At 71.4% G+C, this 49,856-nt stretch carries 41 protein-coding genes and 3 tRNA genes (1 of these 44 only partly in view); 23 read left to right on the top strand and 21 right to left on the bottom strand.

What is annotated here, in order from left to right; all coding sequences use genetic code 11:
• Together ACFYPN_RS27675 and ACFYPN_RS27680 are read left to right on the top strand one after the other, a co-directional pair.
• Positions 1-1,509, top strand: the 3' portion of a protein-coding gene (locus ACFYPN_RS27675; RefSeq protein ID WP_389301907.1) for a hypothetical protein. Its footprint begins 1,386 nt before the window's first position; 1,509 of the gene's 2,895 nt are visible here — the last part of the coding sequence; the start codon falls outside the window, past its left edge; it ends in the stop codon at positions 1,507-1,509.
• A 293-nt stretch (positions 1,510-1,802) separates the two neighbouring features.
• Complete coding sequence (locus ACFYPN_RS27680; RefSeq protein ID WP_389301910.1) at positions 1,803-2,732, top strand: hypothetical protein; 930 nt, start codon at positions 1,803-1,805, stop codon at positions 2,730-2,732.
• Here ACFYPN_RS27680 and ACFYPN_RS27685 read toward each other — a convergent pair.
• Both ACFYPN_RS27685 and ACFYPN_RS27690 read right to left on the bottom strand, forming a co-directional pair.
• Positions 2,659-4,236: an MDR family MFS transporter gene (locus tag ACFYPN_RS27685; protein ID WP_389301914.1), complete on the bottom strand. Its 1,578-nt coding sequence runs from the start codon at positions 4,234-4,236 to the stop codon at positions 2,659-2,661. The genes ACFYPN_RS27680 and ACFYPN_RS27685 overlap by 74 nt on opposite strands.
• 162 nt (positions 4,237-4,398) lie before the next feature.
• Positions 4,399-5,004 (bottom strand): TetR/AcrR family transcriptional regulator, encoded by a 606-nt coding sequence (locus ACFYPN_RS27690; RefSeq protein ID WP_358761016.1) that lies wholly within the window; start codon positions 5,002-5,004, stop codon positions 4,399-4,401.
• Between the two features lie 192 nt (positions 5,005-5,196).
• On the opposite strand from ACFYPN_RS27690, the gene ACFYPN_RS27695 reads away from it, so the two are divergent.
• Positions 5,197-5,607 carry a VOC family protein gene (locus ACFYPN_RS27695; RefSeq protein WP_358761015.1) on the top strand — a complete coding sequence of 137 codons (411 nt, stop codon included), beginning with the start codon at positions 5,197-5,199 and terminating at the stop codon, positions 5,605-5,607.
• A gap of 39 nt (positions 5,608-5,646) precedes the next feature.
• On the opposite strand, the gene ACFYPN_RS27700 is transcribed toward ACFYPN_RS27695, so the two are convergent.
• Positions 5,647-6,570, bottom strand: coding sequence for an oxidoreductase (locus tag ACFYPN_RS27700; protein ID WP_389301916.1), 924 nt, complete (start codon positions 6,568-6,570; stop codon positions 5,647-5,649).
• A gap of 582 nt (positions 6,571-7,152) precedes the next feature.
• On the opposite strand from ACFYPN_RS27700, the gene ACFYPN_RS27705 reads away from it, so the two are divergent.
• Positions 7,153-7,779 (top strand): class I SAM-dependent methyltransferase, encoded by a 627-nt coding sequence (locus tag ACFYPN_RS27705; RefSeq protein ID WP_389301919.1) that lies wholly within the window; start codon positions 7,153-7,155, stop codon positions 7,777-7,779.
• Positions 7,780-7,899: 120 nt separating this feature from the next.
• Here ACFYPN_RS27705 and ACFYPN_RS27710 read toward each other — a convergent pair whose 3' ends face one another.
• The gene (locus ACFYPN_RS27710) at positions 7,900-10,053 is read right to left on the bottom strand and encodes an RICIN domain-containing protein (RefSeq protein WP_389301922.1); all 2,154 of its coding nucleotides are present in this window, start codon (positions 10,051-10,053) and stop codon (positions 7,900-7,902) included.
• 691 nt (positions 10,054-10,744) lie between these two features.
• On the opposite strand from ACFYPN_RS27710, the gene ACFYPN_RS27715 reads away from it, so the two are divergent.
• Positions 10,745-11,776 (top strand): LacI family DNA-binding transcriptional regulator, encoded by a 1,032-nt coding sequence (locus tag ACFYPN_RS27715; protein ID WP_358761011.1) that lies wholly within the window; start codon positions 10,745-10,747, stop codon positions 11,774-11,776.
• An 833-nt stretch (positions 11,777-12,609) separates the two neighbouring features.
• On the opposite strand, the gene nirD is transcribed toward ACFYPN_RS27715, so the two are convergent.
• Complete coding sequence (nirD, locus tag ACFYPN_RS27720) at positions 12,610-12,978, bottom strand: nitrite reductase small subunit NirD (protein WP_358761010.1); 369 nt, start codon at positions 12,976-12,978, stop codon at positions 12,610-12,612.
• Positions 12,978-15,593: a nitrite reductase large subunit NirB gene (gene nirB, locus ACFYPN_RS27725; protein WP_389301924.1), complete on the bottom strand. Its 2,616-nt coding sequence runs from the start codon at positions 15,591-15,593 to the stop codon at positions 12,978-12,980. The genes nirD and nirB overlap by 1 nt, the downstream gene beginning before the upstream one ends.
• A 354-nt stretch (positions 15,594-15,947) precedes the next feature.
• Here nirB and ACFYPN_RS27730 point away from each other — a divergent pair, with 354 nt between their 5' ends.
• Entirely contained in the window at positions 15,948-16,739 is a 792-nt protein-coding gene (locus ACFYPN_RS27730; protein ID WP_358761009.1) for a TSUP family transporter, read from the top strand.
• A 9-nt stretch (positions 16,740-16,748) separates the two neighbouring features.
• On the opposite strand, the gene ACFYPN_RS27735 is transcribed toward ACFYPN_RS27730, so the two are convergent.
• The 4 genes from ACFYPN_RS27735 to ACFYPN_RS27750 form a co-directional block, all read right to left on the bottom strand.
• A complete protein-coding gene (locus tag ACFYPN_RS27735; RefSeq protein ID WP_358761008.1) occupies positions 16,749-17,390 on the bottom strand; it encodes a class F sortase in 642 nt (213 codons plus the stop codon).
• Between the two features lie 190 nt (positions 17,391-17,580).
• Positions 17,581-18,150, bottom strand: coding sequence for a hypothetical protein (locus ACFYPN_RS27740; protein ID WP_358761007.1), 570 nt, complete (start codon positions 18,148-18,150; stop codon positions 17,581-17,583).
• A 423-nt stretch (positions 18,151-18,573) separates the two neighbouring features.
• The gene (locus tag ACFYPN_RS27745) at positions 18,574-19,386 is read right to left on the bottom strand and encodes an aminotransferase class IV family protein (RefSeq protein ID WP_358761006.1); all 813 of its coding nucleotides are present in this window, start codon (positions 19,384-19,386) and stop codon (positions 18,574-18,576) included.
• A gap of 193 nt (positions 19,387-19,579) precedes the next feature.
• Positions 19,580-19,831, bottom strand: coding sequence for a helix-turn-helix domain-containing protein (locus tag ACFYPN_RS27750; RefSeq protein ID WP_358761032.1), 252 nt, complete (start codon positions 19,829-19,831; stop codon positions 19,580-19,582).
• A gap of 301 nt (positions 19,832-20,132) precedes the next feature.
• Between ACFYPN_RS27750 and ACFYPN_RS27755 the strand changes: the two genes are divergently transcribed.
• The 4 genes from ACFYPN_RS27755 (at position 20,133) to ACFYPN_RS27770 (ending at position 25,882) form a co-directional block, all read left to right on the top strand.
• Positions 20,133-21,089, top strand: coding sequence for an NmrA/HSCARG family protein (locus tag ACFYPN_RS27755; protein WP_358761005.1), 957 nt, complete (start codon positions 20,133-20,135; stop codon positions 21,087-21,089).
• 1,566 nt (positions 21,090-22,655) lie between these two features.
• Positions 22,656-23,243, top strand: coding sequence for a gamma-glutamylcyclotransferase family protein (locus tag ACFYPN_RS27760; RefSeq protein ID WP_389301928.1), 588 nt, complete (start codon positions 22,656-22,658; stop codon positions 23,241-23,243).
• Between the two features lie 119 nt (positions 23,244-23,362).
• Positions 23,363-23,824, top strand: coding sequence for an NUDIX domain-containing protein (locus ACFYPN_RS27765; RefSeq protein WP_358761004.1), 462 nt, complete (start codon positions 23,363-23,365; stop codon positions 23,822-23,824).
• Positions 23,825-24,067: 243 nt separating this feature from the next.
• Positions 24,068-25,882 carry a subtype B tannase gene (locus ACFYPN_RS27770; RefSeq protein WP_358761003.1) on the top strand — a complete coding sequence of 605 codons (1,815 nt, stop codon included), beginning with the start codon at positions 24,068-24,070 and terminating at the stop codon, positions 25,880-25,882.
• 134 nt (positions 25,883-26,016) lie between these two features.
• Here the strand turns inward: ACFYPN_RS27770 and ACFYPN_RS27775 are convergent, their stop codons facing one another.
• The 3 genes from ACFYPN_RS27775 to ACFYPN_RS27785 all read right to left on the bottom strand — a co-directional run bounded on the left by ACFYPN_RS27775 (position 26,017) and on the right by ACFYPN_RS27785 (position 27,732).
• Entirely contained in the window at positions 26,017-26,550 is a 534-nt protein-coding gene (locus ACFYPN_RS27775; protein ID WP_358761002.1) for a hypothetical protein, read from the bottom strand.
• Between the two features lie 145 nt (positions 26,551-26,695).
• Positions 26,696-26,905, bottom strand: coding sequence for a DUF397 domain-containing protein (locus ACFYPN_RS27780; protein WP_358761001.1), 210 nt, complete (start codon positions 26,903-26,905; stop codon positions 26,696-26,698).
• Positions 26,902-27,732 carry a helix-turn-helix transcriptional regulator gene (locus ACFYPN_RS27785; RefSeq protein WP_358761000.1) on the bottom strand — a complete coding sequence of 277 codons (831 nt, stop codon included), beginning with the start codon at positions 27,730-27,732 and terminating at the stop codon, positions 26,902-26,904. The genes ACFYPN_RS27780 and ACFYPN_RS27785 overlap by 4 nt, the downstream gene beginning before the upstream one ends.
• A 104-nt stretch (positions 27,733-27,836) precedes the next feature.
• Here ACFYPN_RS27785 and ACFYPN_RS27790 point away from each other — a divergent pair, with 104 nt between their 5' ends.
• The 3 genes from ACFYPN_RS27790 to ACFYPN_RS27800 all read left to right on the top strand — a co-directional run bounded on the left by ACFYPN_RS27790 (position 27,837) and on the right by ACFYPN_RS27800 (position 28,730).
• On the top strand, positions 27,837-28,103 hold the full coding sequence (locus ACFYPN_RS27790) for a hypothetical protein (RefSeq protein ID WP_358760999.1): 267 nt from the start codon (positions 27,837-27,839) through the stop codon (positions 28,101-28,103).
• Positions 28,100-28,330 carry a hypothetical protein gene (locus ACFYPN_RS27795; RefSeq protein WP_358760998.1) on the top strand — a complete coding sequence of 77 codons (231 nt, stop codon included), beginning with the start codon at positions 28,100-28,102 and terminating at the stop codon, positions 28,328-28,330. The genes ACFYPN_RS27790 and ACFYPN_RS27795 overlap by 4 nt, the downstream gene beginning before the upstream one ends.
• A 76-nt stretch (positions 28,331-28,406) precedes the next feature.
• Entirely contained in the window at positions 28,407-28,730 is a 324-nt protein-coding gene (locus ACFYPN_RS27800) for a hypothetical protein (protein ID WP_358760997.1), read from the top strand.
• An 83-nt stretch (positions 28,731-28,813) separates the two neighbouring features.
• On the opposite strand, the gene ACFYPN_RS27805 is transcribed toward ACFYPN_RS27800, so the two are convergent.
• The 4 genes from ACFYPN_RS27805 to ACFYPN_RS27820 form a co-directional block, all read right to left on the bottom strand.
• Positions 28,814-29,554 carry a hypothetical protein gene (locus ACFYPN_RS27805; protein ID WP_389301933.1) on the bottom strand — a complete coding sequence of 247 codons (741 nt, stop codon included), beginning with the start codon at positions 29,552-29,554 and terminating at the stop codon, positions 28,814-28,816.
• 368 nt (positions 29,555-29,922) lie between these two features.
• On the bottom strand, positions 29,923-30,648 hold the full coding sequence (locus ACFYPN_RS27810) for an ElyC/SanA/YdcF family protein (protein WP_358760995.1): 726 nt from the start codon (positions 30,646-30,648) through the stop codon (positions 29,923-29,925).
• A 148-nt stretch (positions 30,649-30,796) separates the two neighbouring features.
• On the bottom strand, positions 30,797-31,213 hold the full coding sequence (locus ACFYPN_RS27815) for a hypothetical protein (RefSeq protein ID WP_389301936.1): 417 nt from the start codon (positions 31,211-31,213) through the stop codon (positions 30,797-30,799).
• A gap of 28 nt (positions 31,214-31,241) precedes the next feature.
• Positions 31,242-31,787, bottom strand: coding sequence for a hypothetical protein (locus ACFYPN_RS27820; protein ID WP_389301939.1), 546 nt, complete (start codon positions 31,785-31,787; stop codon positions 31,242-31,244).
• Between the two features lie 437 nt (positions 31,788-32,224).
• On the opposite strand from ACFYPN_RS27820, the gene ACFYPN_RS27825 reads away from it, so the two are divergent.
• The 7 genes from ACFYPN_RS27825 to ACFYPN_RS27855 all read left to right on the top strand — a co-directional run bounded on the left by ACFYPN_RS27825 (position 32,225) and on the right by ACFYPN_RS27855 (position 43,153).
• Positions 32,225-34,570, top strand: coding sequence for a GH92 family glycosyl hydrolase (locus tag ACFYPN_RS27825; protein WP_389301942.1), 2,346 nt, complete (start codon positions 32,225-32,227; stop codon positions 34,568-34,570).
• Positions 34,571-34,678: 108 nt separating this feature from the next.
• Positions 34,679-35,569, top strand: a complete 891-nt coding sequence (locus ACFYPN_RS27830; protein ID WP_358760991.1) for an HAD family hydrolase — start codon at positions 34,679-34,681, stop codon at positions 35,567-35,569.
• Between the two features lie 278 nt (positions 35,570-35,847).
• Positions 35,848-36,705 (top strand): sirohydrochlorin chelatase, encoded by an 858-nt coding sequence (locus ACFYPN_RS27835; RefSeq protein WP_389301945.1) that lies wholly within the window; start codon positions 35,848-35,850, stop codon positions 36,703-36,705.
• Positions 36,706-36,786: 81 nt separating this feature from the next.
• Complete coding sequence (locus ACFYPN_RS27840; protein WP_389301948.1) at positions 36,787-38,289, top strand: deoxyguanosinetriphosphate triphosphohydrolase; 1,503 nt, start codon at positions 36,787-36,789, stop codon at positions 38,287-38,289.
• A gap of 198 nt (positions 38,290-38,487) precedes the next feature.
• Positions 38,488-39,747 carry an NAD(P)/FAD-dependent oxidoreductase gene (locus ACFYPN_RS27845; protein WP_389301950.1) on the top strand — a complete coding sequence of 420 codons (1,260 nt, stop codon included), beginning with the start codon at positions 38,488-38,490 and terminating at the stop codon, positions 39,745-39,747.
• Positions 39,748-39,938: 191 nt separating this feature from the next.
• Positions 39,939-41,861 carry a DNA primase gene (gene dnaG, locus ACFYPN_RS27850; protein WP_358760987.1) on the top strand — a complete coding sequence of 641 codons (1,923 nt, stop codon included), beginning with the start codon at positions 39,939-39,941 and terminating at the stop codon, positions 41,859-41,861.
• A gap of 173 nt (positions 41,862-42,034) precedes the next feature.
• A complete protein-coding gene (locus ACFYPN_RS27855; RefSeq protein WP_358760986.1) occupies positions 42,035-43,153 on the top strand; it encodes an RNA polymerase sigma factor in 1,119 nt (372 codons plus the stop codon).
• A 106-nt stretch (positions 43,154-43,259) separates the two neighbouring features.
• Here ACFYPN_RS27855 and ACFYPN_RS27860 read toward each other — a convergent pair whose 3' ends face one another.
• The 4 genes from ACFYPN_RS27860 to ACFYPN_RS27875 all read right to left on the bottom strand — a co-directional run bounded on the left by ACFYPN_RS27860 (position 43,260) and on the right by ACFYPN_RS27875 (position 49,080).
• Entirely contained in the window at positions 43,260-45,185 is a 1,926-nt protein-coding gene (locus ACFYPN_RS27860; RefSeq protein ID WP_358760985.1) for an ABC transporter ATP-binding protein, read from the bottom strand.
• Positions 45,185-46,918 (bottom strand): ABC transporter ATP-binding protein, encoded by a 1,734-nt coding sequence (locus tag ACFYPN_RS27865; RefSeq protein WP_389301952.1) that lies wholly within the window; start codon positions 46,916-46,918, stop codon positions 45,185-45,187. The genes ACFYPN_RS27860 and ACFYPN_RS27865 overlap by 1 nt, the downstream gene beginning before the upstream one ends.
• 202 nt (positions 46,919-47,120) lie before the next feature.
• Positions 47,121-48,587, bottom strand: coding sequence for an FGGY family carbohydrate kinase (locus ACFYPN_RS27870; protein ID WP_358760983.1), 1,467 nt, complete (start codon positions 48,585-48,587; stop codon positions 47,121-47,123).
• A 175-nt stretch (positions 48,588-48,762) separates the two neighbouring features.
• The gene (locus ACFYPN_RS27875; RefSeq protein ID WP_358760982.1) at positions 48,763-49,080 is read right to left on the bottom strand and encodes a YtxH domain-containing protein; all 318 of its coding nucleotides are present in this window, start codon (positions 49,078-49,080) and stop codon (positions 48,763-48,765) included.
• Positions 49,081-49,301: 221 nt separating this feature from the next.
• Here ACFYPN_RS27875 and ACFYPN_RS27880 point away from each other — a divergent pair.
• The 3 genes from ACFYPN_RS27880 to ACFYPN_RS27890 all read left to right on the top strand — a co-directional run bounded on the left by ACFYPN_RS27880 (position 49,302) and on the right by ACFYPN_RS27890 (position 49,805).
• Positions 49,302-49,374 (top strand) — tRNA-Asn (locus ACFYPN_RS27880).
• Positions 49,375-49,379: 5 nt separating this feature from the next.
• Positions 49,380-49,455, top strand: a tRNA-Asn gene (locus ACFYPN_RS27885).
• 276 nt (positions 49,456-49,731) lie between these two features.
• Positions 49,732-49,805, top strand: a tRNA-Ile gene (locus tag ACFYPN_RS27890).
• The last annotated feature ends 51 nt before the right edge of the window (positions 49,806-49,856 follow it).

A 49,856-nucleotide genomic window follows, 5' to 3' on the forward strand; every position in this document is an offset into this window, starting at 1 on the left:
CTCGCCGGGATGCGCGAGCGGGCCCGCCCCACCCCGTACGACTTCCAGGACGCGGCCGTCACCTGCATCGAGAAGGACGCCGTGCCCGGCCGGCGGGACGTGCGCAGGCTCGTCGAGATCATGATGGGCGGCGACCGGACCGGCCAGGTCGGCTACGACGCGCTGCCGCCGCTCGCCCGCGACGTCCACGACCGGCTCGCCCCGCTGGGCCTCGACCTCCAGAAGCGCGGGGTGCGCCGGGCGCTGCTCGACATGGCCTCCCACCCGGAGCTGGAGCGCTGCTCCGACGTCCTGTGGATGCTGCGCCGGCTGATGCCCCAGGGCACCGCCCGGCCGATCATGGGCGAACGCCGGCTCGGCGAGCGCTCCCGGCAGGAGTCCTGGGACCTCGCCCTCGGCACCAACCAACGCGCCCTGATCGAGCTGGGGTACGAGGGCGTCAGCATCGAACAGGTGCTGGAGCAGCGGCTGCGGAGGGCCGCGTACGATCCGCGGGCGACCGCCGCGATCGTGCTCGGGGCGGTGGAGGACGCCACGCTCCATCTGCGCGGCGGACGCCTCGCCGCCGAACTCGGCGCCCGCGCCCTGGAGGTGCTCACCACCGAGCGCGGTGTGGACGGCGCCCCCGAGGTGCTGAGCCGGGTACGCCGGCTGCTGGCGTACTACCGCACCAGCGAACCGGTGCTGCCGCCGTGGATCGAGTCCTTCGTCAAGGCCGGTTACGCGCACTACTGCACCCTGTTGCCGACCGCCTTCCACGACGAGGACGCCACCGGCCGCCAGGTCGCCGCCACGCTGGGTTTCCTCTTCTCGATGGAGGGGCTGGCGCTCTCGCTCGGCTGCGACCGGACCCAGCTGGAGCTGGCCCTCGCCCAGTCGCACCCCGAGGAGCCGGCCCGGGTGGCTCTGCTGTGGGCGGCCCGGACGCACCTCGGGCAGCTCTCCCGGGAGGAACTGCGCGAGCGGTGCGATGCTCTCCTCGGCAACCCCCTGGTGGTGCCCGCCTATCCGCGCTACCTCAGCGGTTTCCTGCACGCCCTGGAGCCGGTGCCGCAACTCGCCGACTTCGTCGTGGAGGCCGTGTCGAACGCCTTCGCGCGCCTGCCCGACCAGGTGCTGCTGCCCTGGCTGCCGACCCTCATCACCACCCTGCGGACCGAGGGGGCCGACCTCGCCCCCCTGCTTATCCGGGAGGCAGGGCGGATCTTCCCCGGCCGGCTCGACGCGCTGGACGCCTTCGTACCGCCATGGCGCGAGCCGCCGGCCCCGGACGCGGTGGCGTCCCGGGGCCCGGGAGCCGGTACGGAAGCGGGTACGGGAGCCGGTTCCGGGGCGCGCGGGGGCGTCGCGCTGCTCGCCGCCCACCCGGCGACCTGCGACGCGGTGGCCTCGCTGCTGGGCTGTGACGGCGGGTGGGACACGGCCGCCCCCGCCCCGGCGGGCGCCGCGCTCCTCGCCCGGCATCCGGAGCCGGGCGAGGCACTGGAAGCGCTGCTGGGCCGTCTCTGACCACGCGCCCAGGACAGGCGCGGCGCACCCAGGGCGCGACCCCGGCCGGCTGGACCACCGCGACCGAGACCGACGGCCACGGCTTTGTCCGGTACGCCCCCGCGACCGGCTCCACCGCGCCCGCTACCTGGTCTCCACCGGCACCGCCCCTGCCGCCGTCCGCGCCGAGGCCGACCTCCGGGGGACCGCCGACGGCGGCGCGGCGGGGCTCACCCTCGCCCACACCGACGCGGACAACCGGGTGGCCGTCTGGCGGGACAGCCCTGAAGGCCGCGCTGGTCACCGAAGTCCGGGTGAAGGGCGTCGACCAGGGCGAACAGCTCAGCGCCCTGTCCACCGGGTTCTCCTGGGAGACCTGGCACACCGTCTCCGCCGAGATCCGGTCCACCCGGCTCACCGTGGAGGTCACCGGCGACCGGCTCCGCGACGCGGTGGCCGAGCAGACCCGCACCCTGCCCACCGCCGCCGTCCATGCCGGCGCAGTCGGCACGGCCGCCAAGGGGGCGGGAGCCGAGGCCGACGACGTCGGCGCCACCGCGCTCCACACCCCCGTCACCACGAGGGCCCCCGTCACCCGGCCCGGAGCCCTGCTCCCCGCGTACAGCGACGAGTTCGACACCACGGTCCTCCCCGGCACCACGGCCGGCTCCGCCTGGAGCTGGGTACGCGGACCCGCCGCCGGCACCACCACGGTGAACGGCGCGCTCTCCTGGCCCACCCCCACCACCGAGCTGTACCTCGGCGACAACACCGCCCCGGTCCTGCTTCGCCCCGCACCCACGGGCGACTACACGGTGGAGACCAGGCTCCACTTCGCGCCCACCACCAACGCCCAGCAGGCGGGGCTGGTGCTCTACGAGAACGACGACCGCTTCTTCAAGCTCACCCACTCGGTGCTGCCGCTCAACAACGGCGCCGGCGCCATGCTCCACGTCACCCAGTTCGGCAAAGCCCGCGCACGGGACGCCGACGCACGGGAAGCCGTGACACGGGCCGTCGCACAGAGAGGCCGGAGCGAAGCAGCCATAGCGGGTGACGCGGAAGGTCCGGTGCCGCCGAAAAATCGGCGGCCAGGACACGGCCGGGGGCCGGTGCCGCCGAACGGTCTCGGCGACACCGGCCCCCGGCCGTACACGACATCTCTGGACGTCAGTGCGCCGGCACGGCGGGCGGTTGCTGCTCGCCCTCCTCGGCGAGGCGCTCCAGACCGCTCTTGGTCTTGAGCGGCTTCTCCTTGATGAAGAGCACCGCGATCAGCGCGAAGAGCGCGAAGGGCGCGCCCACGAGGAAGACGGAGCCGGTAGCCACGCCGTAGGCGTTCTCCACGATCTCGCGGGCCTGCTCCGGCAGGGTCGTGAGGTCGGGGATGGCCCCGTCACCGCCCGCGGAGGCGGACTTGCCGAAGCCCTTCTCCAGCTCGGAGGCGACCCGGTGGCTGAGCACCGCGCCGAGGGCGCTGGTGCCGACGGCACCGCCGAGGCTGCGGAAGAAGGAGAGCGTCGAGGTCGCCGAGCCCAGCTCGGTCGCGGGCACGTCGTTCTGGGCCGCGAGGACCAGGTTCTGCATCAGCATGCCGACGCCGATACCCAGCACGGCCATGTAGGGCGCGATGACCCAGAAGGACGTACCGGCGCCGATCGTGGAGAGCAGGCACATGCCGGCGGTCATGATGATGCCGCCGGCGACCAGGAACGCCTTCCACTTGCCGCGCCTGCTGATGAGCTGGCCCGCGACGGTCGTCGAGACCATCAGGCCGAGGATCATCGGCAGGCTCATCAGGCCCGCCATGGTGGGGGACTTGCCCAGCGAGATCTGGAAGTACTGCGAGAGGAAGACCGTGCCGCCGAACATGGCCACACCGACGAGGAAGCTCGCCACGGTGGTCAGGGACACCGTCCGGTTGCGGAAGATGCTCAGCGGGATCATCGGTTCCTGGACCTTCGACTCGACCAGGACGGCGAGCGCGATCAGGACGGCGCCACCGAGGACGAGCGCGGCGGACGGACCGGAGACCCAGTCGAACTCGGAGCCGCCGAGGGTGACCCAGAGCAGGAGGGCACTGACCCCGGCCATGATGAGGAAGGCGCCGAGGTAGTCGATCTTCGCCTCGCGGCGGACGACGGGAAGCTTGAGCGTCTTCTGCAACAGGAAGATCGCGAGCAGCGCGAACGGTACGCCGATGAAGAAGCACCAGCGCCAGCCGAGCCACGAGGTGTCGACGAGCACGCCGCCGATCAGCGGCCCCGCGACGGTGCCGACCGCGAAGACGGCACCGAAGATGCCGGAGAACTTGCCGAGTTCACGCGGCGGGATGATCGAAGCCATCACGACCTGGGCGAGCGCGGTGAGGCCACCGGCGCCGATGCCCTGGAGCACCCGGCTGATGATGAGCACGGTGACGCTGTGGGAGAAGCCCGCCACGAGCGAACCGACGACGAACATCGACAGGGAGAGCTGGAGCAGCAGCTTCTTGTCGTAGAGGTCGGAGAGCTTGCCCCAGACGGGCACGGTCGCCGTCATCGCCAGTAGCTCGGAGGTGACCACCCACGTGTACGAGGACTGGCTGCCGTGCAGGTCGGTGATGATGCGCGGGAGCGCGTTGGCGACGACCGTCGAGGCGAGGATGGCCACGAACATCCCGGCCATGAGCCCGGACATGGCCTGGATTATCTGGCGGTGGTTCATGGAGGAGGACGACCGGGGTTCGGGCGTCACGGCAGCGGACATCGACTGGCGACCTCTTGTTTCTGATGGTGCGGCGTGTTCTGACGGTGCGGCGGGTTCTTGCTGGTGCGGCACGTTCGTGAGGGGTGCGGCCGGCTCCCGGGGGAGCAGCGGCGGGGCCGGCCCCGGGCGGACCGGTGGGGCGTGCGACGGTCGGCGTGCTCCTCAGTCGCCGAGACCGGCGGCGAGTTCGTCGAACGCTTCGTCGTAGAGGGTCAGGAAGGCGCGGGACCGTCCGGTGGCGGTCCAGATCTCCACGGCGGCCCGGACGGTGGCGACCGCGGCGTGCACGAGCAGCCGGGGGCGCAGGTCGGTTCTGGCGTCCTGGCCGAGGCGTTCGGCCACCGCCGCGATCAGTGCCTCCTCGTCCGCGCCGCGCGCCGCGAGGAAGCGGGGGAAGAGCGCCGGGGTGCGGTCCAGCACGGTGCACTGGAGTTCCCACCGCTCCGGCGCGTCCTCGATGTGGGCCAGTTCCTCCCCGAGGACCTGGCGCAGCACCGGGAGCGGGCCGAGGTCCGCGGGTGCGGTGAGGACCGCGGTACGGGTCCGTACCGCGCTGTCCGGGTCCGGGACGAGGATGGCGTCGTCCAAGTGGGCGAAGTAGTTGAAGAAGGTGCGCACCGAGACCCCGACGGCCGCGGTGACCGCTTCCACCGTCACCTGGTCGAGGCCCTGCTCGGCCGCCATGCGCAGGGCCGTGTCGGCCAGTGCTTCACGGGTCGCGCGCTTCTTGCGCTCGCGCAGGCCGGGCGCCGGGGGAGAGGAGGTCACGAAGGTGCATGCTATGCAAAAGTGCACAGTCTGCAAAGTTCATATTTTCGAGGAGATCCTTGCTCCGGGCGATGAGTTCCCGGCGTGCCAGCCGTCTACCCCTTCGAAAGCGCGCGGGAGCGGCCCAGGATGGCCGCAGCGCCGACCGCGGCCGGAATCCCGGCGGCGGCGAAACGGAGGAGTGGGACCACCATGGAAAAGATGATCTTCGTGAACCTGCCGGTGAAGGACCTCGCCGTCAGCAAGGCATTCTTCGAGAAGCTCGGCTACCACTGCAACCCCGGCTTCACCGACGAACACGCCGCCTGCGTCGTCATCAGCGACACGATCTACGCCATGCTGCTCACCGAACCGCGCTTCAAGGACTTCGCCACCAAGGAGATCGCGGACGCGGAGAAGACGACGGAGGTCATGCTCTGTCTGAGCGCGGAGAGCCGCGCCGAGGTGGACGAGACCGTCGACGCGGCGCTGGCCGCCGGAGGCTTCCCGGCCGGCGCCACCCAGGACTACGGCACCATGTACGGCCGCTCCTTCCAGGACCCCGACCACCACGTCTGGGAGGTCATGTGGATGGACCCGGCCGCCGTCGCGACACGCTCCTGACGCCTCCCCGGGGGCTGTGGAGGCGTCCGCCGCACGCTTTCACAACCCCGGGTACGTCACCCCGGTGAGCTGCTGGGAGGCCGACCAGAGCCGCTCGCCCGCCACGTCGTCGCGGGTCCGCCGCGCCCGCCAGGACGGGGCGGGTGCACCGCGCACCCCCAGTCGCCCCGGGCCGGTGAACGAGTCGGGGCGCACGCCCGGCGCCGTCGCCGCGTACAGCACGGGCAGCGCCCCGGCCGTCGCGGTCTGGGCGAACAGCAGGTTGCCGAACCCCATCACCCGCTCCCTGCCCCGGCGTTGTTCCAGTCGGGGCCCGGTCGTCGCCAGGTTGGTGGAGGCGTAGCCCGGGTGTGCGGCGGCTGCCACGATCGGCGAACCGGTCCGCGCCAGCAGTCGCGCGAACTCGTGGACGAAGAGCAGGTTGGCGGTCTTCGACGCGGCGTAGGCGATCCAACGCCGGTAGTCGTGCTCGCTGTTGAGGTCGCCCATGTCGATGTCGGCGAGCCGGTGCAGCATGCTCGACACGGTCACCACCCGCGCCTTCCCGGCCGCGCGCAGGGCGGGCAGCAGCAGGCCGGTGAGGGCGTAGTGCCCCAGGTGGTTGACGCCGAACTGCGTTTCGAAGCCGTCGGCGGTTCGTCCGTACGGCAGCGCCATCACGCCCGCGTTGTTGACGAGCAGGTCGATCCGGTCCGGGGCGTGCGAGGCCGCGAACTCCCGTACGGAGGCGAGGTCGGCCAGGTCCAGCGGTACGAACGCCACGTCCGCCCGGGGCACCGCCCGTCGGATGCGGTCCGCCGCGCCCTCCCCGCGCTCCTCGTCGCGGCAGGCGAGCAGCACCCGGGCGCCGCGCCGGGCCAACTCTCTCGCCGTGACGAGGCCGAGGCCGCTGTTGGCCCCGGTGACCACAGCCGTGCGGCCGCTCTGGTCGGGGATGTCGTGCGTGTTCCAGCCCTGGATCATGGGCCCCAGGGTACGACCGCCGGCCACGGCCGTACGGCCCGGCATCCGCGGGCCGGAGAGGCCGGGCCGTCGTGGGCAGGCGGGTCGTACGCCTAAGGGCTGTCCCGCACTTCCTGGCGGGTGCGCGACGAGAGCTACGGCACCTCGCCGCGTTGTCGGAACGTCCCCATACATCCAGTATGCGGACGCCCCTCCGCCTTGCGATGCACCGCATCCGACGCCGCGCACTGATCCACCACGCAGTGCGGGACAGCCCTTAGGCGCAACGCTGTTCGGTTGAAATTCGATCGGCGGCGCAAAGTTCGGTGTTTCGGCTGGTGATACGGGTGCAGCCCCTGTAGTGGTTCTCGGGTCCGCCAGGACTCGTGTTCCAGGCTGTTCCGTTCGATCTCGTCGACGAGGCACTCGCATCCGCCGGCGGTCGGCAAGAGCGGGCACGCTCCTGTCCCGCATGGGTAAAGTCACCGTCCGCTACCGGCGGACCGGTGTGCCCGTCGGTCCGCACCCGCAGCACCTGCGAAAATCTCCGCACACACCTGCCTCACCCCGGCGGGAGGAGGCTGATCGGAAGGCGCGTCGAACATGACTGGGCAACACGACCGCTGGGCGGACCTGACCGGCGGACAGGCCGGCGAGGAGTACGCCCGGCGTTTCGCGAGGCTTGCCGAATCCGGCCACGACGTCCACGGCGAGGCCGCCTTCTGCGCCACCCTGTTGAACCCGGGAGCCCGCGTACTCGACGCGGGTTGCGGCACCGGTCGGATCGCGATCCGGCTCGCCGAACTGGGCCACCACTGCACGGGCGTGGACGTCGACGCCTCGATGCTCGCCGTAGCCCGGCGCGAGGCCCCCACGCAGGAGTGGCTCCTCGGGGACCTGACCCGTCTGGACACCCTCGGCCTGGAGCCGGATTTCGACCTGGCCCTCGCCGCCGGAAACGTCATCCCCCTGCTGGCCCCGGGCACCGAAGCAGCCGTCGTCCGGCAGTTGGCCACCGCGCTGCGCCCCGGCGGCTTGCTGGTCACGGGCATGGGACTGGACGCGGCCCACCTGCCGCTGCCGGAGGCGCCGTTGACCCTCTCGGACTTCGACGGCTGGTGCAGCCAGGCCGGACTCCTCCTGGAGCACCGCTACGCCACATGGAGCGGTGCTCCGTACCGGCCGGGCTGCGGCTATGCCGTCAGCGTGCATTCCCGCCCAGCCATGTGAGTCCGACACGGCCGTCACCTCCCACCTGTCGCCCGGTGGTGTCACGGGCACGCCGGCCGGGGCTGCCGCCGGCCGGTCTTCGGGCCCGGCCGGCGGCGGCGTTCCTCTACGGGGTGGGGCTCAGCCGACCATCCACCGTTGGAGGGTCGAACCGGTGTCGGTCTGCTGGGTGAGCAGGGCGCCGGGGGCCGTGGACGCCGAGGTCAGCGTCAGGTTGCTCTTGACGGAGGCGACGGAGTAGGTGCCGTCGGACTGACGGGTGAAGGCCCAGTGCTGGTTGGTCCCACCTGTGCAGGTCCACTGGACGACCTTGGCGCCGGCGACGGTGGAGCCGTCGGAGACGTCGGCGCAGAGTCCGGACTCCGCGTTGCGCAGTTCGTAGGAGCCGTCGCTCTGCCGGGTGAAGGTCCAGGTCTGGTTGGCGCCGCCGTTGGCGGTGTAGGTGATGAGCTGGGTGCCGGGGGTGGTGCTGTGACCGGGGTTGTCCAGCACCAGCCCGCCGGTGGTGAGGGTGTGGTTGCCGTTCAGCCCGGCGGATGAGGTGCCGACCGCCGTGACGGTCAGCGTCTGCTCGGCGGCGCCGCGTCCGCCGCCGACCGTGCTGCCGCCGGTGTCGGTCCAGGCGCGCACGGGGGTGGTCTCGGCGAGCCTGCCGCTGACGCCGGAGAGGCCGATGACCAGACCGCTGTAGCGGTTCACCAGTCGGTACGAGCCCGTGGCGGCGCCGTTGGCCGAGGAGGTGGTGGGGACGACGAACCACTGCTGGCCGACGGTGGGGCCGGCAGTGCCGGGTGCGGTGACGGTGGGCGCGCTGCCCCAGGCTCGTCCCGTCGCGGGGGTGGTGGGGACCCCGAGGAGTTGTCCGGTGGCGGCGTTGGCGATGCGGTAGGAGCCGTCGCCGAGGCCGGTGAAGGTCCAGGCGTCCAGCCCCGTCCCGGTGGCGGTGGCGGTCGAGGTGGTGGCGGAGGAAGTGGACGACACCTGTGCCAGGACCCGGCCGCCGCCGCCGGTGACGCGATAGGTCTTGGCCGGATCGAAGGGTGCGGCGGCCGGGGCGGTGGAGTTGATCGTCAGGTTGACGTACGCGCCGGAGGCGCCGCCCGCGCAGCCGAAGGAGCAGTAGGACCGGAAGCTCTTGCCGACTATCGCGGAGCCGGTCTTGCTGGTGCTGTCGAGGAACCAGCGGTACCAGGAGGCGGTGTGGTAGCTGCCGGTGTCGCCGATCAAGCGCCACTTCTGGGTGGCCAGGTTGTCGGTGGCGTACAACTGCTGCGGCGCGTTGCCGGACTGGTCGACCGCCTGCGGCTCGCCGATGTAGAGGCCCAGGTAGGCGTTGTAGGTGATGTCCATGACGAACAGCGGCGAGGTGGGCGGGGTCTTGCCCGCGGCGACCTGCTGGTCCACGCTGCCGGTGTTGGCCGGGTCGTACTCCTTGGCGGTGGGTGTGTATCCGGTGGTGTCGGTCGCGGTCACCGGGACCGTGTTGCTCTCCTTCCCGCCGACGCCCGGCTGGGACCAGGAGCCGCCGTACCACTTCTGCCAGGTGCCGGACGCCATCTTGCCGGACAGCGGCGCGCGGGCCACGTGGGAGTAGAACGCCTTCCAGCCGCCGTTCTTGTCGATGAGGCGGGAGCCGTAGAAGACGTAGAAGTAGCCCGAGGCAGCGTCGACGTAGAGGCGCTGGTCGCCGTCGCCGTAGGAGTACGTCTGCTGCGGGAAGGCCGCGGTGTCGCCACGTGCGGTGCTGTACGGGGAGGTGAGGGCGTGGCCCTTGATGGTCCAGTGCCGTCCCTGGTCGGTGGAGACGGCGTAGTCGATGGCGTCGAAGTGGCTGCTGTCACCGAAGGGTTGCGGGGTGAACTCGTTGTGCACCAAGCCGTACCAGTTCCCGCTGTCGGGGTCGACCCACACGCCCGCCAGATCGCAGAAGTTGCGCTGCGTGTAGCCGGAGCCGCTGGGCGGGAAGGTCGCACCGGTGCCGGTGGGACTGTTGTTGCACAGCGTGGTGGTGTCCGCGTTGGTTCCGGAGTCGCTGACCGCGGCCGAGCGGGTGGCGGTGTCGAAGTCGGTGCCCGTGTAGAAGGTCCATGCCCGGCTGTCACTCGCGCCGTACAGCGAATGGGCCTGCTGGTAGTAGAACGTCCCGTCCTTGTCGATGTACGGGTAGGCCGGGGTGTCGTCCGGGTGGGTCCAGTTGCCCTCGGCGCCGACGGTCACCGTATGGGTGGGGTCGGCGGCCGAGGCGGCCGGGACGTTCAGCACGGTGCCGGCCACGGCTATGGCCGCCGCGGCGAGCGCTCCGGCAACTCTGGTGCGACGCGCGGTACTTCCGGTACTTCCGCTACTTCTGCGAGAGGCTGACAAGGCGTTCTCCTTGCTGTCGGGGGTGCCGGTGTACGGGGGTGTCGGGCTCTGGGGGTGCCGGGCTCCCGGTCTGGGGTGTCGGGCTCACGGTCTGGGGTGTCGGGCTCTGGGGCTCAGCCGAAGGGTTCGATGTACACCTGCGGTTCACCGAGGTCCGGCCGGTCGCGTGGAGCGATCTGCTCGCCCAAGGGCGGTACTCGATCGCGCCGTTCACCATCCGCCGGTCCGCGCTTACGCCCGCGAAGCGCCCGTGCTCTTCGCGAGCGGCCCACCGCGCCCGGCGACGGCGAGCACCAGGGCGACGGCGGAGCGCACACCCCGAGCGCCTGGGCCGCGTCTGACCATTCCCGCTGGGGGTGGCGCATGACTCCTCCAAAGTGCTGCGGCAGACCGGGAGAGGAACGATTCGAGGGAGCAGCGCGACGAGGGGACGCCGCCCGTCACAAGGACGTGGTGCGTCTTCGATGGCCGGAACTATGGCAGAGAATGTTAACGATGCCAACAGCCCTGCCCCCGCCAGCTATCGCTGCTCTGCCTCGGAGGAGCACGCGATAGTGGCAGCGATATCATGACGTCGTCGGAGAGCGGAAAGAGGGAAGCCATGGCGAAGCCGCACAGCAAGAGCGATGACCGCCCACCGGGCATGCTGGACGTGGCACGGGTCGCCGGGGTGTCCGCGCAGACGGTCTCGCGGGTCCTCTCCGGGCGCGTCGGCGTGCAGCCGCACACTCGGGAACGGGTGCTGGCCGCGGTGGAGAAGCTCGGCTACCGGCGCAACAACGCGGCCCGCATGCTCTCGTCCGGGCGCAGCCGCACCCTGGGCGTGGTGACCCTGCAGACCACGTTCTACTCGCGGGCGGCCCTCACCGGCGGCATCGAGAACGCCGCGCGGGCCGCCGGATACGAGGTGAGCACGGCGGCCGCCGCCTCCTTGGACACCTCCTCCATCGAGGCCGCGCTGTCGCGCTTGGCCGACCAGGGCGTCGAGGGCGTCATCCTCGCCGTGCCGCTGATCCACACCAGCGCGCGCATCGAGCAGTTCACCCGGACCACACCGACGGTCGCGGTCGACGGACCCCGCACCGACGCATCCGATATCGTCGGGGTCGACCAGGCACTCGCGGCCCGCAAAGCGACCGAGCACCTGCTCGACCTCGGGCACAAGACCGTCTGGCACGTCGCCGGGCCCGAGCACTGGCTGGAGGCCGCCCGCCGGCGCGACGGATGGCGCGCCACCCTCGAAGAGGCCGGCCGGCCCGTGCCGCCGCAACTGGAGGGGGATTGGTCACCGGCTTCCGGTTACCGCAACGGGCTCCTGCTCGGCCGGATCCCGGAGGTGACCGCGGTCTTCGTGGCCAGCGACGAGATGGCCTTCGGCGTGATCAGAGCACTGACCGAACTCGGACGGCGCGTGCCCGAGGACGTCTCCCTGGTCAGCGTCGACGACATCGACCTGGCTGCCTACTGCACCCCGCCGCTGACCACGGTCGCCCAGCCGTTCGCCCAGACCGGCGAACTCGCCGTGGCCCATGTGCTGCAGCACATCAATGACCCGGCCGGCACGATCGTCCCCGCGTCGGTCGAGCCGCAACTCGTGGTGCGCGCGAGTACGGCCCCCTGCGCCGGGACGTGACACCCGCGCCAGTGCCGCGACGGGGGCGCCGGCGCAACGGTGGGTGGTCACCCCGCGCACCTGGGGTTTCCCGGACACCACGTCATCACGAGCCGGATACGTGCGAGAGGCCGGGGATGCGCGTGCCCGGCCCCTGCCGACGAGGGATACGGCTACCGCCACCCGCGGCAATGGCTGTCCCGACGCGGAAGCCGGCACCCCATCGCCCCCGAGGATGTCGAGACCTCACAGCGGCTCGGTACGCACCGCTGGACCATCGAACGCACCATGTCCTGGTTCGCCGGCTGCCGACGACTCCGCCGCCGCTGCGAACGCAAAGCCTCCCCCCTGCCTGGCCTTCACCAGCATGCCCCGCCCGTCCAGCACCGAGGCGGTACGGGGCGTGGCGGTCTTCCGCTCAGTGGGGACCGCGCCGTGTTGGACGCAACCAAACCCCACATGGCGAGTGCTTGGGCAGCGCTTTTGAATTGTCGGGCGAATCGCTCGGCAGTGGAACGACGCAGGGTGCACAGCCACAGGTAGCTGCTCGGGGAGGCGCAGAGACTTACCCGTGCCCGGAACAAGAAGGCGCGCGTCACCGGCTCTTGCCCGTGCACAGGGAGAGCGTCCACGTGGCTGCCGTGGCTAAGGGCTGTCCAGCGATTCGTGGTGGAATTGCCGGACACCACTCAGGTGGTGTCCGGCGGATCATGGCCGGGGTCGCGACGCCCGGCACGGCGCCTCGCGGCGTTGCCGAAACGTCCGAATCGATCCGCGATGAGGACGTTCCAGCGCCTTGCGACGCACCGCGCCGAACGCCGCGCCCTGCCCGACCTCTATCCGCCGGACACCACCTACGCCTCCCGGAGCTCGAACGTCTCCACCGTCACCTCGTCGTCGTCCAGGCAGGCACCCGTCGCGAGGTCGAACCGCTGCTTCAGCAACGGCGAGGCCACGAACGGCCGCCCGCCGGCCGATCCGAGCAGCCCGCGCGAGAGGACGTACGCCCCCGTGAACGGGTCCCGGTTGTCGATCGCGTACGCCCGTCCCGACCGGTCCACGAAGACCGCCACCTGGCGCCCGTCCGGAAGCAGGGCCGCCACCCCGCGCCCGGGGGCCAGCAGGGAGCGGTCGCAGAGAGGGAACCAACTACCTCGGTAGGCGAGTTGCACCACCGTCGAGAGGTTCGCGAGGGGAGCTTCGGCCGTCGTCACAGCGGTCATCAGGATGCGGTCCCTTCCAGGGTGCGGATCGCGAGCACCGGGCCCGCGAGGATGTCGAGGTCGGGCTTGACCTGGTCGCGCTCGGGCACGAACCGCACCGAGGGGTCCGGTGCGTCGGGCGCGTTCACGAAGGTCACGAAGCGGCGCAGCCGCTCCGGGTCGTTGATGGTCTCGGCCCACTCGTCGCGGTAGCCCTTCACGTGGTCCGCCATCATCCGCTCCAGCTCGTCGCAGAGCCCGAGCGAGTCGTGGACCACCACGTCCCGCACGTGGTCGAGGCCGCCCTCGATCCGGTCCAGCCAGGCCGAGGTGCGCTCCAGCCGGTCCGCGGTGCGGATGTAGAACATCAGGAACCGGTCGATGAGACGCACCAGTTCGGCGTCGGACAGGTCCTGCGCGAGCAGGTCCGCGTGGCGCGGGGTGGCGCCGCCGTTGCCGCCCACGTAGAGGTTCCAGCCGCCGGCGGTCGCGATGATCCCGAAGTCCTTGCCCCGGGCCTCCGCGCACTCGCGGGCACACCCGGAGACCGCCGACTTCAGCTTGTGCGGGGAGCGCAGGCCGCGGTAGCGCAGCTCCAGGTCGATCGCCATCCGTACCGAGTCCTGCACGCCGTACCGGCACCAGGTCTGCCCCACACAGGACTTGACCGTCCGCAGCGACTTCCCGTACGCGTGGCCCGACTCGAACCCGGCGTCCACCAGCCGGGTCCAGATCAGCGGGAGCTGATCGACCCGGGCGCCGAAGAGGTCGATCCGCTGGCCGCCGGTGATCTTGGTGTAGAGCCCGAAGTCACGGGCCACCTCGCCGATCACGATCAGCTTCTCCGGGGTGATCTCGCCGCCCGGGATGCGCGGCACGATCGAGTACGAGCCGTTCTTCTGGAGGTTGGCGAGGAAGTGGTCGTTGGTGTCCTGGAGCGCCGCCTGCTCGCCGTCCAGTACGTACCCGCTCGCGCCGACCGTCGGGGCCAGCGAGGCGATGACCGAACCGACCGTGGGCTTGCAGACCTCGCAGCCGTCACCACCGCGCGCCTCCTCGCGACCGTGCGAGTCGAGCAGCTCGGCGAAGGTGGTGATGCCCAGGGTGCGCACGATCTCGTACAGCTCGCTGCGGGTGTGGGCGAAGCAGCCGCACAGTCCGTCGTCCAGGCTCTGCGGCAGCAGCTGCCCGATGACCTTGACGCAACTCCCGCATCCCGTACCGGCCTTGGTGCACTTCTTCACCTCGGTCAGCGTGGTGTGCTCGCAGATCGCGCCCTTGGTCACGTTGTGGCAGGAGCAGATCACGGCCTCGTCCGGCAGCGAGGACGGGCCCAGCACGACCGGGGTGCCCGCACCGGCCGGCAGCACCAGCTGCTCCGGTGACACCGGCAGCACCGTGCCGGTCATCGGCCGCAGCATCCCGTACTGGTCGGCGTCGCCGACGAGGACCCCGCCGAGCAGGGTGCCGTCCGCGCCGATCACCAGCTTCTTGTAGACCCCCGAGCGGGAGTCCGCGTACACCACGTCGAGGCAGCCCTCGGTCGCGCCGTGCGCGTCCCCGAACGAGGCCACGTCGACACCGAGCAGCTTCAGCTTGGTCGACAGGTCGGCCCCGGTGAACGACGCCTCCTGGCCCGCGATCACCCCGGCGGTGGTCACCGCCATCTCGTAACCCGGCGCCACCAGCCCGTACACCCGGCCGTCCGAGGCCAGCGCGCACTCGCCGATGGCGAACACCGCCGGGTCGGAGGTGCGGCACTCCTCGTCCACCACGATCCCGCCGCGCGGACCGACCTCCAGACCGCAGTCGCGGGCCAGCTGGTCGCGGGGGCGGACGCCCGCCGAGAAGACCACCAGATCGGTGGCGAGAGCCGAACCGTCCGAGAGCGCCATGCCGTTGACGGCACCGTCCTCGCCGGTGGTGACCTCCTGGGTGCCGACGCCCGTGTGGATGCTCAGCCCCATGGACTCGATGGTGCGGAGCAGCGCCGCGCCGCCGCCCTCGTCCACCTGGACCGGCATCAGCCGCGGCGCGAACTCGACCACGTGCGTCTCCAGCCCGAGCCCCTTGAGCGCGCCGGCCGCCTCCAGGCCGAGCAGTCCGCCACCGACCACCGCGCCGGTCGTCGCGTTCTTCGCGTACTCCTCGATGGCGAGCAGGTCCTCGATGGTGCGGTAGACGAAGCAACCCTCCGCGTCCTTGCCGGGCACCGGCGGGACGAACGGGAAGGAGCCGGTGGCCAGCACCAGCGTGTCGTACCCGAAGGTGCGCCCGGACCGCGAGGTGACCGTGCGGCCCTCGCGGTCGACGGTCTCGGCCGGGTCCCCGACGTACAGCTCGATGCCGTGGGTCTCCATGAAACCGGCCTCGACCATGGAGAGCTCCTCCGGCGAGGTGCCGGAGAAGTACGAGGTCAGGTGGACCCGGTCGTAGGCGGGGCGGGGCTCCTCGCAGAGCACGACCACCCGCGGCCCGCCGGCGGCCGGGGTCAGACCGCGCTCGGCGAGCGCCTCCAGGAACCGCTGGCCGACCATGCCGTGCCCCACCACGACGATCGTGTGCGCGGGGGTGGTGGCGGGGACGATCGCGGAGGTCGCGGAAGTCGGGGAAGTCGGGAAAGGGGACACCGGCATCTCAGAAGCCTCCGTCGTCGGTGAGCGGGTGGAGCGGGGACGCACCGGCGGGGAGCGGTCGGGCGCCCTGCCGGATGCGGTCGGGTCTCACCGGCCGCTCGTCGTCATGTCACAGACGATGGGCGGTCGGTGTTACCCGACCGCATCCCGGCTGTTTCCCGGGAGGAACCTTGCGCTCAGCACGGGCCGGCGGCCGGTGTGAGGGCGCACCCGGTCGCCGATCGGGGGCAGTACGGGAGCAGTGCGGGGGCCGATCCTGAGCCGATCCGGAGCGGACGGGGAGTCGCCCGGCGTGGAACCGTGCGGCTCGGGGCGGCCGCGAGGCGTCCGGAGCCGTCGCTTAATGTCCTGTGCATGCCCGACATCACGCTGACCACCGTCGTCCTGCTCTGCCTGGCCGCCTGCGCGGCGGGCTGGATCGACGCGGTGGTGGGCGGCGGCGGGCTGCTGCTCCTGCCCGCCCTGCTGCTGGGGCTTCCGCATCTCCCGGCGGCGCAGGTGCTCGGCACCAACAAGGCCGTCGCGATCGTCGGGACGAGCGGCGCGGCCGTGGCCTACGCACGCCGGGCGCCGGTGCAGGTCGGCACGGCGGTACGCATCGGACTGATGGCGCTCGCCGGGTCGATGACCGGGGCGTTCTTCGCGGCCGGGATCAGCAGCGCGGTGCTCCGGCCGGTGATCATGGTGGTGCTGCTCGCCGTCGCCGCCTTCGTCCTGCTGCGGCCCTCGTTCGGCACGGAGACCGTCGTCGACGGGGCGGACCGGCGGGTGACCCGGGCCCGTACCGTCACCGCGATCGTGCTGGTCGGCGGCGGCATCGGCCTCTACGACGGGCTCTTCGGACCGGGCACCGGCACGTTCCTGGTGCTGGCGCTGACGGCCGTGCTCCACCTCGACCTGGTGACCGCCTCGGCCACCGCCAAGATCGTGAACGTCTGCACCAACGCCGGGGCGCTCGTGATGTTCGCCGTACAGGGCACCGTCCTCTGGCAGCTCGCCGCGCTGATGGCGGTGTTCAACCTGGCGGGCGGACTGGCCGGGGCGCGGATGGCGCTCAGCCGGGGCAGCGGGTTCGTCCGGGGCGTGCTGCTGGTCGTGGTCTTCTCGCTCGTCGCCAAGCTGGGCTTCGACCAGTTCACGGGCTGAGAGCCGAGCTCAGGTGGCTTCCCGTACGTCCGTGAGGTGGGCGTAGACGACCACGTTGCCCTGGTAGCCGGTGTTTTTCGAGAAGCCGCCGCCGCAGGTGATCAGCCGCAGCGCGGCGTAGGGCGCCTTCCCGTAGACCCGCGTGCTGGGGAAGTCGTCGTTCTCGTACACCTCGATCGCGTCGATCGAGAAGACTGCGGTGCGCTCGTCCTGCCGCTCGACCTCCACCCGGTCGCCGCGCTTGAGCGCACCCAGGCCGTAGAAGACCGCCGGGCCCTTGGAGTTGTCCACGTGCCCGGCCACGATCGCGGTGCCCCGGGCGCCCGGCCGGGTGCCGTCGCCGTACCAGCCGGCGAGGTTGCGGTCCTTCTCCGGCGGCACGTCCAGGCTGCCGTCCGGGCGGAGGCCGAGCCGGGTCATCGGCGCGTCCACGTCGATCTCGGGAATACGGACCCGGACCGGCGCGGACGGGGCCAGCGGCTCGGCGACGGGTGACCCCGGCTGGAGCTGCGGCCCGGCGGCGAACCCCTCGGCCGTGGACGGCTGCGGTGGCACCACCTGGGTGTCCGCGCCGTTCTGGATCAGCCAGACACCGGCCAGTACGGCGACGCCGATCAGCCAGGCCTTGCTCTTGTGAGCCGTCTGGGACACGGTGCCGTCCTTCTCGTCACGAGGCTGCGGGGCGCCCACGGAGGGCTACGGGGGCTTGCGGGGGCGGGGCGGGAGCGAGGGCGGGGCGAGAGCCCCGGAAGGGCCGCGCCCCGCCCGTAGGCCGTGTCGACCCTTCCCGCCGGGCGGGCGGTGTCCGACGCGCATGGTCGGACACGGCCGGTCCGGTGGGTCAGTGGGAGCCGGCCGCCCGGCGTCGGCGGGCCGTCCACAGCGCGCCGGCGCCGGCCGCGCCGAGCACACCGAAGCCCGCGGCGATCCGGGTGTGGTCGGGCCCGACGCTGCCGCCCACGCCGGTCTGGACGTGGCCCCAGGGCTGCTGGTCCCGGCCCTGACCCTGGTCCTGTTCGTGGCCGCCGGAACCGCCGGTCACCAGCAGCTGACCCCGGGCGTCCTTGCCGTTGTCGCAGGCCACGGCGATGTCGTAGGTGCCGGGGCGGGTCTCGCGCGGGACGGTGAAGTGCCCGACCACGATGTCCTTGCCGGGGCCGGGGTAGAGCTCGAAGTCCCCCGCGTCCAGAGAGTTCGCGTCGCCTATGCCCGAACCGTTCTTGCCGCAGGCGGTGGTGTTCACGGTGACCTTGGCACCCGGAACGGCGGTGGACGGGGTGAGCTCCAGCCGGCGCCGGTCCCGTTCGGCGTTGTCCGCGTACGCGGACGGGGCGAGCAGGGCGAGGCCGAATGTCGCGGTCGCGGCGAGGGCGACGGCGGTACCGGTCGTGGAGCTGAGGGGACGGAGCATGGGAGGTCCTCCGGGTACGTGCGCGAGCAGAGCGGGAGCGCCCCGGGCCGGACGGGCCGGAGCGGGACGGGTCCTGCCTCCGAGGTAACGGGCGGCCCGCCCCCCATGCCTGCTGACACGCCCTCAGAAATCACCCGTACGGACCGGCGCGGCCCCCTTGCTGTCTGTGATCGACGCAGTTCATGACGGTCCTGGCGCACCTTCTGGCCCATGGCGTGTGGCCCGGTGCCGAACGAGTGACACTCAGAACCCGGATGTGACACAGGTCACATGCATGCTCCTGCCGGGGTCGGGCACACGCTAGACATCCCCCCTCGGGGTGGCACCCCCCCGCCACCCCCTGGCAACCGCCCTCACCGGCCCCACCCCCCCCCGGGCCCGATGGGGGCGTTGTCATGCGTACCCGGGCCTCCGTGGGTCCGTTCAGTGCTGGTGCCGCTCCTGGACCGGGTCCGCCGGGGCGTCCCCGTACACCCTCTCCAGCAGCTCCATCACTCCGGCGTCCACGGGGTAGGTCCGGTCATCGATCCGGTGGACGGGGGTGATGCCCCGGGAGTTGGTGACGAACGCGGCCCGGAAGGCCCCGAGTCCGTCCAGGGTCACCGGTCGCCGGGCCGAAGGGGCTCCGGTGAGGGCGAGTCCCTCCTCCAGCAGCGCCATGGTGATCCCGATCAGCGCGGGTGCGTCCGGCCAGACCACGCGATCGCCGTCCCAGAAGCCGACATTGGTGATCGACCCTTCGGTGACCACCCCGCCGGGAGCGGTCAGCAGCGCCTGGTCGTACCCCGAACGCACGGCCAGCCTGCCGTAGTAGGTCTGGCTGAAGTCACCGGGCCGCTTTATGTGCGGCAGGTCGCGGGCGTACGACACCGACAGGAGGCTCACCGGCCGCGTCGCCGGCACGGCGGGCGGTGCGACCGTCACCATCAGTACGGTCTTCGTTGCCCCCGGTGGCAGGTAGCCGTGCACCCGCACCGAGGCGTCCCGTACGCCCGCTCCCGCCAGCGCCCGGCCCACCAGCCGGTGGAGCAGGTCCGCCTCCAGGTCGAGGCCGAACAGCTCCTGGTTCGCGGCGCGCAGCCGGTTCAGATGGAGGTCCCAGCCCCGCACGCGGCCGTCCGTGACCTGGAAGGCCGTGAAGTGGCCGTAGCCGGAGAAGGCGGGAATCCGCAGGTCGTCCGGGGTGGCGGGGTGACCGTCGAACTCGACGTACGGGACGGGCGAGGGAGGGATCATGAAGTCCACGGTAAGTCGTGTCCCGGAGGCGACCGGACCCGCCGTCTCTCCGGCGTCCTCCGTATCCGCGTCCGCGTTCGTCCCGGTCCCGCCGCCCCCCTCCGTGCCGTGGACCATGCGGTCCGCCGAGGAACGAAAGAGGGAGACGCCCCCGAGCCCCGGGGCTCGGGGGCGCCGGGGAGCTCGCGATACGTCACTCCGTACCGCGGAGCGCCTCCGCGAGCCGGGACATCATGTCCTCGTCGCGCTTGTAGTGGATCCACTTGCCGATGCGCGTGGACCGTACGAGGCCCGCCCGCTCCAGCGTTGCCATGTACGACGAGACCGTTGACTGCGCCAACCCCGACTTGGCCTGCAGGTGGCTGACGCACACCCCGACCTCGTCCCGATCGGCGATCGGCTCCCACTGGGAGAACTCGCCGTGCGGGTCCCGCAGCCAGTTCATGATCTGCAACCGTCCGGGGTTCGCCAGAGCCTTCAACGCCTCGACCGCGTCCAGAGGGCTGCCGTTCCCCGGGCCCGTTGCGTGTGACGTCACCACGGCCTCCTCCCTCTCACATCGACTCCGTCGCAGTCGACGCACCATCGTATCTCGATGTGACGTAGTGAGACCGCTCACCCTCTCCACCACACATTGACGCATCGCGATGTGTCGATATGATTTTCCCTGTTCACGCCCGGTGGCGGTGTGGTCGGCGCTGCTGCCGGCTGCCCCCGCGAGCATCGGGCCCACGGAGAGGGAATGCATGATGTCCGATGCCGCCAAGCCGTTGATCGTCGTCGCGGGTGCGACCAGCAAGCAGGGCAGGAGTGTCGTCGCCTCCCTGCTCGCGAGCGGGAGGTTCCGGGTGCGTGCCCTGACCAGAACGGCCGACTCCGCCCAAGCCCGGAGCCTTGCGAGAAGGGGCGCACAGATGGTCACGGTTCCCCTGGAACCGGGCCATCAGGGCGAGTTCGTGCAGGCGTTTGAGTCGGCTGACGGGGCCTTCCTCATGACGCCGCCCGTCGTGCCGCCCTCCACCGTCGAGTTCTCCCTCGGACGTCAGCTCGCCGATGCGGCGGTCGAGGCCGGTGTGGGGCACCTCGTCTTCAGCGCGCTCGAGAACGTCCAGAAGAGGTCGTCGGGCACCAAATATGCCCCGCACTTCACCGATAAGGCGCTCATCGCCGAACACATTCGAACTCTGCCGATCCCGCACACCTTCGTCATGCTCTCGTTCTTCTACACCAATGCGCTGGAGTACTACGCCCCCCGCATCGATGGCGACACGGTGCTCATGCCCTTCTACCTCCCCGAAGACTTCCGTGCCCCGTTCGTGGATCCGCTCACCGCGACCGGACCGGCCGTCCTCGAGGTGTTCTCCGACCCGGGCGCCTACGTCGGAGCCTCCCTGCCGGTCGTCGGTGACGTCATCTCCCCGGGCGAGATGGTCGATGCGTTCTCCCGCGTCACCGGGCTGAAGGCCGAGTACCGCAACGCCTGCTCCAGAGAAGGCCTGCTGACCTACTTTCCCGAGCTGGGAGAGAACCCTCTGCTGGTCGACGAGATCCTCGGCATGGCCGAGTACGCAGCGGAATTCGGATACTTCGGAAAGCACCGCGACATGGAGTGGAGCCGACGCGTCGATCCCGCCGCGCTGAGCTGGGAGCAGTTTCTCCGTAGGACCGACTGGCGCGGCGAGCGAATTTCCTTCGGCGGGTAGTGCCGCGACCGGCAGGGCTTGCCGGTCGCGGCACTGCATCCATCGCCGCGGCGCAGCCCCCGGAAGGCATCGGCGTTCTCCGGGCCGGCGGCGCACGTTGCCGCGCGGCGCCGTCATGGGACGGTCGGCGGGTGGGCCCGCGAGCGGGGTGGGATCGCGGCCGGGGCGGGCGTCACGCGCCCGCCCCGTGGACGTGTGTCAGACGGGGATGCAGAAACCGACCTCCGCGAGAGCCTCGCGGATGAGCTGGCGCAGGTACTCCCGGCTCGGCGGGTCCCCGGGATCGCCCTTCGTGCCGCGAGGGCCCCGGGGTCCTACCAGCCCCTCGGGGCCCGCGTCGCCCCGAGAGCCCTGCGGCCCCCGCGGTCCGGCCGGACCCTCCCGGCCATCGGCCCCGGAGAGGCCGGGCGCTCCGGATTTCCCGTCCCTGCCGTCCCGTCCCGGCCGGCCCTCGGAGCCCTTCGCTCCGACGGCTCCTTCGGGACCGGGCGGCCCGCTCGCGCCCTCGGGGCCCGCAGGACCCTCGATGCCGCGCAAGCCCTGCGCGCCGGCCGGTCCCTCCGGGCCGGCGGGACCTTCCGGACCGGCCGGTCCCTCCGGGCCCGTGGGACCTGTCGCACCCACGGGCCCGACCGGCCCCATCGGACCCGTGCAGCCGGCGCGGCCGTCCGGTCCGGGCGGCCCCTGCGGTCCGGGTGGGCCCTGCGGTCCGGGTGGGCCCTGCTCACCGCCGTGCGGAAGCGGGTCGCAGGTCGGACCGGCGTCGTCGACGGCCTGGGCCTGGGAGCCGACGTCCTGCGCGGGTGACCGTGTGTCCGTGTCGGTGGAGGTGGAGGTGGAGGTGGAGGTGGGGGTGGGGGCGGGGATAGGTGTGGGCGTGGACGTGGGCGTCGCGGCCATGCCGTCTCCTGACGCTTTTCGCACCTGCACGTGGTGCATCCGGTGGGCGCCGACCCGTCCGGGTGGGGCGGGTCGGCTCGGTGGGAAGGGAGAGCGAACAGACCTCCACCTTTCGGCGAGCGGTCAGAAGTCGAACCGTCGGGGTGGTTCTTCGCTTTCCGTGCCCACAGTGAATATTCCCTGATCTTTCATTTCGGTAACCACGCCAACGAGTGGCGTAAAAGTAGTATTTAGGTAATGCGCAACGGATTGCCGATGTAATTCTTTTTCTGTGAAATAGGGTGGAAGTGGTGATGTGTTAAATGTGATCATGGCTAAAAAGTGATGGCGGCTCCTGGGTGCGGAAACGAATATGCGGCGCTATTCGTTGGATCGGTCACCGCGAAAAACCTGCCACCTGCCACCTCCCGCCTCCACCTCCCGCCTCCCGCCTCCACCTCCCGCCTCCACCTCCCGCCTCGTGTCCTGTGTCCCGCGGACCCCTGCCCTCTCGTGCGGCCTCCCCTGCGTCCGGGCGGCAGCAGGGGTGGCAGGGACCCACAATCGGTACCGGCCCACCGGCCCACCGGCCCACCGGCCCACCGGCCCACCGGCCCACCGGCCCACCGGGGCAGCCGCGCCCCTGCCCCCGTGCCCCGGACCCAGCGCCCCCAAGGAGAGCCGACCATGGCGACGCCACCCGCCGCATGGCTGACCGTGCAGACCACGACCACCGACGAGGAGAAGGCGCGGGCCCGGGCCCGGGGCGCCGGGAAGCCGCCCGGTCCCGTACCCGAGCCGATACCCGGCTCGGGGGCGGTCCGTGACGAGGGGCCGCTGCCCTTCTTCGTCTCCGGGACCCTGCGGCCCGGCGAGCACAACCATGACCGGTTCGTCCGGGGCCTCGACGTCCGGGAGCAGCCGGCACTGCTGCACGGCGGGGCGCTCTACGACGGTCCCGGGTACCCGTTCGTCACCGACGGGGACGGCACGGTGCGGGGGGCGCTGATCACCGCCACACCCCAGGAGTACGACGGACTGCTCGCCGCCCTGGACGGGTTGGAGACGTACCTGGGGCCCGACGACCCCCGCAACCTCTACGAACGGGTCGCCCGGGACGTCGAGGTGCCGGGCGCCGGGACCGTCCGTGCCTGGGTCTACCTCGCGGCATCCGCCGTCTCCCGCACCCTGGGTGCGAGCGGCCCGCGCATCCCGGGCGGAGACTGGCTCGGTCACCGCCCTCCCGGGTCCGGCGCGCCGCGGAGTACTCCGTGAGGCCGCCGCGCACCCGCCGGAGGTGGGGGCGGGGATGTCACGTGAGGCCGTGAGGCCACCATGGTGGGGAAGTGTTGAGGGTGAGGCAGCAGCCATGACCCGCCAGTGAAAGGTTCCCCATGCATCGACTCGTCGCACAGCTCTGGCGGCTCATACGCGGTCCCCTCCAGTGGCGGGTCCTGTGGCTCGCCCACGCCAAGTTCAACGTCGGGGTCACCGGCGTCGTCCGGAACGACGCCGGTCAAGTCCTTTTGTTGAAGCACCGGTTGTGGGCCGCGCAGCACCCCTGGGGGTTGCCGACCGGCTTCGCCGTCAAGGGCGAGGAGTTCCCGCTCACCGTGGTCCGCGAAGTGAAGGAGGAGACCGGGCTCGACGTCGAGCCGGGCCGTCTGGTGCGGCTGAAGAGCGGCTACCGGCTCCGCCTCGAAGTGGCTTACGAGGCGCGGCTCGTCGGCGGAACCCTGAAGATCGACGACTTCGAAATTCTCGAAGCGGAGTGGTTCGACGTGGACGCGCTCCCCACGGCGATGCAGGAGTCCCACCGGGAACTCATCCGGGGTGAGGGCGGCGACGCGCTCTGAAGGCGCGGTGAGGCGCGGGGCGGAGTGCCTCATCGCTCCGAACGGCCCTGCGGCCGTTCGGGCGCCGACAGGCCGAACACCGGCGTGCCTCACAGGCAATCCTCAACCGACAAAAATGTTGGCGAGATCGCTGGGAATATTGTTAACAATCCCGTAGCGTGCGTCCCGCTCCGGCCCTGAGGCCGAGGTTCTGACGAAGCGCCCGGTGCCCCACGCACTTGGCGCTCGACGAGGGGAGACCCCATGCAGCGGCTCTCGGCGCCCCGCAGGTGCGACGCGCCCGAACACCCCACCGCCGTACGGGAGGTGCGACGCTCCGCATCCCGTAGGCACCTCCTGAGAGGCGTGGCGGTCGCCGGCTCGCTCGCCCTCACGGCCCTCGCGGTGCCGTCCTCCTTCGCGGTGACCGGCGGGGCCGCCCCGGCCCGGTCCGCGAACCGGGCCCACGCCGCGGACGCGGAAGACGCCGCCCTGGCCTTCGATTCCGCCGCTTACGCGACGATCACCGTCACCGTCGACGGCCAACCGGTGAACGTGCGCTGGTACAAGGAGATCTGCTACGTCGCGAAACCCGTCGAGGCGGCGGCGCAGCAGTCCGGCGGCTTCGGGAACACCACGATCTCCAACACCGCCTGCGGCTACCAGTCCATGAACGTGTTCGTCCCCGAGAGCGCCTTCGACGACCAGCGGGCGCCCCTCTACTTCGCGGTCAACAACGGCGGTTGGATGGCCAGTTACATCAAAGCGAGTGTGACCGGCGGCGCGTCGTACAACAGCGCGACGAGCAACGTCGGCGCCGCCCTGAAGGCCGGTTACGTCTTCGTCGACGTGGCCAACCGCAGCCGCGGACTGCTCGGCGCCGACGGCACGGCCCCCGGCAAGGCGCCCGCCGCGGTGGTCGACGCCAAGGCGGCCGTACGCTACCTGCGCCTCAACGACGCCGCCATGCCCGGCAGCGCCGAACGGATCGTCATCAACGGCACCAGCGGCGGCGGCGCGTTGGTGTCCATCCTCGGCGCCTCCGGCAACAGCGCGGAGTACGACCCCTACCTCGCCGGGATCGGCGCCGCCGGCATCGACGCGAAGGGTCGCAGCACCCTGCGCGACGACGTCTTCGCCGTCAACGCGTACTGCCCGATCACCGACCTGGGCAATGCCGACAAGGCGTACGAGTGGCTGTACGGCATCCTCGACACCCGCGCCGACACCGGCCAGAACCCGTCACCCGAGGACGCCGCCGCACTCGCCGCCCAGTTCCCCGCGTACGAGAAGAGCCTCGGACTCCGCAACCCGGACGGCTCGAAGCTCACCGCGGCCAACATGATCGACACCATCAGGAAAGAGGTCGTGCGCTCGGCCGAGACCTATCTGAAGGCCGATCCGGCGAACACCGTTCCCGCGCTCGGCGCGACCTTCGACATCCAGTCCGGCGGCGGCTTCCCCGGCGGAACGCCGACCACCAAGTCGTACGTCAACGACTGGATCGACGTCGACACCGCCACTCGCAGGGTGCGCTCGGTCGACATGAAGAAGTACCTCGCGTTCGTCGTCACCCAGGCCACCCTGAAGACGACCCCCGCCTTCGACGCCGTGGGTGTCAACGGCAACACCACCAGCGGCACCGAGACCAACCTCTTCGGGCCGGCGAACCAGAAGTACATGAACTACACCGAGTACAGCTGGGACCAGAACGACGTGCCCGGTGACGGCAGCGGCATCGACGACACCGGCCTGACCTGGGCCCAGTACACGGCCAAGCGCTCCACCACGGTGGACGACCAGGTCCACCTGATCGACCCGATGGACTTCATCGGGACCGGCGCCGACACCGCCGCCCACTGGTACGTCCGCGCCGGCACCCGCGACCGGGACACCTCGTTCATCGTCTCGCTCAACCTCGACCGGGCGCTCGAAGCGGACAAGCAGGTCGACGACGTCGACTACCGGCTCGCTTGGAACCAGCCACACGCCGGAAACTACGACGTGCCCGAGGCCATGGCCTGGATCGCCAAGGTCGTCCGCAAGGCCGGAGACCCGGCGAGCGCCGCTCAGCACTGAGCGCCGGTCGACCGCGTTTCCCAGCCCTGGGGTACTTCGGGACTCTGGCACTCCGACGTACCCCAGGGCTGACGAGGCCAACCGCCGCCGGGGACGACGTTGATCGCTTGACCGGCCGGACTGCACGAGCGCCTTCAGCAAGCGGCGCCCGGTACGTCCCTGCCACTCGATGCAGGGGACTGATGACCGAACAGAGCCGTGGGACGACAGTCTGAGTCGCCGGATCTGCCCCACAAGGCGATCACCGTGTCCGCTCCATCCGCATCCTTCAAGGGAGTGCACCACGCCGACCAGCGCCGCATGTCCCACAGTCCGTCCGAGCCGGGGCGCCCTGCGACGTAGTGCTCCTCGGCTCGTGCGAAGTCCTCTCGGGTCGGCTCTGCGGTTCCGAAGAGCTCGATGGATTCCTCGTCCGACAGAGGGCGCACGGTGTGGTCGTCGTCGTATGCCTCGGCATCGATCACCTCCCACACGTCAATGATCGTGTGTGTTCCTTCGCTGCCGAAGCTCTCGTCTTCCCAGAGGTCATCGAGGTCATCGACGGAGGTGAACGACTGGCCTGGGGGGTGCAACCCGCCCCCGTAGGTTCCGTGGGTGAAGAGCCTCTCGAACTCGCGCTGTCGCACAGTGGCCAGGGCCGCCGCGACCCCTCCGGCAGAAGGCTCCATGGACTGCCATGATGACCCGCCCACTCCAGATCCTCCCCTTCCTTGGCCCATCACTCCGGCGCCGACTCCGCCGCCGTTCCCCACAAACAAGCGCCCTCACCGGAACTGCACGGTGAGGGCTCCGGCCAGACTGGCGAACGGCTCGTCAGATGACGTTCAGCTCGCCGGTCTTGATGCCTCCCACGAACGTGGTGAACGAGGCGGCGGAGACGCCGATGACCGGGCCGCTCGTGTCCTTGGAGTCGCGGATGGGGACCGTGCCGTGCGTAGCGACGAGGTTGGTGGCGACCTCGACGCACTGGCCACCGTCGGAGCTGTAGGAAGACTTGAACCAGCGGAGGGATTCGATTGTCACGAGGTGCCCTTTCGTACCTGACTGATCATGGCCACGGACTCCGCCTGTGACAGCGCTTCGGCCGCGAGTTGATGGTAGGCCGTCAGAAGCGGCCCGACGAAGCGCATGTCGCGCTCCAGCTGCCCCGAGTGTGCCGACTCCGCGTAGGAGACCTGTGATCGATCCGCCAGGGTGGCAAGAGTGAGTGGCTTGTTCAGCGACCGGCGCTCGCCCAGCTCGAAGGGGGCCACCTGTACGACAGTGTTCGGCATTTCGGCAACCGTTACGAGGTGATCGAGTTGCTCCGCCATGACTTCCGGTCCGCCCACGCGTTGCCGGAGGCAGCTCTCATCAAGCACCACGTAGATCTGCGGAGGCGGCATGCGGTTGAGTGACGCCTGGCGTCGAGCGAGGAGTGCGAGCCTCTCCTCGGCCTGGAACTCGGTGATCGCACCGCGTCGTACTGCACCCTGAGTGACGGCAGCCGCATATGCCGGGGTCTGAAACAGACCTGGTGCCAGACCCATTTCGAAGAGCCGAATTTCTGTTGCACGCCCTTCGTGCACCACGAACTCCGGAAACCCGTCGAGGATCGCGCTGTTCCTGGTTGCCGCCCCCTGCCGTGTCAGTGCGTCGCCCGTGCCCAGGGCCCGGTCGGTACGTGCGGTGAACTTGGCAGTTGGAGTTCGTGCACCAGTTTCGACCCCGGAAATATGCGAAGCGGAATACCCCGTGCGGGCGGACAACTCGTCCTGTGTCCAGCCGCGCTCCTCTCTCAGCCTGCGCAGACGCTCGCCGAAGGCCGCACGTGGGCTCGCCTCGGGGTCCAACGCTTTGCGATTCGCCACTCTTCATCGGTCTTTCGTTCAGGCTTGTGAAGGTTGAAGACGTTTTGAGAGTAGGCCACTCTGGGGCCTCGCGGTAGCGGAATGGCTACAGAGAGGAGTTGTCCATGTCCGAACCCGACGCCGGTACTTCGGAGGGGCGGGGCCCCGGCGGACCGCTTCCGGTCCCCGGCGCAGTCATGGTGGACACCAGTCGTGAGGATCGTGTCGGGGAGTTCCGAGGAGTTGCCGGCCCGTACTGGGCCATACGGCCCGTCGGCGGTGGGATCGAGTGGGAGGCCGCCCCCGAGTGTGTACGGCCGGCCAGCCCGATAGAGCGGCTGCGGGCCGAGAACACCCGCTGCAACGCCCGGAGTCGGGGTGATGTGCTGTGAGTGCGGAGCGCGGCAACGCCACCCCCGCCGAGATGCGGAAGGTACCCGGCACGGATCACTCCGCTCCCGATTGCTCGGTCTGTCAGGAATTCGACTGGGCCGAGAAGGACGCCGAGCGGTTGGGCGACCTGAGCGCCGCGACCGATTGGCGGATTCTGCGCAGACGTCATCAGGCGGCCGAACACCCGGAGCGGGCAGCGTTGCCGGGCTCCGCACCCACCGACTGAGGGCCGACGAACGGCGAACGGGGGGAGGCGCTTTCGTGCGCTTCTCCCCGGACCTCCCTCCGAGAGGAAGCGCTCCATGATCCAGTGCACCGCCGTCGCCCTGCTGCCGGCCTCGCCGCATGCTGTCCGCCGGGACGCCGGCCCGGCGGAACCGCGGCCCATCCGCTGCGTACTGGGTGAACAACACCCGGGCGAACACGCGTATCTGCTGTGGGACGACGACCGGCTCGGCGGCGGGGTGTGGGTCCGCTGGACGCCCGGCCGTATGTACCGGGTCGTCCTCCTCCGGTGCACCGGCCACGACGAAGTGCGCGGCCCCTGCGGCCTCTTCACCGACCACCCCTCGGGTCACTCCTGGGAGGTCGTCGATCCGGGGCCTGGGCTTCCGGCTCCCCGGTGAGGAGCACGGAGCGCAGTAGGGCACGCAACCCCCTCCCGTACGCTCGGGCGGGTGGGGTGACGCGGATGCGACAAAGTGGCGCGTTACCCCATCCGCCGGGCGGTCACGGTCCAGAAGACCGCGAACCCGGTCCATACGATCGCGAAGCCCCAGGTCAGGGGGTGTCCGCCGAACAGCGCCATGGAGCCCAGCCACGCGGTGCCGAAAGCCACGAACAACAGCCCGAAGCTGTGGAAGGCGAAGAGGCTGGAGAGCCGTCCGCTCACCACTCCCCACCCGCCCACCAGCAGGATCAGACAGCCTGCCGCCAGCCGCCAGAAGACGCCGCTCTGCGAGGACGGCGCGTAGGACTCGGTGTGACCGGGCACCTCCAGCCCCACGATCTCCCCCCGCCACAAACGGACTTCGGCGCGGTCACCCTTCTCGGCCTCGTCGTACGCCCCCGGCCCCACCGACAACCAATCGGTGTGACCCGGCCGTTCCACTTGGACGTCGTAGTACGTGCTGCACGTCGTGGTGCCGCTCCCGGCATCCCCGCTCGTGCCGTCGTAGGTGCAGTGCTCGCCCGTCCGCCTGCCGAGGACCGTGCCGGCCTCCCGCCGCACGCACTCCTCCCCGGCGTCTGCGTGGCCGACCGCACTCCCACCCGCACTCCCGGCCGCGCAGACCGGCGCGTTGCGGTACTCCTCGGTCGCCGTGTACCCGTCGGCGACCTGCTGACCGAAGAGGAAGGCTCCCCACCCGGCGGCGAGGACGACCAGTACCCGTAACCAGACGGGCAGCCGGCCCCGCTGTCCACCCCGTCCGTACCCCGTTGTCCTCACACAGCCGTGATGCCCGCCGCAGGCAGCCCTCATGCCGCGGGCAACGGCCCCCGGTGGGAGCGTGCTTCCTGCCACGCGACGACATCCGCGGCACGCACACCAGCGAGCCCGAGAACCGGAGTCGGTGCCGCCGGCGGAACGGCCCCGTGCAGGCGGTCGAGCAGGAAGGATGCCGGGCCCGGCACGGATGACTCCTTGCTTCGCCGGTCGCGCGTCCGCCCTGCCCCGGCCGGGATCAGCCGGGTCGCGCGCGGTGCGCCCGTAGCCGGCCCGCGCGGGTCAGTGCACCGAGCCACCGCAGGGCCGGCCCCCTGCCCGGCCACCCGATTCCGCGTGTGCGCCACGCCGCCTGTCACGGGCTCCCCACCTCATCCCCGCGCCGTCGCCAGGGCCTTCGTGACGCCGGTTTCCTTGTGGCCCAGGAAGTGCGGGTCGGGCCGGAGGACGGCGTCCAGGGCCGCCTTGCCCGCCGCGAAGACCTCCCGCGTGCCGCCGTAGTACCAGGTGACGTCGTGCGGTTCGTCCACGCCGACCCCGTACGCGTCGATCCCCGCCGCCCGGCAGAGCGCGACGGCCCGCCGGATGTGGAACCCCTGGCTCACCAGGACCGCGCCGTCGACCCCGAAGATCTTCTTCGCCCGGACGCAGGAGTCCCAGGTGTCGAAGCCCGCGTAGTCGCTGACGATCCGCGCGCCCGGCACCCCGTGCGCGGTGAGGTACGCCCGCATCGCGTCCGGCTCGTCGTACTCCGTACGGCTGTTGTCGCCGGTCACCAGGAGCACCTTCACCTTGCCGGTGCGGTACAACTCGGCTGCCGCGTCCAGCCGGTGGGCGAGGTACGGGGTCGGCCGGCCGTCCCACAACCCGGCGCCGAACACCACGGCCACGCCCCGCTCCGGCGCGTCGGCCGTGGTCCGTACGTGCGCCTGGGCCGACGCGTACATCCAGGTCATCGGCGCCAGCGCCACCGCACAGGCCACCATCAGGCCCTGCACCGACCGCCGTTGACCGCGCCGGGTGTGCGGCAGCAGCGCCACCCACCGGCGCGGCCGCAAGGCCGCCCCGAGGGCCTTCGGCAGTCTCGGTCGTCGCATGGGAACCTCCGTCGATGCGCGGCGCACGGTGCTCGTGCGGCCGTCCCCACCTGAGGGGACGAACGAGCGCGCTCAGGGGTTCTGCGTCCCGGAAGATCGCTGTGCCGCCATTCGGGAAGCCCTTCAGTGGGCGGGGTGGCGCGGGGCCTCACCCCTTGGGCGTCCACGGGACCGGTACCGGCGGCGGCGCGTCCAGCGCGTGGCGGAGCTTCTCCTTGAGAGACCTGGGCGGAGCCTGCTCCTCCGCCCGCGAGTGCACGAGGCGCGCGACGGTCACGCGGATGTGGCTCGTACGGTGGTGCTGCTGGAGGCGGACCAGCCAGGAGCCGTCGGACGTGAGGTAGGCGCTGCGCCCCGGGCTGTCGCCCGGCCGGGCGTGGCGGGCCAGGACGCCCGGAAGATGGTGGAGCGCGGCGTCCTCGGCCACGGCCCGTGCCCGTGCCTCGTCGCCCTCGACGGGGTGGCTGGCCACCAGCGTCCAGCGGTGCAGCCGCAGGTCGGTGCCGTCCGCACTCTGGGTCTCACGGGTGTCCTCCTCGATGAGGACGTACCACTGAGCAGTCATGAGGGTCCGAGGGCCTTTCGTTTGCCGGTCACCGCAGGGTGGACGTGTGAGGGTCGCAGGCCGTGGCTTCGAACTCCGGCAGGGGGACGAGGCGGAGGACTTCCTCACCGTCCTTCGAGTAGTCCTCGTACAGGACGCGGCCGGGGCGGAGCCGGTCGCGGTCGGCCGTGGTGAAGTCGATGGACCGGGCCGACCACGAGCTGTCCCCGGTCCGGCCGGCGAGGCTGTAGACGGTCGCGTCGGCGAGCGGCCCGGGGGATCGGGTCGCGGTCCAGCCGGGGGTGGGGGAGTCGAGGGGCCAGGTGGTGAGTCCGGCCTCGAGAGGCCGGACGGGGGTCCATTCGCCGATCTTCGTGTCCTCTTGTCGACCGTCCCCCTCTTCGTAGAGTCCGGCCCCGACGATGTCGTGGCCGCAGACCATGATGACGCCGAGCAGTCGGCCGTCGGCGGTCACGGAGATCCCGGTGACGCCGTCGATGGACGCCCCGCACCCGGAGGTCGTGGCCAGGGTCAGCCCGACGGCCAAGGCGCAGGCCGCGCGCCGGAACACCGGCCGTGAAGAGGTCGATCGCACAGAATCCCCCGTCCGGGGATCACACATGAGGACCCCCCGTCCGCCGGATGCTAGTGCAGCGCCCGGCCCTGGTAGGGGCCCGGCCCGCTCAGCGCCGGGTGGCGCTGCCCGCGCCCTTCCGTTGCGACCTCGTTGTGGATCTGTGGCCACGCACTCCCGGCTCGCGCGCGTCAGAACCCGTACCGGGTTTGCTCGCGGCGTCGCGGGGCTGGGCGCGCGCTCGCGGCGTCGTCGGAGCGGCCTGGTATCTCCGCTACCGGGCCGCTCCGGTGATCGCACGCACCCAGCCCCGTTCCTTCTTCCGCGCGACAACCCCATACAGGTCCTCAGGGGAGTTCACCGTGTCACGACCCTTGACGGGTACACGGAAGCGGGCCAAGAATGATCACGCACTGCGATATGACAACGTTGTCTACGTCGGAAGAGGCGCTCTTTCCATGAGATGGACCCACTGGATTCGCGGCGCGGGGACGGCGGCTGCCACGGCCGCGCTCCTCGGCGGAGCCGTCGCCGCACCGGCCGTGGCGGACTCCGGCCGGCACGGTCAGGACCGGCTCACCGATCTCGTCAACCCGTTCATCGGGTCCGAGAACGAGGGCAACACCTACCCCGGTGCGGCCGTGCCGTTCGGCATGGTGCAGTTCTCGCCCGACACCGGTCACAACACCGGCTACGACTACTCCCAGAACCACATCCGGGGCTTCTCCACCGTGCACATCTCCGGTGTGGGCTGCGGCCTCGGCGGTGACCTCCCGGTGCTTCCGACGACCGGCGACATCACGTCGACCGACAACGCCGTCTACGCCGCGGAGTTCAGCCACGACGACGAGAGCGCCGCCCCCGGCACGTACGAAGTCGGCCTGAAAACCGGCATCAAGGCGGAGCTGAGCGCCACCGCCCGTACCGGCGTGCAGCGTTACACCTTCCCCGCCACCGACAAGGCCAACGTCCTCGTCAACGCGGGCCAGTCGCTGCACAAGACGGTGGGCACCAAGGTCGAGATCCTCGACAACCGCACCGTGCGCACGGCCATCACCGGCAGCGGCTTCTGTCAGGACACCAAGGCGTACACGGTCTACACGATCACCCGCTTCGACCGCCCCTTCAAGGTCTCGGGCACGTGGAAGGGTGACGTCGTCACCGAGGGCTCGAAGTCCTCCACCGCCGCCGGCGAGCGCAACGGCGCCTTCCTGCGGTTCGACACCACCAGGGACCGCACCGTCGAGGCGACGACCGCGATCTCCTACGTGGACGCCAAGGGCGCCGCCCACAACCTCCGCTCCGAGGGCGGCCGTTCGTACGACCACGTCGCCAGGGCCGCGCAGGCCGCGTGGGAGGACCGCCTCGACGACGTCACGGCGCAGGGTGGCAGCGAGACCGTCCGCCGGACCTTCTACTCGTCGCTGTACCGCTCGTTCCTCGCGCCCAACCTGGGCAGCGACGTGGACGGCCGTTACACCGGCTGGGACCAGAAGATCCACCGGGCCAAGGGCTTCACCTACTACCAGAACTGGTCGCTCTGGGACACCTACCGCACCCAGGCCCAGCTGCTGTCGCTGCTCGCCCCCGGCGAGTCCCGCGACATGGCGATCTCCGTCATCAAGATCGACGAGGAGAGCGGCTGGCTCCCCAAGTGGGGCTACGGCACGGTCGAGACGAACATCATGACCGGTGACCCGGTCACCCCCTTCCTCACCAACGCCTACCAGCAGGGTCTCCTCAAGGGATACGAGGAGCAGGCGTACGCGGCGCTGAAGAAGAACGCGGACGGCGTCCCCGCCGCCGACTCCGCTCCGGTGGGCCGCGAGGCGAACGTGGAGTACCTCGCCAACGGCTTCGCCCCGTACATCGAGAACCGCGCGCACGTGAAGCCCGGTGACTCGGACTACGACCACGGCGCCTCCGCGACCCTGGAGTACGCGCTCTCCGACGCGATGCTCGGCCAGATGGCCAAGGACCTCGGTCACCGGGCCGACGCCGCCCGCTACACCGAGCGGGCGCAGAACTACCGCAAGATCTTCGACGCTTCGACCGGCTTCTTCCGCGCCCGTGACGCCTCCGGCGCCTTCACCGGGCCGGCCGACCCGGCGCAGAGCGTGGGCTTCCACGAGGGCACCTCGTGGCAGTACCAGTGGCTGGTCCCCCAGGACCCGCCCGGCATGGTCGGCCTGATCGGCGGCACCCAGGCCGCCAACGCCCGCCTCGACTCCTTCTTCGCCTACGACCAGCTGGTCCAGGACCCGGCGAAGACCGCCCGCGAGGTGTGGGTCAACGGCCCGTACGCGTACTACAACGCGGACAGGTACAACCCGCAGAACGAGCCCGACCTGATCGCCCCGTACACCTACCTCTCGACCGGCCAGCCCTGGAAGACGACCGACGTGGTGCACGCCGCGCTCACCCTCTTCACGGACGCCCCGACCGGTATGACGGGCAACGACGACCTCGGCACGATGTCCGCCTGGAACGTCCTCTCCTCCATCGGCATCTTCCCGGTCCAGCCGGGCACCGACACCTGGGGCCTCTCCACCCCCCTCTTCGAGCGGGTGGACCTGACCCTGGACCGTCGCTACTACCCGAACGGCAAGCTCACCGTGAAGGCTCCGGGCACCTCGGAGTCGGTGCGCTACATCCAGTCCGCGAAGGCCGACGGCCGCTCCTACGGCAAGACCTACCTCACCACGGACGACATCCGTGACACCCGCGAGCTGACCTACCAGGTCGGCACGGCCCCCTCCACGTGGGGCACCTCGGTGAAGGCGGCTCCGCCCGCCCTGAAGTGACGCGCCGACCGGCACGCACTTCGGTAGGCACCGACACCGGGACCCGCCCCTCACCGGGGGCGGGTCCTCCTGTTCTCCGCCGCCGGTGAGAGCCCTTAGCATCGTGCGATGACGTTCCCACGGCTGGTCGCCACCGACCTCGACGGCACCCTTCTGCGGCGCGACGGCAGCGTGTCCGCCCGGACCCTGCGCGCGCTCCGGACCGCGCGGGACGCCGGAGCCGAGATCGTCGTGGTCACCGCCCGGCCGCCCCGGTACCTCGACCGGCTCGTGGAGTCGACCGGGCTTACCGGCACGGCGGTGTGCAGCAACGGCGCGCTCGTCTACGACCTCGCCACCCGCGCCGTCACCACCACCCGGCCGCTCGCCCTGCCCACCGCACGGCTCGTCGCCGACCGCTTCGCCGCGGCACTGCCGGAGATCTCCTTCGGGATCGAGACCGGCGACCAGGCCTTCTTCGAGCCCTCCTTCCTGCTGCGCTTCTCCGGCGACGACGAGGGGGCGTCCGTCGTCCCGTCCCGCGACGGGCTCTGGAACACCGGCCTGCCCCTGACCAAGCTGCTCGCCTGGTCGGACCGGACCGACGCCGACACCCTGCTCACCACGCTCGAACGGGCGGCGCCCGGGCTCGCCCAGTACACGCACTCGGGCGGCCACGGGCTGCTGGAGATCAGCGCCCCGGGCGTCACCAAGGCCGGCACTCTGGCGCTGCTCTGCGAGGAGCGCTCGCTCACCGCCGCCGACGTCGTCGCCTTCGGCGACATGCCCAACGACCTGGCGGTCCTCCGCTGGGCGGGCGCCGGTTACGCCATGGGCAACGCCCACCCCGACGTCCTCGCGGCGGCCTCGCACCGCACGCTCTCCCACGAGGAGGACGGGGTCGCCGTCGTCCTGGAACGGCTGTACGGACCGGTGGTCCCCCTGTTTCCCGTGGGCGGTGGTGTCGCCACCCGGTCCGCGACCGGCGACGACCAGAACGGCATCACCGTGACCGCCTGACCGCAACCGCCTGACCGCGACCGCCTGACCGTGCGCAGGCCCGACCGTGCGCAGGTCCCGACCGCAGCCCCCAGGGCGCGCCCCGTGACACCCTCGTACCCGGGAGCTGTCAACGGCCCGCGCGCGTCCGTGAGGACGGCGAAAACCGCCGTGACCCCCGCGCAACGGACAGGCAACCTCCACCCGGCACGCTGGTGACAGGACGGCGCGGGCGCCTCACCGCGACGACGCCCCCGCCGTCCCCCGCCGTCGCCTCCCGGAACGGAACCCGCAGGCCCATGCAGCGCACCCGGCACTCCGCCCGCCCCGTCCGTACCGGCACCTCCGGCACCCCAGCCGCCTCCCGCGACGCCGCGCAGCCCCCGGTCCTCGTCGCCGTGGCGCACGGCAGCCGGGACCCGCAGGCGGTCCGGACCGTGGTGCGACTCCTGGACCGGGTACGGGAGATGAGGCCCGGCCTCGACGTACGCCTCGGGCACATCGAGCTGAACGAACCACTGCTGCCGCAGACGCTCGCGGGGCTCGGGGGCGGCTCGGCCGTCCTCGTACCGCTGCTGCTCGGCCGTGGCTACCACGTCAAGCACGACCTGCCCTCCCTCGCCGCCGCCGCACCGGAGGTCCGTACCCGGATCGCCGCCCCGCTAGGCCCCCACCCGCTATTGGTGGAGGCGCTGTACGGGCGGCTCGTCGAGGCCGGCTGGCCCGCCGGACCCGGCCCCGGGACCGGGGAAGAACAGGGGCAGGGACGGGGGGACGCCGTGGTGCTGGCCTCCGCCGGTTCCCGCGACCCGGAGTCCGCGGCCGACACCCGGCGCACCGCCCGCCTGCTCTCCGAGCGGCTCGGCGGGGTGCCGGTGGTACCCGCGTACGCCTCCGCCGCCACGCCCGCCACGCCCACCGTGTCCGTCGCGGTCCGTGCGCTCGCCGCCCGGGGGTACCACCGCACCGCTGTGGCCTCGTACTTCACCGCCCCCGGCCGCTTCGCGACGGCGGCGGCGGAGGCCGCCCCGGGCATCGCGGCGGCCCCGCTCGGCGACCACCCCGCGATGGCCCGGCTGCTGCTACACCGCTACGACCACGCGTGCGCCGGCGCCGCCCCGGCCGACGGCGGAACCCCGCTCCTCGCGACAGCCTGAGGCGCCCACTCCCCGGCCCCTCCCCGCCCCTTCCCGCGCGATCCCGGTCGACTGTCGGATCCGGTCGTTATGGTCATCACCATGGACGGGACACACGAGATCGGTACGCACACGACACAACACCCCGCGACACAACACCCCGCGACGCCACACCCCGCGACGCCACACCCCGCGACACCGGACCGTGCGACGCCGCACCACGCGTCACGGCACACCGACAGCACGGACCGGGACGCACACGACAGCACCGAGCGGGCCCACGCCCCGGCACTGACCCCGACCGAGCCCACGGCCTCGCGCCAGGCACCCGCCCCCTACGCACGCTCCGACATCGAACGCTGGGACACCGAGGCGGACAAGCGGCCCGGCCGCACCGCGTTCCAGCGCGACCGCGCCCGCGTGCTGCACTCCGCCGCGCTGCGCAGGCTGGCCGGGAAGACGCAGGTCGTCACCCCCGGCACCCGGGGCGTCGGCTGGGACGCCAGTCCGCGTACCCGGCTCACCCACTCCCTGGAGTGCGCGCAGGTCGGCCGGGAGCTCGGGGCCGCCCTCGGCTGCGACCCGGACCTGGTGGAGACGGCCTGCCTCGCACACGACCTCGGCCACCCGCCCTTCGGCCACAACGGCGAGCTGGCGCTCAACGAGTTCGCCGCCGACTGCGGCGGCTTCGAGGGCAACGCCCAGTCGCTGCGGCTGTTGACCCGGCTGGAGCCGAAGCGATTCGTCCGCGACCCGCGCACCGGTGAGCTCGCCAGCGTCGGCCTCAACCTCTCCCGGGCCGCGCTCGACGCCGCCACCAAGTACCCCTGGCCGCGCGGCGCTCACCCCACCGACCCGAAATCGGCCAAGTTCGGGGTGTACGAGGACGACCTGCCGGTCTTCTCCTGGGCCCGCGAGGGCGCCCCGGCCGACCGGACCTGCTTCGAGGCCCAGGTGATGGACTGGTCCGACGACGTGGCGTACTCCGTCCACGACTTCGAGGACGGCCTGCACGCGGGCCACTTCGTCCCCGCCCTCCTGCACGACCCGTCCGAGCGCGCGGCGATCTGGGCGGCGGCCATCGGCCGGTACGTCCCCTCGGACACCGACCCCGAGGAGCTGGCGGAGGCGCTCGACCGGCTGACCGGCCAGGAGTGGTGGCCGCACGGCTACGACGGTTCCGCCGTGGCCCAGGCCCGGCTGAAGGACGCCACCAGCCAGCTCATCGGCCGGTTCTGCCAGGCGGCGGAGACCGCGACCCGCGAGGTCCACGGCCCGGGCCGGCTCACCCGCTACGGCGCCGAGCTGGTCGTCCCCCGCGAAGTACGCGCCGAGTGCGCGGTGCTCAAGGCCGTCGCCGTCCGGTACGTCATGCAGCGCACCGAGCAAGCGGTGATCCGCGCCGATCAGCGCGTCGTCATCGCCGAACTCGCCGCCGCGCTCACCGCACGGGCGCCCGAGGGTCTGGAACCGCAGTTCCGTGCCCTGTACGGGACGGCGCCCGACGACCGTGCCCGCAAGCGCGTCCTGGTGGACCAGATCGCCGCCCTCACCGACGCCTCCGCCCGCTCCCTCCACCTCCACCTGACCGGGCAGGCATCCTGAGGGCCGTTCCCTCACGCGCCGTGACCTGCGGGCGCGGCGGTCGCACGGCGCGGCAGGGCGGATGATGTGCTGGCACACAGCCGGGCCCGCGATCATGGGACATGCGCCAAGAGGGGCACACCCCCTTTCGCCCTCACCCTCCGTGCGGGAGGCTCGCAGGGTGAGGGCGCCGCGCAGTACGCACTGAGGAGGCAGCAAGTGGTGGACGCACACAGGACGTTCGTCATCGTCGGCGGGGGACTGGCCGGCGCGAAAGCGGCCGAGGAACTCCGCTCGCAGGGGTTCGACGGCAGGGTGATCCTGATCGGCGACGAGCGCGACCACCCCTACGAGCGGCCGCCGCTCTCGAAGGGATACCTCTCCGGAAAGGCCGACCGCGACAGCGTGTTCGTCCAGGAGAAGGCGTGGTACGCGGGCGCCGACGTGGAACTCCACCTCGGTCAGCCGGTCACCTCCGTCGACCGGTACGCCCGTTCCGTCCAGCTCGGCGACAACACGGTCATCCACTACGACAAGTTGCTCCTCGCCACCGGCTCCGAACCGCGCCGCCTGCCCGTCCCGGGCACCGACCTGGTCGGCGTCCACCACCTGCGCCGCCTCGCCCACGCCGACCGGCTGCGCGGGGTGCTCTCCGCCCTCGGCCGGGACAACGGCCACCTGGTGATCGCCGGGGCCGGCTGGATCGGTCTGGAGGTCGCGGCGGCGGCCCGCGGCTACGGCGCCGAGGTCACCGTCGTGGAGCCCGAACCGACCCCGCTGCACGGCGTCGTCGGCCCCGAGCTGGGCCAGATCTTCACCGACCTGCACGCCGACCACGGCGTTCGCTTCCACTTCGGCGCCCGCCTCACCGAGATCGTCGGCCAGGACGGCGTGGTGCTCGCCGCCCGTACCGACGACGGCGAGGAGCACCCGGCCCACCACGTGCTCGCCGCGATCGGCGCCGCCCCGCGCACCGGCCTCGCCGAGGCCGCCGGACTGCGGCTCGCCGACCGGGCGCACGGCGGCGGCATCGCCGTCGACGCCTCGCTGCGCACCTCGGACCCGCACATCTACGCCGCCGGGGACGTCGCCTCGGTGGAGCACCCGCTCTTCGGTACCCGGCTGCGCGTCGAACACTGGGCCAACGCGCTGAACGGCGGCCCGGCCGCCGCCCGCGCGATGCTCGGACAGGACGTGACGTACGACCGGGTGCCGTACTTCTTCTCCGACCAGTACGACCTCGGCCTCGAGTACTCGGGATGGGCGCCGCCGGGCAGTTACGACCAGGTCGTCATCCGGGGCGACGCGCGCAAGCGCGAGTTCCTCGCCTTCTGGCTGCGGGACCGCCGGGTGCTGGCCGGGATGAACGTCAATGTGTGGGACGTCACGGAAACCGTCCAGGCGCTGATCGGCGCCCGCGCCCCGCTCGACCCGGATGCCCTGGCCGACCCCTCGGTCCCGCTCGAATCCCTGCTCTGACCTCCTCCTCCGTCCCCCTCCCGCCCCGGGGGCCCGTCCCGTACACGGAGCCGTCCCGGCACCTTGGTGTACGGGACATGCCACCGGCAACCCCGGGGCGCACCTGCGCGCCGGGACGGCCCCGGGTGCACCGTGAGGCCCCGGCCCGCCGGTCAGGGCAGCAACCCCTCGCGCCCCCGTAGACTTCATCCGTGGCTGGCAGGATCAATGACGACGACGTGAAGGCGGTACGGGACGCGGTCCCGATCGACTCCGTCGTGTCCGAATACCTCCAGCTCAAGAACGCGGGCGGGGGCAACCTCAAGGGCCTCTGCCCCTTCCACGACGAGAAGTCCCCCTCCTTCCAGGTCAGCCCCTCCAAGGGTCTGTTCCACTGCTTCGGCTGCCAGGAGGGCGGCGACACCCTCGCGTTCGTGATGAAGATCGACCACCTCACCTTCTCCGAGACGGTCGAGCGCCTCGCCGCGAAGGCGGGCATCACCCTGCGCTACGAGGAGGGCGGCTACAACCCCTCCCACCAGCGCGGCGAACGCATCCGGCTGATCGAGGCCCACCAGGCCGCCGCGAAGTTCTACACCGAACAGCTCGACGGACCCGAGGCGGAGATCGGCCGGAAGTTCCTCGCCGAGCGCGGCTTCGACCAGGCCGCCGCCGCCCACTTCGGCGTCGGATACAGCCCGGCCGGCTGGGACCACCTCACCCGCTACCTGCGCGGCAAGGGCTTCAGCGACAAGGAACTCATCACCTCCGGCCTCTCCCAGGACGGCCGGCGCGGCCCGATCGACCGGTTCCGGGGCCGACTGATGTGGCCCATCAGCGACACCGCCGGGGAGATCGTCGGCTTCGGCGCGCGCAAGCTGCGCGACGACGACAACGGCCCGAAGTACCTGAACACCCCCGAGACCCCGATCTACAAGAAGTCGCAGGTCCTCTACGGCATCGACCTGGCCAAGAAGGACATCGCCAAGGCCAGCCGCGCCGTCGTGGTCGAGGGCTACACCGACGTCATGGCCTGCCACCTGGCCGGCGTCACCACCGCCATCGCCACCTGCGGCACCGCCTTCGGCAACGACCACATCAAGATCCTCCGCCGTCTCCTGATGGACAACGGCAGCGCCCGCGTGATCTTCACCTTCGACGGCGACGCGGCCGGCCAGAAGGCCGCCCTGCGCGCCTTCGAGGACGACCAGAAGTTCGCCGCCGAGACCTACATCGCCATCGCGCCGGACAACATGGACCCCTGCGACCTGCGCCTGGTCAAGGGCGACGACGCCGTCCGCGACCTGGTCGAACCCCGCACCCCGCTCTTCGAGTTCGCGCTCCGCCAGATCGTCGCCCGCTACGACCTGGAGACCCCGGCCGGCCGCGCCGCCGCCCTGGACGAGGCCGCGCCCGTCGTCGCGAAGATCAAGACGAGCAGCGTGCAGCGCGAGGTGGCCGTCCAGCTCGCCGGCCTCGTCGGCATCCTCGACCAGGAGTACGTCGTCCACCGCGTCCACCAGCTCGCCCAGTGGGCCCGCGGCCGGGGCGGCGACAGCGGCAGGTCCGGGAGCAACGGCAACAAGCAGGCACGCCCCGGCGCCCGGCACCAGGACGTGGCGCCCGCCTCCATCGCCCCCTCCGGCCCCGCGCTCAACCTCCGCAGCCCCGCCCACCGCACGGAGCGAGAACTCCTCAAGCTGGCCCTCCAGCGGCCCGCCCTGGTCTCGCCCGCCTTCGACGCGTACGGCACCGACGAGTTCACCGCCCCGCCCTACGCGGCCGTCCGCGAGTGCATCGCCGAGGCCGGCGGGGCCGAACAGGGTGTCGCCGACCCCCGCGACTACCTGGCCGCCGTCCTGGACGCGACCCCCCACGACTCCGTCCGCAAACTCGTCACCGAGCTGGCCGTCGAGGTCTTCCACGGCAAGTCCATCGACGAGGCGTACGCGGGCACGCACCTGGTCAAGGTCCGGCTGCGCGCCGTGGACCGCCGGATCGACGACGTACAGAGCAGCCTCGCCCGCCTCGGCTCCCAGGTCGCCCCCGACCACCTCGCCGCCGCGCAGAACGAGGTCTGGGTCCTCCAGCAGTACGCCCAGGCGCTCCGCAACCACGGCACCGACGCGCTCTGACGCTCCGCCGACCCGGCACCGGCTCTCCCAGAAAGTCCCCGCACGCCCCTCGTGGCGGTGTTGTGTCGTACGCCACACTGGACGGCGGTGCCTGAGTCATCGGAGCGCGTCGGCCCACCGAGGGCGGACCCCCGCCACAGCGTTCCGGCAGCGATCACCTGGAGGTCGCCCCCGTGCAGACCCGGACCCTGACGAGCACGACGGACCATGCGCCCCCGCGCACCCCCGCCTACGCGCCCGCGATTCCCCAGCAGGGCAGGGCCGCGCACCATCCGGAGAGCGGGGCCCGGCCGCCCGCGCCCCCCGACGCCGTGCTGGAGGAAGAGGACGACGAGGAGCGCGAACCCGCCCCGACCCCGAGCCGGACCACCGACCACACCGGGGCCGGCTCGGACCTCCTGCGCCAGTACCTCCGGGAGATCGGACGCGTCCCGCTGCTGACCGCCGCCGAGGAGGTGGAGCTGGCCCGCCGCGTCGAAGCCGGACTCTTCGCCGAGGAACGCCTCGCGGCGGACCCCCGCCCCGGCCCCCGGCTGGCGCACGACCTGGCCCGGATCGCCGCACTCGGCCGCACCGCCAAACGCCGCCTCATCGAAGCCAACCTCCGGCTCGTCGTCTCCGTCGCCAAACGCTACGTCGGACGCGGCCTCACCCTGCTCGACCTCGTGCAGGAGGGGAACGTCGGGCTCATCCGGGCCGTCGAGAAGTTCGACTACACCCGGGGCTACAAGTTCTCCACCTACGCGACCTGGTGGATCCGCCAGGCGATGTCCCGCGCCCTCGCCGACCAGGCCCGCACCATCCGCGTGCCGGTCCACGTCGTCGAGCAGATCAACCGCGTCGTCCGGGTACGCCGCCGGCTGCTCCAGGAGCGCGGATACGAGCCCGCCGCCGGGGAGGTCGGCGCCGAACTCGACCTCACCGCGGAACGCGTCCGCGAGATCCTGCGACTCGCCCAGGAACCCGTCTCGCTGCACGCCCCGATCGGCGAGGAGGAGGACGTCTGCTTCGGCGACCTCATCGAGGACGGCGACGCCACCTCACCCGCCGAGTCGGCGTCCTCCCTGCTGCTGCGCGAACACCTGGAAGCGGTGCTCTCCACCCTCGGCGAACGCGAACGCCGGGTCGTCCGGCTCCGCTACGGCCTGGACGACGGACGCTCCCGCACCCTGGAGGAGATCGGCACCCTCTTCGGCGTGACCCGCGAACGCATCCGCCAGATCGAGGCGAAGACCCTCGCCAGGCTCCGCGGCCACGCCTACGCCGAACAGCTCCGCGGCTACCTCGACTGACCCGGGTACAGGTGATGTCCGGCCGCCCCGGACACGCCGGAGGGCGCCCCTGGACCGGCCGTCACGCGGCCGTCCAGGAGCGCCCTCCGGTGGGGCTCTACGTGGCTCAGTCGACCTCGGCCAGCGCCTCCGCGAACTGCGCCGCGTAGAGCCGCGCGTACGCGCCCTTCGCCGCGAGCAGCTCGTCGTGCGAGCCCTGCTCCACGATCGAACCGTTCTCCATCACCAGGATCACGTCGGCGTCCCGGATCGTGGAGAGCCGGTGCGCGATCACGAAGCTGGTCCGCCCGTGCGCCAGGCGCGCCATCGCCTTCTGGATCAGCACCTCGGTACGGGTGTCGACCGAGCTGGTCGCCTCGTCCAGCACCAGGATCACCGGGTCGGAGAGGAACGCCCGCGCGATGGTGATCAGCTGCTTCTCGCCCGCGCTGACCCCGGTGCCCTCGTCGTCGAGGACGGTGTCGTACCCCTCGGGGAGCGTACGGACGAACCGGTCGGCGTGGGCCGCCCTCGCCGCCTCCTCGACCTCCTCCCGGGTGACCTCGCGCGCGGCGCCGTACGCGATGTTCTCCGCGATCGAACCGCCGAACAGCCAGGTGTCCTGGAGGACCATCCCTATCCCCGAGCGCAGCTCGTCGCGCGACATCCGCGCCACGTCCACCCCGTCCAGCACGATCCGCCCGCCGGTCACCTCGTAGAACCGCATCAACAGGTTGACCAGCGTCGTCTTGCCCGCACCCGTCGGCCCCACGATGGCCACCGTCTGCCCGGGCTCCACGCTCAGCGACAGATCCTCGATGAGCGGCTTCTCCGGGTCGTAGCGGAACGACACCTTCTCCAGCCGGACACTGCCCAGCAACTCGGCGGGGCGCTCCGCGTCGGCCGGGTCCGCCTCCTGCTCGTCGGCGTCCAGCAGCTCGAAGACCCGCTCGGCCGAGGCGACACCGGACTGCACCAGGTTCGCCATCGACGCGACCTGCGTCAGCGGCATCGAGAACTGGCGCGAGTACTGGATGAACGCCTGCACATCGCCGATGGACAGCGACCCCGACGCGACCCGCAGCCCGCCGACGACCGCGATGAGCACGTAGTTCAGGTTCGACACGAACATCATCAGCGGCTGCATGATCCCGCTGTTGAACTGCGCCTTGAAGACGGCCTCGTGCAGCGCGTCGTTCTCCTCGGCGAACCGCTGCGCCGACTCCTCCTGACGCCCGAAGACCTTCACCAGGTTGTGCCCGGTGTACATCTCCTCGATGTGGGCGTTGAGCCGGCCCGTGACCTTCCACTGCTGCACGAACTGCGGCTGCGAACGCTTGCCCACCCGCGAGGCCACGAACACCGACAGGGGCACCGTGACGAGCGCCACCAGCGCCAGCAGCGGCGAGATCCAGAACATCATGACCAGCACGCCGACGATCGTCAGCAACGAGTTGATCAACTGCCCCATCGTCTGCTGGAGCGTCTGCGAGATGTTGTCGATGTCGTTGGTCGCCCGGCTCAGCACCTCACCGCGCTGCTTCTTGTCGAAGTACGACAAGGGGAGCCGCGACAGCTTCGTCTGGAGATCCTCGCGGAGCCGGAACACCACCCGGTTGATCACCCGGATCGACAGCCGCGTCGACACCAGCATCAGCAGCCCGGCACCGACGTAGACCGCCAGCACCGCGAGCAGGACATGCCCCACCGCGGTGAAGTCGATGCCCCGGCCCGGAGTGAAGTCCACCCCGGAGAGCAGATCGGCGAGACCGCCGTCGCCCTCGTCCCGCAGGTGCTGGATCGCCTGCGCCTTCGTGGTCCCCGCGGGCATGCTCCGCCCGACGACCCCGCCGAAGATCAGGTCCGTCGCCGCACCGAGGATCTTCGGCCCGACCACCGACAGCGCCACGCTCAGCACACCGGCGCAGAGCATCAGGTACAGCGTGGACTTCTCCGCGCTGAACCGCCCCAGCAACCGCTTGGTCGACCCCTTGAAGTCGGCCGACTTCTGTACGGGCGCCCCGGCCATCATCCGTCCGCCCGGCCCGGCCATTACGCCGCCTCCGCTTCCGTCAGCTGGGAGAGAACGATCTCCCGGTACGTCTCATTGCCGTCCATCAGCTCGCGATGGGTGCCGGTGCCCACGACCCGGCCCTCGTCCAGGACGAGAATCCGGTCGGCCTCGCGGATGGTCGACACCCGCTGCGCGACGATCACCACCGTCGCGCCCGCCGTCGCCCGCCCGAGCGCCGCCCGCAGCGCCGCGTCGGTCGCGTAGTCGAGCGCCGAGAACGAGTCGTCGAAGAGGTAGATCTCCGGCTTCCGCACCAGCGTCCGCGCGATGGCGAGACGCTGCCGCTGACCGCCGGAGACATTGGTGCCGCCCTGCGCGATCGGCGCGTTCAGGCCGTTCTCCAGCTGCTCCACGAACTCCTTGGCCTGCGCCACCTCCAGCGCGTGCCACAGCTCCTCGTCGGTCGCGTCCGGGTTCCCGTACCGCAGGTTCGACGCCACCGTCCCCGAGAAGAGGTACGGCTTCTGCGGGACCAGGCTCACCGTCTTCGCCAGCAGGGCCGCGTCCAGCGTCCGCACGTCCGTCCCGTCGACGAGGACCTCGCCCTCCGTCACGTCGAACAGCCGCGCCACGAGCCCGAGCAGCGTCGACTTCCCGCTGCCCGTCGACCCGATGATCGCGGTCGTCTCGCCGGGCCGCGCCACCAGATCCACCGCGCGCAGCACCGGCTCCTCGGCACCCGGGTAGCGGAACTCCGCTCCCCGCAGCTCCAGGTGGCCGTGGCGGCGCAGCTCCGTCACCGGGGCGACCGGCGGCACCACGCTGGACTCGGTCTCCAGGACCTCGTCGATGCGCTCCGCACACACCTCCGCGCGCGGCACCATCATGAACATGAAGGTGGCCATCATCACGGACATGACGATCTGCATCAGATAGGAGAGGAACGCAGTCAGCGCGCCGATCTGCATCCCGCCGCTGTCGATCCGGTGCGCGCCGAACCACACCACCGCGATCGACGACACGTTGACCACGGTCATCACGGTCGGGAACATCAGCGCCATCAGCCGGCCCGTGGACACCGCCACGTCGGTCAGCTCGGTGTTCGCGCCCCGGAACCGCTTCACCTCGTACCCGTCGCGCACGAAGGCGCGGATCACGCGGTTGCCGGTGATCTGCTCGCGCAGCACCCGGTTCACCGTGTCGAGCCGCGTCTGCATCGTGCGGAAGAGCGGCCGCATCCTGCGGACGATCAGGCTCACCGCGATGCCCAGCAGCGGCACCACGGCCAGCAGCACGGCGGAGAGCGGCACGTCCTGGCCCAGCGCCATGATGATCCCGCCGACGCACATGATCGGCGCGGACACCATCAGCGTGAAGGTCATCAGGACCAGCATCTGGATCTGCTGGACGTCGTTGGTCGTACGGGTGATGAGCGAGGGGGCCCCGAACCGGGCGACCTCGCGGGCCGAGAACGACTGCACCCGGTCGAAGACCGAGGCCCGCAGGTCGCGGCCGAGCGCGGAAGCGGTCCGCGCCCCGAAGTAGACGGCGCCGATGTTGCAGACGACCTGGAGGACGCTGACGGCGATCATCACGCCGCCGTACTCAAGGATGTAGCCCGTGTCCCCCTTCACGACACCGTTGTCGATGATGTCGGCGTTCAGGCTGGGCAGGTAGAGCGAGGCGCAGGTCTGCAACAGCTGGAGGAACACCAGCAGCAGGATCGGCCTTCGATAGGGGCCCAGGAAGGACCTGAGCAGTTTTATGAGCACGCGTGTCTCTCGGGTCGGCGAACGGCAGAGGCCGACCCATTTTGCCGCGCGCATCTCCGCGGAGACGAACGGTTTTCCCCAAGCCGAGGTCAAGAAGAGCGCGCACCCCCCAGCCGTCAGCCAGTGATCACCTCCTGGCGGTCCAGCCGTCCAGCCGTCCAGCCGTCCGTCAGCCCGTGATCGGGTCCCGGCCGTGCGTCCGTCAGCCCGTGACCGGGTCCTGGCCGTCGAACTCGAAGGCCCCCGGGTGGATCTGCTCGCGCGTCGCCTCGTACTGCTGACGCACCGCACGCCCCACGGGCAGCTCCTCGCCCGGTTCCAGCACCTGCGCCGCAGCTCCCTGCCAGGCCGGGGGAGTCCCCGGGTCGAGCCGGCCCTGCGAGACCCCCAGCGCCCACGCCGCCTGCCGGGCCGCGCCCAGCGCCGCGTACTGCGCGGGCTGCGGCACGACGACCTGCGTACCGAAGATCGCCGGAGCCATCGCGCGCACGGCGGGCAGCTCGGCCGCCGCGCCCAGCAGGAACACCCGCCGTACGTGCACCCCACGCCGGCGCAGCACGTCGAGCGCGTCGGCCAGCGAGCAGAGCATCCCCTCGAACGCGGAGCGCGCCAGGTGCTCCGGCTTCATCGACTCCCGCCGCAGCCCGCAGAGCGTGCCCGCCGTGTGCGGGAGCCGCGGGGTCCGCTCACCCTCCAGGTACGGCAGCAGCACGAGACCGGAGGACCCGGGCGTCGACTTCAGCGCGAGCGCCGACAGCTCCTCGAGTCCGCCGTCGAGACCGAGCATGTCGGCGGTCCCGCGCAGGGCCCGTACCGCGTTGGAGGTGTGCACCACCGGCAGGTGCATCCCGGTGGCGTCGGCGAGGGAGGTGATCATCCCGTGCGGGTCGGCGAGTGCCTCGTGGTGCACCGCCATCACGGAACCGGAGGCCCCCAGCGACACCACGGCGTCCCCGACGGCCACCCCCAGCCCGAACGCCGCCGCCATCGTCTCGCCCGTACCGGCGGAGATCAGCAGCCCCTCGGGGGTCGTCCCGGCCGCGTCGGACGGGCCCAGCACCTCGGGCAGCGCGGCCTGGTGGCCGAGTGCCAGCTCCACCAGGTCGGGCCGGTAGGACGAGGTCTGCGCCGACCAGTACCCCGTGCCCGAGGCCGCGCCCCGGTCGGTGGTCCGTCGCGCGGGACGGCCGAGCAACTGCCACACCAGCCAGTCGTGCGGCTGGAGCACCATGGCCACGCGCTGGGCGTTCTCCGGCTCGGTGCGGGCCAGCCACCGCAGCTTCGCCACCGGCTGCGCGGCCTGCGGCACCGCCCCGACCGCCTCGGCCCAGGGCTGCCGCCCGCCGAGCCCGTCGATCAGATCCGCCGCGGCGACCTGCGCCCGCCGGTCGTTGCCCACCAGCGCGGGACGGACGGGCGTGCCCTGCCGGTCCAGCACCACCAGCCCGTGCTGCTGCGCGGCGACCCCGATGGCCTCGACCTTCTCCAGCAACCCGCCGGCCGCCGCCTCACCGAGGGAGAGGAGCCAGGCCTGCGGATCGACCTCCGCGGTCTTCGGTTCGACCGGATGTGCGGCGTACCCCTGCCGCAGCACGGCACCCGTGTCCGTGTCGCAGACGACGATGTGTGTGAAGGCGGCGGAACTGTCCAAGCCGGCGACTATGCCCATGTACGGATTCTGCCGCATCGCGTCCGCTTTCCCGCAACGGCCTCCGGTTTCCGGTTTCCGGCAACGGCCTCCGGCCCGGGCCCCGGTGTTCTGCCGGGGCCCGGGCCGGAGGCCGTCGGGCGGGGTGTTTCTGTCGGGGCGCCTCTGGGGCGGCGGCCGGCGGGAGGCAGGTGGTTCAGGTGTTCGTGGTGCCCCAGTCGTCCTCGACGCCGTTGTGCCCGGCGCGATCCCGGAGCGACCGCACCCGGTCGGCCACCGAGGCGGGCACCCGGTCCCCGACCTTCTCCCCGACGATCTCGCTCACCGAGTGGTACGCCTTGCCCGCGTACTCCCGGCCACTCTGCGCGGCGGACTCCACGGTGTTCCGCACGGCGGGGTTCTCGGCGACCTGGCGGGCGGACTTCTTCAGCTTCTCGTAGCGCTCCCGGCCGGCCCGCGTGCCGAGCACGTAGCCGAGAGCGAGGCCGGCGATGAACGTGAGCCGGTACCGCATGGCAGTCACCCTTCGTTCTGCGTTCCCTGCGTGGGACGTTTGCTGCGTGGGACGTTCGCTGCTTGGGACGTCTGCTTCCCGCCTACCCGGAGACGCCCGAGATCACCCCGGGACATACCGATTGGCGAAGCACCCCCCTGCTTGCGCTAATGTATGTGTCGCAGCGAACGCGCGCCGCTCGGCAGTAGCCAGGCAGGTACGATTTCGAGGCAACGCAGCAATCCCCTGTAGCTCAATTGGCAGAGCAGCCGGCTGTTAACCGGCAGGTTACTGGTTCGAGTCCAGTCGGGGGAGCGCGGTCCCCTGTAGCTCAATTGGCAGAGCATTCGGCTGTTAACCGGAGGGTTACTGGTTCGAGTCCAGTCGGGGGAGCCAACGGAAGAGGGCCCTTCGGGGTCCTCTTCCGCGTTGTGGACCCCACCGCCACCGGCCACCCCCGGCCCACCCGGTCGCGCCCCGCTGCCCGGCCGCTCCGAGCCCCTCCGGGGCCTCTCCCGTGACACGTTCGGGTTGCTTCCCAGCCGCCTGGAACCGGGCAGCACGCAGCGCGGTCCTCAAGATCAAGCGAAGTCGACCAGCCGCAGCGAGAGATCGTATGACCGGCTATGCTGCGGCAGACGGCGCGCACACTTGTACGCGCCACGCCGAAACGGGGCGGTAGCTCAGCCGGTTAGAGCAGCGGACTCATAATCCGTCGGCCGTGGGTTCGAGTCCCACCCGCCCCACCTTCGCGCAGGTCGAGAGAAACGTTCCCACCTGCATCCGAGCGCCCCGAC

Origin of the sequence: Streptomyces sp. NPDC005576, from assembly GCF_042871745.1 — a bacterium.
Classification (GTDB): Bacteria; Actinomycetota; Actinomycetes; order Streptomycetales; family Streptomycetaceae; genus Streptomyces.

Coding starts and splice junctions, on each gene's coding strand:
- ACFYPN_RS27750 (WP_358761032.1), bottom strand. CDS start 19,831: ATGAACTGGCTGCGGGACCCGCACGGCGAGTTCTCCCAGTGGGAGCCG.
- ACFYPN_RS27825 (WP_389301942.1), top strand. CDS start 32,225: ATGAGATGGACCCACTGGATTCGCGGCGCGGGGACGGCGGCTGCCACG.
- ACFYPN_RS27770 (WP_358761003.1), top strand. CDS start 24,068: ATGCAGCGGCTCTCGGCGCCCCGCAGGTGCGACGCGCCCGAACACCCC.
- ACFYPN_RS27830 (WP_358760991.1), top strand. CDS start 34,679: ATGACGTTCCCACGGCTGGTCGCCACCGACCTCGACGGCACCCTTCTG.
- ACFYPN_RS27815 (WP_389301936.1), bottom strand. CDS start 31,213: ATGACTGCTCAGTGGTACGTCCTCATCGAGGAGGACACCCGTGAGACC.
- ACFYPN_RS27800 (WP_358760997.1), top strand. CDS start 28,407: ATGATCCAGTGCACCGCCGTCGCCCTGCTGCCGGCCTCGCCGCATGCT.
- nirB (WP_389301924.1), bottom strand. CDS start 15,593: ATGCCGGTGTCCCCTTTCCCGACTTCCCCGACTTCCGCGACCTCCGCG.
- nirD (WP_358761010.1), bottom strand. CDS start 12,978: ATGACCGCTGTGACGACGGCCGAAGCTCCCCTCGCGAACCTCTCGACG.
- ACFYPN_RS27705 (WP_389301919.1), top strand. CDS start 7,153: ATGACTGGGCAACACGACCGCTGGGCGGACCTGACCGGCGGACAGGCC.
- ACFYPN_RS27860 (WP_358760985.1), bottom strand. CDS start 45,185: ATGGCCGGGCCGGGCGGACGGATGATGGCCGGGGCGCCCGTACAGAAG.
- ACFYPN_RS27790 (WP_358760999.1), top strand. CDS start 27,837: ATGTCCGAACCCGACGCCGGTACTTCGGAGGGGCGGGGCCCCGGCGGA.
- ACFYPN_RS27870 (WP_358760983.1), bottom strand. CDS start 48,587: ATGGGCATAGTCGCCGGCTTGGACAGTTCCGCCGCCTTCACACACATC.
- ACFYPN_RS27810 (WP_358760995.1), bottom strand. CDS start 30,648: ATGCGACGACCGAGACTGCCGAAGGCCCTCGGGGCGGCCTTGCGGCCG.
- ACFYPN_RS27875 (WP_358760982.1), bottom strand. CDS start 49,080: ATGCGGTACCGGCTCACGTTCATCGCCGGCCTCGCTCTCGGCTACGTG.
- ACFYPN_RS27775 (WP_358761002.1), bottom strand. CDS start 26,550: ATGGAGCCTTCTGCCGGAGGGGTCGCGGCGGCCCTGGCCACTGTGCGA.
- ACFYPN_RS27695 (WP_358761015.1), top strand. CDS start 5,197: ATGGAAAAGATGATCTTCGTGAACCTGCCGGTGAAGGACCTCGCCGTC.
- ACFYPN_RS27760 (WP_389301928.1), top strand. CDS start 22,656: ATGGCGACGCCACCCGCCGCATGGCTGACCGTGCAGACCACGACCACC.
- ACFYPN_RS27835 (WP_389301945.1), top strand. CDS start 35,848: ATGCAGCGCACCCGGCACTCCGCCCGCCCCGTCCGTACCGGCACCTCC.
- ACFYPN_RS27700 (WP_389301916.1), bottom strand. CDS start 6,570: ATGATCCAGGGCTGGAACACGCACGACATCCCCGACCAGAGCGGCCGC.
- ACFYPN_RS27685 (WP_389301914.1), bottom strand. CDS start 4,236: ATGTCCGCTGCCGTGACGCCCGAACCCCGGTCGTCCTCCTCCATGAAC.
- ACFYPN_RS27730 (WP_358761009.1), top strand. CDS start 15,948: ATGCCCGACATCACGCTGACCACCGTCGTCCTGCTCTGCCTGGCCGCC.
- ACFYPN_RS27840 (WP_389301948.1), top strand. CDS start 36,787: ATGGACGGGACACACGAGATCGGTACGCACACGACACAACACCCCGCG.
- ACFYPN_RS27755 (WP_358761005.1), top strand. CDS start 20,133: ATGATGTCCGATGCCGCCAAGCCGTTGATCGTCGTCGCGGGTGCGACC.
- ACFYPN_RS27745 (WP_358761006.1), bottom strand. CDS start 19,386: ATGATCCCTCCCTCGCCCGTCCCGTACGTCGAGTTCGACGGTCACCCC.
- ACFYPN_RS27715 (WP_358761011.1), top strand. CDS start 10,745: ATGGCGAAGCCGCACAGCAAGAGCGATGACCGCCCACCGGGCATGCTG.
- ACFYPN_RS27765 (WP_358761004.1), top strand. CDS start 23,363: ATGCATCGACTCGTCGCACAGCTCTGGCGGCTCATACGCGGTCCCCTC.
- ACFYPN_RS27740 (WP_358761007.1), bottom strand. CDS start 18,150: ATGCTCCGTCCCCTCAGCTCCACGACCGGTACCGCCGTCGCCCTCGCC.